The organism is Streptomyces sp. NPDC025793, assembly GCF_055558375.1.
Genome location: NZ_JBVHMR010000010.1, coordinates 22,582 through 80,252, shown reverse-complemented (window position 1 = coordinate 80,252; position 57,671 = coordinate 22,582). Strand labels below are relative to the sequence as shown.

Annotated in this window: 46 protein-coding genes and 1 pseudogene (1 of these 47 running past the window's edge); 18 read left to right on the top strand and 29 right to left on the bottom strand. The window is 71.5% G+C overall.

Annotated features, from left to right (window positions below; translation table 11 throughout):
• From gltX to ACZ4MF_RS20535, 3 genes are all read right to left on the bottom strand, one after another.
• On the bottom strand, positions 1–414 hold the 5' portion of the coding sequence (gltX, locus tag ACZ4MF_RS20545) for a glutamate--tRNA ligase (protein WP_467493395.1). 1,071 nt of this gene lie to the left of the window's left edge; the window shows 414 of its 1,485 coding nt (coding positions 1–414); its start codon is at positions 412–414; its stop codon lies beyond the left edge, outside the window.
• Complete coding sequence (locus ACZ4MF_RS20540) at positions 407–1,195, bottom strand: fumarylacetoacetate hydrolase family protein (RefSeq protein WP_467493394.1); 789 nt, start codon at positions 1,193–1,195, stop codon at positions 407–409. The genes gltX and ACZ4MF_RS20540 overlap by 8 nt, the downstream gene beginning before the upstream one ends.
• 162 nt (positions 1,196–1,357) lie before the next feature.
• Complete coding sequence (locus tag ACZ4MF_RS20535) at positions 1,358–1,546, bottom strand: hypothetical protein (protein WP_467493393.1); 189 nt, start codon at positions 1,544–1,546, stop codon at positions 1,358–1,360.
• Between the two features lie 570 nt (positions 1,547–2,116).
• Here ACZ4MF_RS20535 and ACZ4MF_RS20530 point away from each other — a divergent pair.
• The 8 genes from ACZ4MF_RS20530 (at position 2,117) to ACZ4MF_RS20495 (ending at position 12,790) form a co-directional block, all read left to right on the top strand.
• On the top strand, positions 2,117–6,001 hold the full coding sequence (locus tag ACZ4MF_RS20530) for a sensor histidine kinase (RefSeq protein WP_467493392.1): 3,885 nt from the start codon (positions 2,117–2,119) through the stop codon (positions 5,999–6,001).
• A gap of 9 nt (positions 6,002–6,010) precedes the next feature.
• The gene (locus ACZ4MF_RS20525; protein WP_003973453.1) at positions 6,011–6,424 is read left to right on the top strand and encodes a roadblock/LC7 domain-containing protein; all 414 of its coding nucleotides are present in this window, start codon (positions 6,011–6,013) and stop codon (positions 6,422–6,424) included.
• Between the two features lie 112 nt (positions 6,425–6,536).
• Positions 6,537–6,935 (top strand): DUF742 domain-containing protein, encoded by a 399-nt coding sequence (locus tag ACZ4MF_RS20520; RefSeq protein WP_009190816.1) that lies wholly within the window; start codon positions 6,537–6,539, stop codon positions 6,933–6,935.
• Positions 6,916–7,491: a GTP-binding protein gene (locus ACZ4MF_RS20515; RefSeq protein WP_067301226.1), complete on the top strand. Its 576-nt coding sequence runs from the start codon at positions 6,916–6,918 to the stop codon at positions 7,489–7,491. Before ACZ4MF_RS20520 ends, ACZ4MF_RS20515 begins: the two co-directional genes overlap by 20 nt.
• 407 nt (positions 7,492–7,898) lie before the next feature.
• A complete protein-coding gene (locus ACZ4MF_RS20510; protein WP_467493391.1) occupies positions 7,899–11,138 on the top strand; it encodes a nitrate- and nitrite sensing domain-containing protein in 3,240 nt (1,079 codons plus the stop codon).
• Positions 11,139–11,148: 10 nt separating this feature from the next.
• Positions 11,149–11,562 (top strand): roadblock/LC7 domain-containing protein, encoded by a 414-nt coding sequence (locus ACZ4MF_RS20505; RefSeq protein ID WP_003993185.1) that lies wholly within the window; start codon positions 11,149–11,151, stop codon positions 11,560–11,562.
• 96 nt (positions 11,563–11,658) lie between these two features.
• Positions 11,659–12,228, top strand: a complete 570-nt coding sequence (locus ACZ4MF_RS20500) for a DUF742 domain-containing protein (RefSeq protein WP_071370711.1) — start codon at positions 11,659–11,661, stop codon at positions 12,226–12,228.
• Positions 12,209–12,790: a GTP-binding protein gene (locus tag ACZ4MF_RS20495; protein WP_009314218.1), complete on the top strand. Its 582-nt coding sequence runs from the start codon at positions 12,209–12,211 to the stop codon at positions 12,788–12,790. The genes ACZ4MF_RS20500 and ACZ4MF_RS20495 overlap by 20 nt, the downstream gene beginning before the upstream one ends.
• A gap of 74 nt (positions 12,791–12,864) precedes the next feature.
• On the opposite strand, the gene ACZ4MF_RS20490 is transcribed toward ACZ4MF_RS20495, so the two are convergent.
• The 4 genes from ACZ4MF_RS20490 to ACZ4MF_RS20475 all read right to left on the bottom strand — a co-directional run bounded on the left by ACZ4MF_RS20490 (position 12,865) and on the right by ACZ4MF_RS20475 (position 18,384).
• On the bottom strand, positions 12,865–13,800 hold the full coding sequence (locus tag ACZ4MF_RS20490; RefSeq protein ID WP_467493390.1) for a hypothetical protein: 936 nt from the start codon (positions 13,798–13,800) through the stop codon (positions 12,865–12,867).
• 218 nt (positions 13,801–14,018) lie between these two features.
• Complete coding sequence (locus ACZ4MF_RS20485; protein WP_356024666.1) at positions 14,019–14,210, bottom strand: acyl-CoA carboxylase subunit epsilon; 192 nt, start codon at positions 14,208–14,210, stop codon at positions 14,019–14,021.
• 57 nt (positions 14,211–14,267) lie between these two features.
• The gene (locus tag ACZ4MF_RS20480; RefSeq protein WP_376289312.1) at positions 14,268–15,863 is read right to left on the bottom strand and encodes an acyl-CoA carboxylase subunit beta; all 1,596 of its coding nucleotides are present in this window, start codon (positions 15,861–15,863) and stop codon (positions 14,268–14,270) included.
• 154 nt (positions 15,864–16,017) lie between these two features.
• Positions 16,018–18,384, bottom strand: a complete 2,367-nt coding sequence (locus tag ACZ4MF_RS20475; RefSeq protein WP_467493389.1) for a polysaccharide lyase 8 family protein — start codon at positions 18,382–18,384, stop codon at positions 16,018–16,020.
• A gap of 196 nt (positions 18,385–18,580) precedes the next feature.
• On the opposite strand from ACZ4MF_RS20475, the gene ACZ4MF_RS20470 reads away from it, so the two are divergent.
• A complete protein-coding gene (locus ACZ4MF_RS20470) occupies positions 18,581–19,183 on the top strand; it encodes a YceI family protein (protein ID WP_467493388.1) in 603 nt (200 codons plus the stop codon).
• A gap of 285 nt (positions 19,184–19,468) precedes the next feature.
• Here ACZ4MF_RS20470 and ACZ4MF_RS20465 read toward each other — a convergent pair whose 3' ends face one another.
• The gene (locus ACZ4MF_RS20465; RefSeq protein ID WP_467493387.1) at positions 19,469–19,777 is read right to left on the bottom strand and encodes a hypothetical protein; all 309 of its coding nucleotides are present in this window, start codon (positions 19,775–19,777) and stop codon (positions 19,469–19,471) included.
• Here ACZ4MF_RS20465 and ACZ4MF_RS20460 point away from each other — a divergent pair.
• Positions 19,778–19,858, top strand: a pseudogene (locus tag ACZ4MF_RS20460) (MarR family transcriptional regulator); the annotation flags it as partial. It lies immediately after the preceding gene.
• A gap of 118 nt (positions 19,859–19,976) precedes the next feature.
• Complete coding sequence (locus ACZ4MF_RS20455; protein ID WP_467493386.1) at positions 19,977–20,114, top strand: hypothetical protein; 138 nt, start codon at positions 19,977–19,979, stop codon at positions 20,112–20,114.
• Positions 20,115–20,140: 26 nt separating this feature from the next.
• On the opposite strand, the gene ACZ4MF_RS20450 is transcribed toward ACZ4MF_RS20455, so the two are convergent.
• Positions 20,141–21,538 (bottom strand): hypothetical protein, encoded by a 1,398-nt coding sequence (locus ACZ4MF_RS20450; protein ID WP_467493385.1) that lies wholly within the window; start codon positions 21,536–21,538, stop codon positions 20,141–20,143.
• A gap of 173 nt (positions 21,539–21,711) precedes the next feature.
• On the opposite strand from ACZ4MF_RS20450, the gene ACZ4MF_RS20445 reads away from it, so the two are divergent.
• Together ACZ4MF_RS20445 and ACZ4MF_RS20440 are read left to right on the top strand one after the other, a co-directional pair.
• Positions 21,712–23,586, top strand: a complete 1,875-nt coding sequence (locus ACZ4MF_RS20445) for a ricin-type beta-trefoil lectin domain protein (protein WP_467493384.1) — start codon at positions 21,712–21,714, stop codon at positions 23,584–23,586.
• Between the two features lie 57 nt (positions 23,587–23,643).
• The gene (locus ACZ4MF_RS20440; protein ID WP_467493383.1) at positions 23,644–24,243 is read left to right on the top strand and encodes a GOLPH3/VPS74 family protein; all 600 of its coding nucleotides are present in this window, start codon (positions 23,644–23,646) and stop codon (positions 24,241–24,243) included.
• Positions 24,244–24,253: 10 nt separating this feature from the next.
• On the opposite strand, the gene cimA is transcribed toward ACZ4MF_RS20440, so the two are convergent.
• The 6 genes from cimA to ureA all read right to left on the bottom strand — a co-directional run bounded on the left by cimA (position 24,254) and on the right by ureA (position 31,583).
• Positions 24,254–25,861 (bottom strand): citramalate synthase, encoded by a 1,608-nt coding sequence (gene cimA / locus ACZ4MF_RS20435; protein WP_467493382.1) that lies wholly within the window; start codon positions 25,859–25,861, stop codon positions 24,254–24,256.
• A gap of 285 nt (positions 25,862–26,146) precedes the next feature.
• The gene (locus tag ACZ4MF_RS20430; RefSeq protein ID WP_467493381.1) at positions 26,147–27,457 is read right to left on the bottom strand and encodes an MFS transporter; all 1,311 of its coding nucleotides are present in this window, start codon (positions 27,455–27,457) and stop codon (positions 26,147–26,149) included.
• A 52-nt stretch (positions 27,458–27,509) separates the two neighbouring features.
• Positions 27,510–28,115, bottom strand: coding sequence for a TetR/AcrR family transcriptional regulator (locus tag ACZ4MF_RS20425; protein WP_467493380.1), 606 nt, complete (start codon positions 28,113–28,115; stop codon positions 27,510–27,512).
• 20 nt (positions 28,116–28,135) lie between these two features.
• A complete protein-coding gene (locus tag ACZ4MF_RS20420; protein ID WP_467493379.1) occupies positions 28,136–29,176 on the bottom strand; it encodes an agmatine deiminase family protein in 1,041 nt (346 codons plus the stop codon).
• An 11-nt stretch (positions 29,177–29,187) separates the two neighbouring features.
• Positions 29,188–30,900, bottom strand: coding sequence for an urease subunit alpha (locus ACZ4MF_RS20415; protein WP_467493378.1), 1,713 nt, complete (start codon positions 30,898–30,900; stop codon positions 29,188–29,190).
• On the bottom strand, positions 30,897–31,583 hold the full coding sequence (ureA, locus tag ACZ4MF_RS20410; protein WP_467493377.1) for an urease subunit gamma: 687 nt from the start codon (positions 31,581–31,583) through the stop codon (positions 30,897–30,899). The genes ACZ4MF_RS20415 and ureA overlap by 4 nt, the downstream gene beginning before the upstream one ends.
• A gap of 144 nt (positions 31,584–31,727) precedes the next feature.
• Here ureA and ACZ4MF_RS20405 point away from each other — a divergent pair, with 144 nt between their 5' ends.
• On the top strand, positions 31,728–33,173 hold the full coding sequence (locus ACZ4MF_RS20405; RefSeq protein WP_467493376.1) for a cytosine permease: 1,446 nt from the start codon (positions 31,728–31,730) through the stop codon (positions 33,171–33,173).
• Here the strand turns inward: ACZ4MF_RS20405 and ACZ4MF_RS20400 are convergent.
• From ACZ4MF_RS20400 to ACZ4MF_RS20385, 4 genes are all read right to left on the bottom strand, one after another.
• The gene (locus ACZ4MF_RS20400) at positions 33,170–34,258 is read right to left on the bottom strand and encodes a branched-chain amino acid aminotransferase (protein WP_467493375.1); all 1,089 of its coding nucleotides are present in this window, start codon (positions 34,256–34,258) and stop codon (positions 33,170–33,172) included. The genes ACZ4MF_RS20405 and ACZ4MF_RS20400 overlap by 4 nt on opposite strands.
• A 248-nt stretch (positions 34,259–34,506) precedes the next feature.
• Positions 34,507–35,550 carry a 3-isopropylmalate dehydrogenase gene (locus tag ACZ4MF_RS20395; RefSeq protein ID WP_467493374.1) on the bottom strand — a complete coding sequence of 348 codons (1,044 nt, stop codon included), beginning with the start codon at positions 35,548–35,550 and terminating at the stop codon, positions 34,507–34,509.
• 71 nt (positions 35,551–35,621) lie between these two features.
• Positions 35,622–35,753 carry a hypothetical protein gene (locus ACZ4MF_RS20390; RefSeq protein WP_107471088.1) on the bottom strand — a complete coding sequence of 44 codons (132 nt, stop codon included), beginning with the start codon at positions 35,751–35,753 and terminating at the stop codon, positions 35,622–35,624.
• A gap of 220 nt (positions 35,754–35,973) precedes the next feature.
• Positions 35,974–36,882, bottom strand: a complete 909-nt coding sequence (locus tag ACZ4MF_RS20385) for a LysR family transcriptional regulator (RefSeq protein WP_467493373.1) — start codon at positions 36,880–36,882, stop codon at positions 35,974–35,976.
• 103 nt (positions 36,883–36,985) lie between these two features.
• On the opposite strand from ACZ4MF_RS20385, the gene ACZ4MF_RS20380 reads away from it, so the two are divergent.
• Complete coding sequence (locus ACZ4MF_RS20380; protein ID WP_467493372.1) at positions 36,986–37,981, top strand: zinc-binding dehydrogenase; 996 nt, start codon at positions 36,986–36,988, stop codon at positions 37,979–37,981.
• Positions 37,982–38,098: 117 nt separating this feature from the next.
• Here the strand turns inward: ACZ4MF_RS20380 and pruA are convergent, their stop codons facing one another.
• Positions 38,099–39,730 carry an L-glutamate gamma-semialdehyde dehydrogenase gene (gene pruA / locus ACZ4MF_RS20375; protein ID WP_467493371.1) on the bottom strand — a complete coding sequence of 544 codons (1,632 nt, stop codon included), beginning with the start codon at positions 39,728–39,730 and terminating at the stop codon, positions 38,099–38,101.
• A gap of 39 nt (positions 39,731–39,769) precedes the next feature.
• Positions 39,770–40,696 carry a proline dehydrogenase family protein gene (locus tag ACZ4MF_RS20370; protein ID WP_467493370.1) on the bottom strand — a complete coding sequence of 309 codons (927 nt, stop codon included), beginning with the start codon at positions 40,694–40,696 and terminating at the stop codon, positions 39,770–39,772.
• Positions 40,697–40,860: 164 nt separating this feature from the next.
• On the opposite strand from ACZ4MF_RS20370, the gene ACZ4MF_RS20365 reads away from it, so the two are divergent.
• Positions 40,861–42,168: a PucR family transcriptional regulator gene (locus ACZ4MF_RS20365; protein ID WP_467493369.1), complete on the top strand. Its 1,308-nt coding sequence runs from the start codon at positions 40,861–40,863 to the stop codon at positions 42,166–42,168.
• Here the strand turns inward: ACZ4MF_RS20365 and ACZ4MF_RS20360 are convergent.
• Positions 42,149–43,738 (bottom strand): FAD-dependent monooxygenase, encoded by a 1,590-nt coding sequence (locus ACZ4MF_RS20360; RefSeq protein ID WP_467493368.1) that lies wholly within the window; start codon positions 43,736–43,738, stop codon positions 42,149–42,151. The two genes, ACZ4MF_RS20365 and ACZ4MF_RS20360, sit on opposite strands and share 20 nt — an antisense overlap.
• Before the next feature lie 40 nt (positions 43,739–43,778).
• Complete coding sequence (locus tag ACZ4MF_RS20355) at positions 43,779–44,366, bottom strand: TetR/AcrR family transcriptional regulator (RefSeq protein ID WP_467493367.1); 588 nt, start codon at positions 44,364–44,366, stop codon at positions 43,779–43,781.
• Positions 44,367–44,463: 97 nt separating this feature from the next.
• Between ACZ4MF_RS20355 and ACZ4MF_RS20350 the strand changes: the two genes are divergently transcribed.
• On the top strand, positions 44,464–45,990 hold the full coding sequence (locus ACZ4MF_RS20350) for an MFS transporter (protein WP_467493366.1): 1,527 nt from the start codon (positions 44,464–44,466) through the stop codon (positions 45,988–45,990).
• 62 nt (positions 45,991–46,052) lie between these two features.
• Here ACZ4MF_RS20350 and serA read toward each other — a convergent pair whose 3' ends face one another.
• From serA to ACZ4MF_RS20320, 6 genes are all read right to left on the bottom strand, one after another.
• The gene (gene serA / locus ACZ4MF_RS20345; RefSeq protein ID WP_467493365.1) at positions 46,053–47,642 is read right to left on the bottom strand and encodes a phosphoglycerate dehydrogenase; all 1,590 of its coding nucleotides are present in this window, start codon (positions 47,640–47,642) and stop codon (positions 46,053–46,055) included.
• Between the two features lie 242 nt (positions 47,643–47,884).
• Positions 47,885–48,883 carry a ketol-acid reductoisomerase gene (gene ilvC / locus ACZ4MF_RS20340; protein ID WP_467493364.1) on the bottom strand — a complete coding sequence of 333 codons (999 nt, stop codon included), beginning with the start codon at positions 48,881–48,883 and terminating at the stop codon, positions 47,885–47,887.
• Between the two features lie 164 nt (positions 48,884–49,047).
• Positions 49,048–49,572: an acetolactate synthase small subunit gene (gene ilvN, locus ACZ4MF_RS20335; protein WP_071379685.1), complete on the bottom strand. Its 525-nt coding sequence runs from the start codon at positions 49,570–49,572 to the stop codon at positions 49,048–49,050.
• Between the two features lie 22 nt (positions 49,573–49,594).
• Positions 49,595–51,442: an acetolactate synthase large subunit gene (locus ACZ4MF_RS20330; RefSeq protein WP_356037183.1), complete on the bottom strand. Its 1,848-nt coding sequence runs from the start codon at positions 51,440–51,442 to the stop codon at positions 49,595–49,597.
• A 377-nt stretch (positions 51,443–51,819) separates the two neighbouring features.
• The gene (locus ACZ4MF_RS20325; RefSeq protein WP_467493363.1) at positions 51,820–55,050 is read right to left on the bottom strand and encodes a putative bifunctional diguanylate cyclase/phosphodiesterase; all 3,231 of its coding nucleotides are present in this window, start codon (positions 55,048–55,050) and stop codon (positions 51,820–51,822) included.
• 236 nt (positions 55,051–55,286) lie between these two features.
• Positions 55,287–56,276: a 2-hydroxyacid dehydrogenase gene (locus ACZ4MF_RS20320; RefSeq protein WP_467493362.1), complete on the bottom strand. Its 990-nt coding sequence runs from the start codon at positions 56,274–56,276 to the stop codon at positions 55,287–55,289.
• Between the two features lie 75 nt (positions 56,277–56,351).
• On the opposite strand from ACZ4MF_RS20320, the gene ACZ4MF_RS20315 reads away from it, so the two are divergent.
• Complete coding sequence (locus tag ACZ4MF_RS20315; protein WP_467493361.1) at positions 56,352–57,350, top strand: aldo/keto reductase; 999 nt, start codon at positions 56,352–56,354, stop codon at positions 57,348–57,350.
• Positions 57,351–57,671 lie beyond the last annotated feature (321 nt).

The following is a 57,671-nucleotide window of genomic DNA, read 5'->3' as shown; positions in this document are numbered from 1 at the left end:
GTGGCCGTCGTAGCCGGACGGCCTGCCGGCGGCGCGGGCGGCCTCGCGGCGGGAGTCCAGCTCCTCCTGGGAGCAGTAGCAGTGGTAGGCGTGACCGGCGTCCAGCAGCTTCTGCACGACGTCCTTGTAGAGGTCCATGCGCTGCGACTGGCGGTACGGCGCGTGCGGGCCGCCGATCTCGGGGCCCTCGTCCCAGTCGAAGCCGAGCCAGCGCATCGCGTCGAGCAACTGGTCGTACGACTCCTCGGAGTCGCGGGCCGCGTCGGTGTCCTCGATGCGGAAGACCAGAGTGCCCTGGTGGTGCCGGGCGAACGCCCAGTTGAACAGGGCGGTGCGGACCAGGCCCACATGCGGGTTACCGGTGGGCGAGGGGCAGAAACGGACGCGTACGGGGGAGCCGGGTGCGCTAGCCACGCTTGACAACCTTGTTGGTGAGTGTGCCGATGCCTTCGATGGTGACGGCGACCTCGTCGCCGACGTTCAGGGGGCCGACCCCCGCGGGGGTGCCGGTGAGGATGACGTCGCCGGGGAGCAGGGTCATGGCCTCGGAGATGTTGACGACCAGGTCCTCGATGGGGTGGATCATCTCGCTCGTGCGGCCGAGCTGGCGCTGCTCGCCGTTGACCGTGCACTGGACGGTCAGGTCGTTCGCGCGCGCGAGGTCCAGGTCCGTCTCCACCCAGGGGCCGAGCGGGCAGGAGGTGTCGAAGCCCTTGGCCCGGGCCCACTGCTTCTCGCGCTTCTGCACGTCGCGGGCGGTGACGTCGTTCGCGCAGGTGTAGCCGAAGATCACGTCCTTGACGCGCTCGCGCGGCACCTCGCGGCACATGCGGCCGATGACGACGGCCAGCTCGGCCTCGTGGTGCAGTTCCTCGGAGAAGGGCGGGTACTGGATGTCGTCGCCGGAGGCGATCATCGAGGTGCTCGGCTTGAAGAAGGCGAACGGCGCGTCCGGGACCTCGTTGCCCAGCTCCTTCGCGTGGTCCGCGTAGTTGCGGCCGAAGGCCACGATCTTGTTGCCGATGACCGGGGGCAGGAGCCTGACCTTGCTCAGCGGGACCTTGACACCGCTGAGCTCGAAGTCGACGCCGTAGGGAATGCCCTTGATGATGTCCAGGACGAGCTCGTCCTGCTTGTCGCCCTCGACCACGCCGAAGGCGACGTTCCCGTCGATGGAGAACCTGGCGATGCGCACGGGATCCTTGCGCCCCTCACAGTTGAGAACCGGCGTGCTGACGCCCCAGGTTAACCGGTCGAGGGGTCGGATTCCTCCCGGAAATGCCTTCCGCCGAATTCCCCGGTGCCCGGAATTCGGCGGAATAGGTGAGTGGCCGCGCGGCCGCTCCGCGCCCGTCGGCTACTCTGCGGCCGCCGCCTGGGCCGGGACGTCCACCAGGACGGTGCGCCGCGGGTTGGCCGTGTGGACCGGAAGGTCGACAGAGTGCTCCGGCAGTTCGGCGGTCTGCAGTTCGCCGGCGTCCTTGAGGTGCGCCAGGGTCGTGCGCCGAGGATTAGCGATCTTGTGGAACATCATCGTCGTCTTCACCGTTGTCGTCCTGTGGCCTCTGGTCGAGTGGGTTTGCAGAGTCGTCACCCTTGTAAAGCGTCAGGCTAAACATCCAATTCCCCGCCCACGGCGCCAACTGCCCCTGTGGCGCATGTGAGTTTCCTCACGGCGTCGCGGACAAAGCGGTCAAATCGCTTCACCAATCCGGCCTTACGAAACGGACATTGACCATCTGAAGCCCTCATTCCGCTCCTGATCATGGCGACTGGGACACCTGGCGCCGACCGACAACTCGCCTGGTTTCACCCGTTATGCACGGGATAAGCTTCCACGTCAGGTGACATGGCACTCACAGCCCGTCACCGAGGTCACGGCTCGGTCCACGGCCCTTGTTGGAGATCCGGCACTGTGCTGGAATTCCACGGACCGCCGCAGGATCGAGCCGGCGCACAGGCGGCGCGACGCAGCGCCGAGTGGCGGCGAGACAGGGGGAACCAGCGCCGGTCACTCAAGACCATCGGGGGACGTTTTCAGGGCGCTCCCCACAACGCCGACACCGTGTCCCTCCGCTCGCGCGGAGGGGTGCCTGGTCCAGAGGTTGCGACGCTAGTGCAGGGACGTTTCAAGAGGGATGGCAGCGCTTCGGCGGAGCCGGAGCTGCACGACGGGACTGCTCCCATGAAGGGCGGCTCCTCCTCCCAGCACGCCCAGAACCAGGGCCTGGCCCCGTCCGGTGACGGCGGTGAGCGCGGCGGGCGGCCCGGCGGCCCGTCGGGTCCGACCTCCTCGACCGCTTCCGCCTCCCCCGGCGGCTCCGCGGCCACCACCCCGACCGTCAAGCCCGTCAAGGGCACCACCGGCCCCGGTTCGCGCATGGCCCTGCGCAACTGGCGCATCTCCACGCGTCTGGTCTCGCTGCTCGCCCTCCCCGTGGTCGCGGCGACCTCGCTGGGCGCGCTGCGCATCGACCAGAACATCAACGACATCCAGCAGCTCGACAACATGAAGCTGCTGACGGACATGACCAAGCAGGCCACGGAGCTGGCGGCCGCGCTCCAGGAGGAGCGCGACCAGTCGGCCGGTCCGATGTCGCACGGTCTGAAGGCCACCGACTACACGGTCAAGGGCTACCAGGAGAAGACCGACCGGGCCCGCGAGAACTTCCTCAACGCCTCCGAGCAGATCGACGCGGCCAGCAAGGACGGCCAGCTCCAGGGCGTCCGCGACGCGCTCGTCGGCCTCGCCAACCAGCTGGACGACCTGGCCAAGATCCGCCGGTCCGCCTACCAGTCGCCGGGCAACTCGACCCAGACCATCGAGTCCTACCACCGCCTGATCACCCAGCTGATCTCGCTGTCCCAGGACATGGCCGAGGCGTCCAGCAACCCGGAGATGATCTCGCGCACCCGCGCCCTGGCGGCCTTCTCCACCGCCAAGGAGTACGCCTCCGTCGAGCGCGCGACCATCGCCGCCGCGCTGCCCTCGACCACCGCCTCCAAGGGCGACCTCTCCGAGAACGACCGGCTCTACGGCCAGTCGGCGTTCCAGAGCGAGAACTCCGAGCTGGCGATCTTCCGCAAGATCTACTCCAGCCAGAACGCCGAGGAACTCCTCAAGCCGATCGACGCGGGCAACCCGACGATCGAGTCCGCCGACACCTACGCCAAGCGCGCCTTCGAGTCCGCCAGCGGTATGCAGCAGCTACCGGCGCGGTCGTACCGCGACTGGGTGGACGACAGCTCGACCAAGATCGAGCAGATGAAGAAGATCGAGCACACGCTGCTGGAGGAGATGGAGCAGAAGGCCCGCGAGCTGAAGAGCGCCACCCAGCAGGACGCCATCATCTCCGGTGCGCTGATCCTGCTCGTGCTCGGCGTCTCGCTGGTCGGCGCGTTCGTCGTGGCCCGCTCCATGATCCGCTCGCTGCGCCGGCTCCAGGAGACCGCGACCAAGGTCGCCCAGGACCGCCTGCCCGAGCTGGTCAAGCAGCTCTCCGAGTCCGACCCGCAGGACGTCGACACCTCCGTCGAGTCCGTCGGTGTGCACTCCAAGGACGAGATCGGCCAGGTGGCCGCGGCCTTCGACGACGTGCACCGCGAGGCGGTCCGCCTCGCCGCCGAGCAGGCCCTGCTCCGGGGCAACGTCAACGCGATGTTCACCAACCTCTCGCGTCGTTCCCAGGGCCTCATCCAGCGTCAGCTCTCGCTCATCTCCGAACTGGAGTCCCGCGAGGCCGACCCGGACCAGCTGTCCTCGCTGTTCAAGCTCGACCACCTCGCCACGCGTATGCGCCGTAACGGCGAGAACCTCCTCGTCCTCGCGGGCGAGGAGCCCGGCCGCCGCTGGACCCGCCCGGTCCCGCTGGTCGACGTGCTCCGCGCCGCCGCGTCCGAGGTGGAGCAGTACGAGCGCATCGAGCTGGCGTCCGTGCCGACGACCGAGGTCGCCGGCCGCGTCGTCAACGACCTCGTGCACCTGCTCGCCGAGCTGCTGGAGAACGCGACCTCGTTCTCCTCGCCGCAGACCAAGGTCAAGGTCACCGGTCATGCGCTGCCCGACGGCCGCGTGCTGATCGAGATCCACGACACCGGTATCGGCCTGTCCCCCGAGGACCTCGCGGCGATCAACGAGCGGCTCGCCTCGCCGCCCACCGTGGACGTCTCCGTCTCCCGCCGCATGGGCCTGTTCGTGGTCGGCCGGCTCTCGCAGCGGCACGGCATCCGCATCCAGCTGCGCCCGTCCGACTCCGGTGGTACGACCGCGCTGGTCATGCTGCCCGTGGACGTGGCCCAGGGCGGCAAGAAGCCCGCCCCGGGCAAGCCGGGCGCGCCCGGTGGCTCCGGCGGTCCCGCCGCCGCGCAGGCCGCCGCGGGTGCGGCCGCGGCCCGGCGGCAGGCCGGCAACGGCGGTGCCCTCGGCGGCGCTCCGGCCGGCGGCGGTCTGCTCGGTTCCGGTCCCGCCCCGCGCGGTCAGGTCGGCGTCGGCCAGGGTCCCCGGGCCGCGCTGCCCGGCGGAGGCCAGGGCGGCCGTCCCGGTGTGCCGGGCGGAGCGCGCGGCCCGCAGGGCGGTGCCGGTGCGTTCGGCGGCCCCGGCGGTCCGCAGCAGGGCCGGGCGGTCCCCACGGGTTCCACCGCGGGCGGCTTCGGCGCCCAGGCGCCGGGCGCCCCGCAGAACCTCCAGGCCGCGAACCCGGCCGGGCCGCAGCAGGACGCCTTCGGCGGCCGCGGCCCGCAGCACCCCGCCGCCCCCGCCGACCAGGGCCGTCAGCCCCAGCTGCCGCCGCGCGGCGGGCCGCGGGCCGAGCTGCCCGGCGCCGAGCCGCAGCAGCCGCGCACGCCGAGCTGGAGCGACTCCGGTGCCCCGCTGTCGCGTGCCTCGCTGGACGCCCCGCGCGGCCACGACGAGCAGGACCCGGCGCACACCGCGCGCATACCGCGCGTCGACGACCGCCAGGGTCCGGGGGCGACCGCGGAGATACCGGCGATACCCGCGTTCGACGACCACGGTCCGTCCGCCACGGGCGAGTTCCCGCGCCCCGGAGTGAACGGCTTCGACGGCTCCCAGCACACGGGCCAGTTCCCCCGGCCCGACGCCCCCCAGCAGCCCGGCCGGTTCGCCCCCCCGGACAACCCGCAGCAGACCGGGCAGTTCGCCCGGCCCGAGGCCCCGCAGCTGCCGGGCCGGTTCGACGGCCCCGCCGACCAGCCGGACGACGGGCAGTTCGTCCGCTCCGACGTCTTCGGCAGCCCGGCGCCCGCGCGGCCGGACGACAGCCGGCGCGACGGCGGCCGGTACGCGGCCCCGCAGGCCTACGACGGCGGCTTCGACGGCAGCTCGACCGGGCAGCACGCGCTGCCCGGACAGCAGCAGAACCCGGCGCACACCGGCCAGTTCGAGCGCCCGCAGCCGCCCGTCCGGAACGACTTCGGCACCCCGCGCCCGCCGGTCCAGCAGCAGCCGCAGCAGCAGCAACCGTCGCGGCCGGTGCAGCGCGAGCCGGAGGCCCTGCCGCCGGCCAGCGGTCCCATGGACGGCCGTACGCCGCTGTACGACACGCTGGAGACCAACTGGTTCCACGGCGGTCCGCAGGACGGCGCGGCCGCACCGCAGCAGCCGCAGGCTCCCGCCCCGGCTCCGCAGCACGGTGCGAACGCGGGCGGCGGCAACGGCGCCAACGGCACCGGCAACGGCTCGACCACCGGCTCCTGGCGCACCTCGCCGAACGACGACCTCGTCCGGCAGGCCGAACGTGTGCGGCAGCCCGCCGCGGGCGGTATCACCACCTCCGGCCTGCCGCGCCGGGTGCCCCGGGCGAACCTCGTCCCGGGCACGGCTCAGCAGCAACAGCACCAGGCCGGTCCGCAGATCTCGCGTGCGCCTGACGACGTACGCGGACGGCTGACCAATCTCCGTCGGGGTATCGCTCAGGGCCGTCAGGCCGGCAGCGGCCAGACCGGCAGCTACCCGAGCCCCACTCACCAGCAGGAGCGTTAGTTGAGTCCGATGAGCCAGGCGGCACAGAACCTGAACTGGTTGATCACCAACTTCGTGGACAACACCCCCGGGGTGTCGCACACGGTGGTGGTCTCCGCCGACGGCCTTCTGCTGGCGATGTCCGAAGGCTTCCCGCGGGACCGCGCCGACCAGCTCGCGGCCGTCGCCTCGGGGCTCACCTCGCTGACCGCCGGGGCGTCCCGGATCTTCGAGGGCGGCAACGTGGCACAGACGGTCGTCGAGATGGAGCGGGGGTTCCTCTTCCTGATGTCCGTCTCGGACGGGTCGTCCCTCGCGGTCCTGGCCCACCCGGAGTGCGACATCGGTCTCGTCGGCTACGAGATGGCACTGCTCGTCGACCGCGCAGGGGCGGTACTCACCCCGGATCTGCGCGCCGAACTCCAAGGCAGTCTGCTCCACTGACCGCCCCCGGCACCACCCACCTCACCAAACCACCGTCCGGCCGACACAATCCCCCCACCGGCCCCCGACAGACGGCTTGACCGACCGACCTGCTGTCCCGCCCGGAGGATTCATGACCCCGCCCACCGCCCATCACGATCCGTACGCGGAACCGTACGGGGACGAGGGCGACCAGCCACTGGTCCGTCCGTACGCGATGACCGGCGGCCGGACGCGGCCCCGCTATCAGCTCGCCATCGAGGCGCTGATCAGCACGACGGCCGACCCGGCAGCGCTCATGGGGCTGCTCCCGGAGCACCAGCGCATCTGCCACCTGTGCCGTGAGGTCAAGTCGGTCGCGGAGGTCTCCGCGCTGCTGGCCATGCCGCTCGGGGTGGCCCGGATCCTGGTGGCCGACCTCGCCGAGGCCGGTCTGGTCGCCATCCACCAGCCCGGTGGCGACGAGAACAACGGTGGCGCTCCGGACGTGACGCTGCTCGAAAGGGTGCTCAGTGGACTTCGCAAGCTCTGACGCGGGCCGGGCCACCACCTCCGCCAAGATCGTGGTGGCGGGCGGCTTCGGCGTGGGCAAGACCACGTTCGTCGGCGCCGTCTCGGAGATCAACCCGCTGCGCACCGAGGCCGTCATGACGTCCGCCAGCGCGGGCATCGACGACCTCACCCACACCGGGGACAAGACGACGACCACCGTCGCCATGGACTTCGGCCGTATCACCCTCGACCAGGACCTGATCCTGTACCTGTTCGGCACGCCGGGCCAGGACCGTTTCTGGTTCATGTGGGACGACCTGGTGCGCGGTGCGATCGGCGCGGTGGTGCTCGTGGACACCCGGCGCCTCGCCGACTGCTTCCCGGCCGTCGACTACTTCGAGAACAGCGGGCTGCCGTTCGTCATCGCCCTCAACGGCTTCGACGGCCAGCAGCCCTACACGCCCGACGAGGTGCGCGAGGCGCTCCAGATCGGGCCGGACGCCCCGATCATCACGACGGACGCCCGCCATCGCGCGGACGCGAAGTCGGCGTTGATCACGCTGGTCGAGCACGCGCTGATGGCCCGCCTGCGGTAGCACAAGTGCTGGTCAGCACGTGCATACGTGCTCAAGTACGACGTGCCGTACGGCAGTTGTCGTAATCGGACCGGAGCCGGCTGTGGCCTTTGACACGGTCGGCTCCGGTGTTCATAACAGTTCGGCAGAGGAATCCCCGGGTATCACCACGCGACGCAGTCGGGCTGTACCGCTGCGCTCACAATCGCCCCGCCTTTTGGCGGGGCTCGCTCTTTATGACCGTTTTATCTGCCACCTGCGACAGGCCCCTTCACAGGTTTCCACTGTTTGGAAGAGCACTGGTCCACGTGCTGGAATGCCTGAACTGCCCAATAGTCAAAGACGTACTCAGTAGTCGATGACGAAGCGGGCTCTGAGAGACTCTGCGGCACGACGTAGGTGCCGACCGCCGAGAGGTTGTTGGTCGAGTGAGGCGAAGCAAGAACGGTCCCGAGCCGTCGGCACGGGGCAACTTCACCCCGCCGCCGCGCGCTGCGGCGCCCACCCCCGTGACCGGCGCGGAACCGGCGGCCCCGCAGGCCCCGAGCGGCGGTCGTTTCTCCCCGCGCAACTGGCGGGTGCCGACCAGACTGAACGCGATCCTGCTCATACCCGTGGCGGTCGGTCTCGTCATGGGCGGCTTCCAGGTGAAGAACTCGATCGACACCTGGCAGCAGGCCCGTGACGCCGAGAACACCGCCCGGCTCGTGCGCGCCTCGCTCTCCTACGCCGACGCGCTCTACCAGGAGCGCGACACCGCCGCCGCGCCCCTGCTGAAGGGCAAGCTGGAGACCGCCCAGGACAAGGCGACCGTCACGGCGGTCCAGAACGCGACCGACAAGGCCGCCGACGCCTTCGACCAGGCCGCGCAGAACATGCCGCACAAGTCCGGCCTGGAGCGTCGGCTGAAGCTGTTCCGCGAGGCGGAGCCCTTCCTCCAGACGCTGCGCGCGGGTGCGTACACCTCCAAGTTCACCGGTGTGCAGACCGAGGAGGGCTACGTCAAGGTCGCCCACCCGCTGATGGAGTTCGCCAACGAGCTCGGTCTCGGCACCGGCAACATCACCTCCTACGGCCGTACCGTCTACGCCATCTCGCTCACCAAGGCGGCCCTGTCGCTGGAGCGCTCGATCGGCATGCACATCCTGGTCAAGCCGGGCCCGGACGCCCCCAACCTGGCCAGCCAGCGCGTCGCCCTGTCCTCGTACGCCTACCTGGAGGGCATCGCCGTCGAGGAGTACATCGGCGGTGGCACCCAGGCCGACGCGGACAAGCTGGACGCCGAGAAGAAGGACATCCAGACCCAGGCCGCGACGATGGCCCAGCAGGCCAAGGCCAAGGACCCGAGCTACGTCGCGCCGCCGTCCGACCCGCAGAAGATGGTCACGGCGCTCGCCACCCTGGACTCCACCGACCCCGCCGCGCGTGCGGCGCTCGCCCAGAAGGGCATCACCGCGCAGAACTGGTGGGCGGTCAACACGCTCAAGTTCAACGCGTACCGCGACATCGAGTCGGGCATGGCCGACAAGGCCGTGAACGAGGCCTCCGGCATCGCCGACGACGCCAAGACCTCCGCGATCACCACCGGTGCCGTCGTCGTGGTCGCCCTGCTGCTCGCGTTCATCCTGGCCGGTGCCGTGGCCCGCCAGATGAGCCGCTCGATGCGCCAGCTGCGCAACGCCGCCTTCGGCATCGCCGAGCAGCGTCTGCCGATGCTGGTCGACCAGCTCTCGCGCACCGACCCCGGCCGGGTCGACACCCGGGTGACCCCGATCCCGATCACCACCAAGGACGAGATCGGCGAGGTCGCCCGCGCCTTCGACCAGGTCCACCGCGAGGCGGTCCGGCTCGCCTCCGAGCAGGCCCTGCTGCGGGGCAACATCAACGCGATCTTCACCAACCTGTCGCGCCGCAACCAGTCGCTGATCGAGGGCCAGCTGACCCTGATCACCGACCTGGAGAACAACGAGGCCGACCCGGACCAGCTGGAGAACCTCTTCAAGCTGGATCACCTGGCCACCCGTATGCGCCGCAACGGCGAGAACCTCCTGGTCCTCGCCGGCGAGGAGCCCGGCCGCCGCTGGGACCAGCCGGTCCCGCTGGTCGACGTGCTGCGCGCCGCCTCCTCCGAGGTGGAGCAGTACGAGCGCATCGAGCTGTCCGGTGTGCCGGAGGCCGAGATCCACGGCCGCGCGGTCACCGACCTCGTGCACCTGCTCGCCGAGCTGCTGGAGAACGCGACGACGTTCTCCTCCCCGCAGACCAAGGTCCGCGTCACCGCGACCCGTCTCCCCGACGGCCGCATCATGATCGAGATCCACGACAAGGGCATCGGTCTGACGGCCGAGGACTTCGCGGACATCAACCACAAGCTGGCCAACCCGCCGACCGTGGACGCCGCGATCTCCCAGCGCATGGGCCTGTTCGTGGTCGGCCGGCTGTCCGACCGGCACGGCATCCGCGTCCAGCTGCGCCCCTCGGGCGAGCAGGCCGGTACGACCTCCCTGGTCATGCTGCCGGACGCGATCACGCACGGTGGTGGCGGCGAGACGCCGCTGGACCGCGAGGAGTTCACGGTCTCGCAGATCATCCCGGAGCAGCAGTTCCAGGGTGAGAGCTTCGGCCAGGTGCAGCAGCCCCTGCGGACCGCCGCCGAGCTCGGCTTCGACGACAGCCGGTACCCGGAGATCCCCGACGACATCCGGGAGCTGGACCCGGTCGGCCGCTCGCTGATGCGCGAGGAGCGCCGCGCGGCCCTGGAGGCGCAGGGCCAGGGACAGCCGCAGGCCGAGCAGCCGGAGCCCGAGGCGCCCGCCGCCTACGCGGACCCGCTGTTCGACGGCCGGCCGGGCTACCAGGAGCGGCAGCCGCAGCAGGCGTTCCAGGAGCAGCAGCCGCAGGCCTACCAGGAGCAGGCGTACGAGGAGCCGCGGCAGGCCGCGTACGAGGAGAGCTACGACAAGCCGTACGAGGACCAGTTCTTCGCACCGAACGGCGGTCTGCCGCAGGGCGAGAGCTTCTCGGCCGGCGGCTACCCCGACCCGGCGTACACCGAGCCGGCCCCGGCGCACTCCTACCAGGACGACTGGCCGCAGCAGCCGCAGCAGCCGCAGGACGGGTACCAGAACGGCTACCCGGCCCCGTACGCTCCGGAGGCGGAATCCTCGCAGGCCGCTGACGTGAGTGAGCGGAACCGCGTAGGCTTCGACCGTCCGGGACCGGCCTCTCCCGCCGCCCACGCGCTGACCGACGCCGGGCTGCCCCGCCGCGGTTCCGCCGCGAGCGGTTCCAACGGTTCGAGTGCAGCGAACGGCACGGCCCGTGTGCAGCCGGAAGCTCCGGCTCCGGGCGACGCTCCGGCAGCGGGCGGCGACAACGCCTGGCGTTCGGCGAACGACGCGCGGTGGCAGCAGGCCTCGCAGCTCCGGAAGCCGAAGGCAGGCGGGGTCACCGCGTCCGGTCTGCCGCGGCGGGTGCCCAAGGCCAACCTGGTCGAGGGCGCCGCCGAGAGCACCCCCCAGGGAGGCCCCCAGGTCTCCCGCGCCCCGGAGGACGTCCGGGGCAGGCTGAGCAACCTGCGTCGAGGCGTCCAGCGCGGACGCAGCGCAGGCAGTGAAACGAACGGCCAGGGCTTCGGTCCTGACAGCACCTACAACCAGGAGCGTTAGTGTGAGCCCGATGAGCCAGGCGGCACAGAACCTGAACTGGTTGATCACCAACTTCGTGGACAACACCCCGGGGGTGTCCCACACGGTGGTGGTCTCCGCCGACGGACTCCTTCTGGCAATGTCCGAGGGCTTCCCCCGCGACCGCGCGGACCAGCTCGCGGCCGTCGCCTCCGGTCTGACGTCTCTGACGGCAGGCGCCTCCCGGATCTTCGAGGGAGGTGCCGTGAACCAGACAGTTGTGGAGATGGAGCGGGGATTCCTCTTCATCATGTCCGTATCCGACGGCTCCTCGCTCGCGGTTCTGGCCCACCCGGAAGCGGACATCGGCCTCATCGGGTACGAGATGGCCCTTCTGGTGGACCGCGCGGGCACGGTCCTGACCCCGGATCTCCGTGCGGAGCTCCAGGGCAGCCTTCTCAACTAACAATCGGACGGTGCGTATTCGCGTCCCGGGGCCGTAAGGTTTCGGGACGCGGCTCCACAGCGATGGGTGCCCGGCACAGTCGGAGGAGGAGAGAAAGTGGCAACACCCCCAGGTGGTTCGCATTCGGGGAACTGGTCGTACGGCCCTGGTCAGGGTCAGGGCGACGGTTCGGCGAACCGGTACAACTTCCCCTCCGCCCCGAGCCACCGGCAGCCGTACGCGCCGCAGGGCCCCGGCCCGTCGCCGTACGACCAGCCGCCGGCCCCGCGCATCCAGCCGGTGCAGCCGCAGCGCCGCCCCGAGCCGGCCCCCGCGTCCGCATCGAACAACCCCCTGGTGCGTCCGTACGCCATGACCGGCGGCCGGACCCGCCCGCGGTACCAGCTCGCCATCGAGGCACTGGTGCACACCACCGCGCAGCCGCACCAGATGCAGGGCCAGTTGCCCGAGCATCAGCGGATCTGCAACCTCTGCCGGGAGATCAAGTCGGTGGCCGAGGTCTCGGCCCTGCTGACGATCCCCCTCGGCGTGGCCAGGATCCTCGTCGCCGACTTGGCGGAGGCGGGCCTGGTCGCCATCCATCAGCCCGGCGGCGACGAGAACGCCGGTGGCCAGCCAGACGTGACACTGCTCGAAAGGGTGCTCAGTGGACTTCGCAAGCTCTAGCGGCGGTCCTTCCCGCTCCACCACCTCCGCGAAGATCGTGGTGGCGGGCGGCTTCGGCGTGGGCAAGACCACGTTCGTGGGTGCCGTCTCGGAGATCAACCCGCTGCGCACCGAGGCCGTCATGACGTCCGCCAGCGCGGGCATCGACGACCTCACCCACACCGGGGACAAGACCACCACCACGGTGGCCATGGACTTCGGCCGTATCACCCTCGACCAGGACCTGATCCTGTACCTGTTCGGCACGCCGGGCCAGGACCGTTTCTGGTTCATGTGGGACGACCTGGTGCGCGGTGCGATCGGCGCGATCGTGCTCGTGGACACCCGGCGCCTCGCCGACTGCTTCCCCGCGGTCGACTACTTCGAGAACAGCGGGCTGCCGTTCGTCATCGCCCTCAACGGCTTCGACGGCCAGCAGCCCTACAACCCCGACGAGGTGCGCGAGGCGCTCCAGATCGGGCCGGACACCCCGATCATCACGACGGACGCCCGCCACCGCGCGGACGCGAAGTCGGCGCTGATCACCCTGGTCGAGCACGCGCTGATGGCCCGCCTGCGGTAGCACACCGGCTCCTCCTGACGACGGCCCCTGAACCGGTGGGTTCAGGGGCCGAGTTGTGTGTCGGCGCCGGGCGCTCAGCGTCCGCAGTACGGCATGGAGCGCACGGAGCCTCCGTGGTTCTCGTCGTCCGTGCCGAGCAGGGCCCGGTCGGTGCCGGGCACGCACTCCACGGCCTCGACCTTGTAGCCGTGGAAGGTGCCGAGCAGGGTGGGGGACTCCGCGAGCGTGACGCGCACGGCGCCGGCCGGGGAGACGGTCACCCGGCCGATGTCGGACACGGCGGAGTCGAACGGCCCGTCGTCATCGGCGTCCGCCGCCGAACTCGCCAGGATCCGGCCGGAGTCGGTCACGGTGAGGTCGGTGATGTGCCGGGTTCCCTCGCCTTCCGGGTACGGCGCGCGGTACGGCCGACGGCTCACGGCGCCGAACTCGGGCTGCCCCCAGGGAGCGAAGGTGAGTGGCGCCGCGTACAGGACGGCGGGGTGGTCCGGACCGTCGCCCCGGGAGGCCCAGAGCGCGGCGAGCCTGCCGTCCCGGGACACCAGCGCGAAGCTCTCGTCGTCGTCGCCCGGGGCGACGCCGGGAAGGGGCGTGTAGTCGACGACGGCCGCCGTGTCGCCGTCGACCCGCACGCGGTAGACGATGCCGCGGGCGGCGAGCGCCATGTACTCCCCCGCCGCGCCGGGGATCGCCTCGATCGCCTCCAGGTCCTGCGGTTCGGCCCCGCTCCAGGTCAGCGGAGTGACTTCGTCGGGGCCGCGGTCCCGGTGGGTGACCCGGGACAGCCGCCGCTGGCCGGGCGCCCTGTTGTCGTGCACGATCAGCGCGTCCACGCCGGTCCCGTCGGCCGAGGGCCCCTCGTGGGCGAGGCCGCTGACGCCGCTGCGGGCGTCGGTGCCGACCCGCTGCCAGCTCTGGTCGGCGGCGCCGGCCGGGATCATGGCGAGCACGGTCAGCAGGGTGGTCGCGATGGTGATCCGGACGGCACATCGCGGCGTCGAGAGTGTCACGGGTGGTGGGGTCCCTTTCCTGGGCCGGTACCTGGGCCGGCTCCTGTGCCGGCTCCTGGGCCGGATCTCCGCGCCAGATTAGGGATCTTGATCTCCCGCCGCCCAGCGCCGGTTGATCCGTTCGCGGGAGCGCACGGGCGCACGGACGGACTGGAAGGGCGCACAACACGACGGCCCCGCCCTCCCGGAGGAGAGCGGGGCCGTGGTGAGGCGTGGACTCAGTGCCAGCTGTGCGGGGCGCGGAAGCCGCCCTCGCGCTCCAGGCGACGCCAGCCGGCCCTGGGGCGGCCGCGGTGCGCCGGGGCCACGGACGTGCGGGCGGCCGCGCGGGCCAGGAGGACGGCCGTGATGGCGGCGACTTCCTCGGGCTCGGCGTGGCCCTTCTCGACGCGGATGTCAGGAGTGCTCATGGGTGTCAGTCTCCGTGAGAGAGAGGTCCGCGGGGTTGCCGCGGCGGGTCCGCTCGGTTACTGCGGGGGGTTGCCGTGCTTGCGGGAGGGCAGGTCGGCGTGCTTGGACTGGAGCATCGCCAGGGACTTGACCAGGACCTCGCGCGTCTCGGCGGGGTCGATCACGTCGTCCACGAGGCCACGTTCGGCCGCGTAGTACGGGTGCATCAGCTCGGACTTGTACTCCTTGACCATCCGGGCCCGCATGGCCTCGGGGTCCTGGGCGTCGGCGATCTGCCGGCGGAAGATGACGTTGGCGGCGCCCTCGGCGCCCATCACGGCGATCTCGTTGGTCGGCCAGGCGTAGGTGAGGTCCGCCCCGATCGACTGGGAGTCCATGACGATGTAGGCACCTCCGTACGCCTTGCGCAGGATGAGCGAAATCCTCGGCACGGTCGCGTTGCAGTAGGCGTACAGCAGCTTCGCGCCGTGGCGGATGATTCCGCCGTGCTCCTGGTCCACACCGGGGAGGAAGCCCGGCACGTCCAGCAGGGTGACGATCGGGACATTGAAAGCGTCACACATCTGGACAAAGCGCGCAGCTTTTTCACTGGCCTCGATGTCCAGCACACCCGCGAGGACCTGCGGCTGGTTGGCGATGATGCCGACCACCTGGCCGTCCATGCGGGCCAGCGCGCAGATGATGTTCCGCGCCCAGCGCTCGTGGACCTCCAGGTAGTCGCCGTCGTCGACGAGCTCCTCGATGACCTTCGTCATGTCGTACGGCCGGTTGCCGTCCGCCGGGACCAGGTCCAGCAGGACGTCGCTGCGGCGGTCGACCGGGTCGGAGGACTCGGTGCGCGGAGGGTTCTCGCGGTTGTTCTGCGGCAGCATCGACAGCAGGTAGCGCACCTCGGCGATGCACGTCTCCTCGTCGTCGTACGCGAAGTGGCACACGCCGCTGGTCTCGGCGTGCACGTCGGCGCCGCCGAGCCCGTTCTGGCTGATCTCCTCGCCGGTCACGGCCTTGACCACGTCCGGGCCCGTGATGAACATCTGCGAGGTCTCACGGACCATGAACACGAAGTCGGTGAGCGCCGGGCTGTACGCCGCGCCGCCCGCGCACGGGCCGAGCATCACGCTGATCTGCGGGATGACACCCGACGCCTTGGTGTTGCGCTGGAAGATGCCGCCGTAGCCGGCCAGGGCGCTGACGCCCTCCTGGATCCGGGCGCCCGCGCCGTCGTTGAGCGACACCAGCGGAGCACCGGCCGCGATGGCCATGTCCATGATCTTGTGGATCTTGGTGGCGTGCGCCTCGCCGAGCGCACCGCCGAAGATCCGGAAGTCGTGCGCGTAGACGAAGACCGTACGGCCCTCGACCGTGCCCCAGCCGGTGATCACACCGTCCGTGTACGGCTTCTTCGCGTCCAGGCCGAACCCCTGCGCCCGGTGCCGGCGCAGCTGCTCGACCTCCTGGAAGGAACCCGGGTCCAGGAGCAGCTCGATCCGCTCCCGCGCCGTCAGCTTGCCCTTGGCGTGCTGCGCCGCCGTCGCCTTCTCGCTCGGGCCGGCCACGGCCCTGGCACGAATCTCGTGCAGCTCGGCGACTCGTCCGCGCGCGTCCGTCGGCTCGCCGGTCGGCTCACCCGTCGTCTCTTCCAAAACGGTCATGTAGCGACCTTACGAAGGACACCAAGGAAAGCGAGACGTCGACTCCGTACAGTCTCCGGCCCGTTTTCCTGGTGCCAGTGAACAGAACCACAGGCGCGTGCAGCCGTTCCGACTGCTCAGAGGGCACCGGGCTTGTAGGGAGACCACAAAGCGATCAGCTGAGACTCACCTCACATACACGGTCGGCACATGCCATCCCTGGAGTGACGCGCAGCCTCAGAGAGCGGTCCGCGGCGAGCACCTCGACGCCCTCGCCGGCCCGGGTCACCGCGCACACCGGGCGGTCCCAGACGATCTCCAGCGGCCTGCCGGTGCGCGGTGGCTCGCCGACGTGCAGGACGGCCGTACGGCCCCGGCGGACGACGAGCACGCTCGCCCCCGCGGAGACGGACAGGTCCCCCACCGTACCCGCCCGCCAGAAGTTCGCGCCGGTCAGCCCCAGCCGGGGCACGGCGACGGCCTGCCGGCCGGGGTCGTTGGCGAGGACGCGCAGCCAGTGGCGGTCGGCGGCCCGCGCGGCGGTCTCGGCACGGGTGGCGCCGGGCAGCAGGACGTACAGGTAGCGGGCGCCGGCCGGGTCGGTGCCGTGGTCGAGCCAGAGGGTCCGCCAGCGCCGGGTGCGCCGCTCGTCGGTGCTGGTCGCGTTGATGTCGGACCAGGCGCCGGTGCGGTCCTCGCGCAGGGTGCGCAGTTCGGCGCCGTACGGCCCGTGCGGCAGGATCCAGCCGCCGTGCCCTTCGAGGTGCGCCCAGTTCCGTGCGCGCACGAAGGCCTGGGTGCCGCCCTCCCCCAGGTTGCGGTTGTCCACGACCGTCTCGACCGGGACGCCGTCGGCGCAGGTGATCCCGGCGCCGAGGCAGACCACGGCGTCGTCGAGGAAGAACCAGGACTTACGGGCCTCCAGGCTGGAACCGAGACCCTTGAGATGCTGCCCCACGGCCGCGTACGTACCGTCCGTCGCCCCGCCGACCCACCGGACGTCCGGCTTCGGCGCGCCCCACTCGCCCCCTTCGCGGTCGGCGAGCCGCTTGGTGGAGACGGTGGTCCCGGGCAGCCGGTACCAGTCGACGGTCGGCCAGAACCAATCTGTGTACTGATCGGCCCGACCGGCACTCGGCCACCAGTACAGCATCCCCGAACCGGTGTGCCAGCCGCGCGGGTTCTCGCCGTTGCCGCACTCGTAGTGGGCGATGCGGTCGCTCGCCATGGACAGGGCGGCGGTGAAGCGGAGCCCGCGGTGGACGGCGCGGTCCATGGCCGGGAAGAGCCGGTGGCCGAGAGGTTCCGGGGCCGCCGGGACGGGCGAGGCGGCGACGGCGTGCAGCCGAGCCAGGTCGGCGACACCGAACTGACCCCCCGTCAGTACCGGTGTCACGCTGTCCCGTTCGATCCATCCCTTCACCATCCCGTACCACCTCGCCCGCCGCTCCTCCCCCGCCCCGCCGGCGAGCAGCGCGATCGAGCCGATGAGCGCCTGCCCGTGGAAGTGGTCGCTGCGCATGAGGTGCAGGTCGTCGCCGAGCAGGTAACCCCGGCTGATGGCACGGCCGTTGACGCCGTCCATGACCAGACCGTCGTGGACGAGCGGCGCGAAGGAGTGCTCGACGGCGTCGAGGACGTTCCGCCGGGCGGGGTCGGTGACCTCCCAGGGCGACCCGGCGAGCAGGGCGAACAGCCGCCCGAGCCCGTCGAGCAGGACCTGGCCGTACGTCCCCGCGTAGGCGACCCAGGTGTGCTGCACGAAGGAGCCGTCGGCGTAGAGCCCGTCGCCCTGGGTGACGTACGGGAAGACCGGCGAGAGGGCGTCCCGGGCGAGGGAGATCCTGGCGTCGTCCCGCCCGAGGATGCCGCGCAGGACGACGGAGCGGGCGAGGTCGACGCGGTTGGCGCCGGTGGAGGTGCCGGAGTAGTCGGTGAGCATGCTGTCCGGGATGAAGTGGTCCACGGCCGCGCAGGCGGCGGCGATCCGGTCGGCGCCCAGGCGGTCGTACAGCGTGGCCGTGATGTCCATGAGCAGCCGGGGGCTGCCGATCTGCCACTCCCACCAGTTGCCGTAGCGGCCGGTGGAGGGGTTGTAGACGCGGGCGGAGAGATGGTCGAGGCCGCGGAGGACGGCGTCGAGGAGCGCGGGGTCGCCGCTGGCGCCGGTGCCGGGCTGGGCCCAGGCCTGGGCCATGGTCCACAGCCGGTTGTAGCTGTAGGTGATGCCGGCCGGCGGGTCGAAGGGGTGCCCGGGCCACAGGGAGTCGGGGGCGGGCGCCATGGTGCCACCGAAGTCCCGCGCCAGGGAACCGAGTTGGCGGAGGCGGGAGGCGTACGGTTCGGCGCCCGGGTCGTATCCGGTCCCGAGGGCGATGTCGAGCCAGCGCCGGCGCAGGGCATCGTGGGGATCACCGCCGGTCACGGCACCGGCGACCCCGGGGCGGACTTCGGGGCGGGCCCCGAGGGCGGGAACCAGGGCAGGGCCGAGGGCGGCGGCGAGCAGCATCGCGCGCCGGGTCGGTCGCAGGGAACCACTCATCACCGCACCCTTCCCGACGTCCGGCGGTGCACGCAGATGGTGCCCGCTTCCCGGCCGGTGCGCCAGAGGCAGACACCGTTGCTCCGTGTAACGATGAAGACACGCTGTGGATGATGTTGAAAACCGAACAGAATGGGTCTACCGTCGGAGACATCGAGTTCGTTTAACGTTCAACTGAAACTTCCTGGAGCACGACATGGGCATCTTCAGCCGCAAGGACAGCACCCCCGCGACCACGACCGCCGCCACCGGCCCCGACCTGACGGCGCTGACCGGCGACTACACGATCGACCCGGCGCACACCACGATCGGCTTCACCGCCCGGCACGCCATGGTCACCAACGTCAAGGGCGCCTTCCACGACTTCACCGGCAGCCTGCACCTCGACGGCGCGGACCCGGCCGGCTCCACCGCGACCCTCGACATCCAGATGGCCAGCGTCGACACCGGCAGTGCCGACCGCGACGGGCACCTGAAGTCGTCCGACTTCTTCAAGACCGACGAGTTCCCGACCATGACCTTCCGCTCCACCAAGGCGGAGGCCCTGGGCGGCGAGGACTACCGCATCACCGGCGACCTCTCCATCCTCGGCACGACCAGGCCGATCACCATCGACCTGGAGTTCAACGGCTCGGCGAAGGACCCCTTCGGCAACGAGCGCGTCGGCTTCGAGGGCAAGGCCGAGATCCTGCGCTCCGAGTGGGGCCTGACCTGGAACGCGGCCCTGGAGACCGGCGGCGTCCTGGTCTCCGACAAGATCAAGCTGAACTTCGACATCTCGGCCATCAAGAACGCGTGAGCCTCCGGCGGTTCGGCCGGGAGGGGCGAGCGAGGTCGGCGTAGAGGGATCGGGCGGTGAAGTCGGGCTCGCAGGGGACTGGAGGGTTTGGGCCGCTCATGGCCACCACGAAGGCCCTGGCCCCGCCCCTCACCGGGGCCTCGGACAGCGCCCGGTCGCGGCCCAGAACTGCCGATCACCTGCGGCTGGGCGGCTGCGTCTGATCGCCGTTCGCCGCCGAGCCGGCCCGGCGTGCAGGCGAGGCGCGAGCGCGTCCGTACTGAGAAGCGGGCGACCCCGACTCGTTCATGAGCCGAGTGCCACTGTGGGGCCTCGCCTCCTGACGGGGACCGGCAGTACCCACCACGCCGCCGCGACGGACAGGACCGCCCCAACGGCTGTCGCGGCAGGGCGAGTCGGCAGCAGGCTCACCGCGTCCTGGCCGAAGTAGCCGAGGAGCAGGGAGAGCGCGGTCGTGATTCCGGCTGCCCAGTAGGCATGGTTGAGCGGGCGCAGCCACAACGCCACGGCCAGGACCGCGAACATCACCGCCACCGACACGCGGCCCGTGGGGACGGCGGCCTCAGCCCCAACCAGCTCGCCGCGCCCGGTCACCTGAGCCGGTACGGCCCGGCGACCCCCGGCGAGGTCGCGGCGGCCGAGCGGCAGCGGCCCCAGTCGCTCACCCGGGTCTTCGCGGAGCTGGAGGCCGAGGGGCTGATCGCGCGGGAGCGGGGCACCGACGACCGGCGCCAGTCCGTGCTGTCACTCACCGGACCGGGCCGGCGGGCGCTGGAGCAGGACACGGCCGAGCGTGACGCCTGGCTGGCCGAGGCGCTGGGCACGCTCGGCGAGACGGAGCGGGGGGGTGCTGGACCTGGCGGCGGCGGTGATGGAACGGCTGGGCTCCCTGTCCCTGACGGACGACGGTCACCACCAGGACAAGGAGTGACACACCCCCAGCCCCCAGAACCCCCTTCAGAACCCCCCTCCGAAATCCCCTCCCCCGTCTCCCCCGCCCCCGCCGCCGAAGTCGCCGCCTCCGTCACCGAAGCCGCCCCCGAAGTCCCCGGGGTCGAAGTCCGTGCCGGAGACGTCGCCGCCCTGGGAGCCGTCGTCGTAGCCGGAGTTCGGGCCGAAGTCGCCGTAGCCCGTGCCGTAGTCGGCCGCGTACGACGGGGTGGCCATCATGCTGCCGAGGAGCGTGCCGACGAGCAGGCCGGGCAGGATGCCGCCGCCGAAGTAGCCGCCCGCCCAGGGGCCGTAGGCGGGGCCCGCGTCCCAGTAGGGGCGGCGGCCGTGCTCGGTGTCGACCTCGCGGATCACCGGGTCGCGGCCGTCGGCCAGCCGGGTGGCGTCGGCCGCGCAGACCGGGACCCGGCGCGGCGCGCCGCCGGGCGGGGTCCAGTCCGCGTCGGCGACCGAGGGGCCGTGGCGCGGGTCGAAGAAGCAGGGCGGCCGGCGCTCGGGCAGCGGGCGGCCCGTGCGGCGCGCGGCGAGCTGGGCGAGAGAGAAGCGGCCGTCCTCCAGCGCCTCGGTCACCGTGCGAACGTCCTGCGGGCGCCGCGCCTCGGACATCCGCTGCTTGGCGGTCTCGTAGGCGTCCAGGGCGCGTTCGTAGTCGGCGCGCATCGCGTCGTCGGCACCGGGCTCGGCCGGGTGGAAGTCGAGGCGGTCCAGTTCCTCGCCGAAGGCGGTGATGTCCTCGTCGACGACCACGCGCAGCCGGTCGAGGGCGGCCCGTCGCTGCTCCTCACGCCGACGGCGGCTGCGCCGTACCAGCGCGTACGCGCCCGCGCCGCCGGCCACGAGGACGGCGCCCGTGACGAGCACCGCCGTGCCGGACACCCCGCCCGACCCGGCCGGGCCGCCCCAGCTCCTCGGCGCGTGGCCGCCGACCGTGGCCAGGGCGCGGTCGGTGAAGTCGCTGAGCTGGGTCTTCACCGGCTCGTCCTGGACGCTGTGCACCAGGTTGCGCCGGGCCGCCGCCGACATGACGGAGGAGTCGGCGCGGGCGTCGAAGCGGTCGCCGAGGCGGATGCCGTACAGGCCGGTGATGCCGGTGGCCGCGCGGAGGTTCGAGAAGAGGGCGGCCGTCGGGTAGCCGGCCGGGAGGACCGCGACGAACACCGGCTTGTTGGCGTCCACGATCCGCTTCGCGAGGGCGTCGGCGTCCGCCTTCGGCAGCTGGGAGGCGGCGGCCGGGTCGACGTAGACCGGACTCGCGCGCAGCGCGCGGGCGATCGTGGAGATGCTCGTGTCCGCGCTCGCCCGGGGCGCGAACGGGGGTGCGAGGAGCAGGAGGAACGGGACGAGCAGGAGGAGGACGGCCGGCAGCAGGGCGGGCAGGCTGCGGGTCCGCAGGACGGCCTTCATGGTTCGAAGCTACCCGAATACCTATGAATACCGATGAATTCCGGCATATCGAAGCACGGATCGAAGCGCGGTGGGCAGGGGCTGTCGTCGGTATGGACCGCCCTCGGCCTCCGTGGTTCACTCATGGCTTAGCTCATGACGTGAGTTAACTGGGACAGGAAGGGCGACGCACGATGAGCAGAACCCGGAGAACCCCCCGCGCGGTCCGGCTGCTGCTGGCCGGACTGCTCTCCGCGGCCGGCGTCACCGCCGCCGTACCCCCCGCGCACGCGGCCGGCGAGCAGGTCACGGCCTGGCTCACCACCACCGACGACTCCGCAGGACGGCATGTCGTACGCGGGCTCCAGGCGCAGGCGCCGTTCGCGTTCCAGTCCGGGACGGGCGGCAGCGGCACGAACATCACCGTGGACGAGAACACCCGCTACCAGACCTTCACCGGCGGCGGCGCCTCCTTCACGGACACCGCGGCCTGGCTGATGAACAGCAGCGGGGCCCTGTCCCAGGCGACCCGGGACGCGACCATGCGCAAGCTGTTCTCGCCGACGGACGGCATCGGGCTGTCGTTCCTGCGCAACCCGATGGGCGCCTCGGACCTCGCGCGCTACGGCTACACCTACGACGACGTGCCGTCCGGGCAGACCGACCCGAACCTGAACGGCTTCTCCATCGGGCACGATCTCGCGGACGTCGTGCCGCTCACCCAGCAGGCGCTCCAGCTCGATCCGTCCCTGACTGTCATGGCCTCGCCATGGACGGCCCCGGCCTGGATGAAGGACAGCGGCTCGCTGAACGGCGGCTGGCTGAAGGCCGAGGACTACGGGGCGTACGCCGACTACTTCGTGAAGTACCTCCAGGCGTACAAGGACCAGGGGATCAACGTCTCCTACGTGACACCGCAGAACGAGCCGACCTGCTGTTCCGGCTATCCCTCGATGAGCTGGAACGCGAGCGGCATCGACTACTTCCTCAAGAACGACCTGCTGCCGCGGCTCCAGTCGGCCGGGCTGAGCACCAAGGTGCTGGCGCACGACTGGAACTGGGACACCTACGACTCCTACGCGGCCCAGGCCGTGGACGACGCGGCGATCCGCGACCACCCCAACTTCGGCGGGATCGCCTGGCACGGCTACGGCGGTGACGTCACCAAGCAGTCCGCCGTGCACGACCAGTACCCCGGGCTGGACGCCTTCGCCACCGAGCACTCCGGCGGCACCTGGATCGCCGACCAGCAGCACGAGGACATGTCCGACATCATCGACTACACCCGCAACTGGGCGAAGTCGGTGACCAAGTGGTCGCTGGCCGTGGACCAGAACGGCGGTCCCCACAACGGGGGTTGCGGCACCTGCACGGGGCTGGTCACCGTGCACGACGGGGACGGTGCGAGCGGGACCGTGGACTACACCGTCGAGTACTACGACATGGGCCAGCTGACCGAGTTCGTCCGGCCGGGCGCCCAGCGGATCGCCTCGACGGCGTCCACCACCGTGCCGAACGTCGCCTGGCGCAACCCGGACGGCAGCAAGGCGCTGATCGCCTACAACGGCTCCTCGTCCGCGCAGGACATCACCATCGACTGGGGCTCCCAGCACGCCACTTACTCGCTGCCCGGCAAGACCTCGGCGACCTTCACCTGGGTCGGCGCCCAGTCCGGCAACGGCAGCCGGTCCGGCTCCTTCGTCGGCCTGGCGGGCAAGTGCCTGGACGTCGCGGGCGCTTCAAGCGCCGACGGCACGGCCGTACAGCTCTACGACTGCAACGGCAGCGGCGCCCAGCAGTGGACCGTGGCGGCCGACGGCTCGGTCCGGGCGCTCGGCAAGTGCCTCGACGTGACGTCGGGCTCGACGGCGGACGGGGCGAAGGTGCAGCTGTACGACTGCAACGGCACCGGTGCGCAACAGTGGTCGTACAACGCCTCGACCGGTGATGTCGTCAACACGGCGGCGAACAAGTGTCTGGACGTCACGGACGACTCGTCGGCGAACGGGGCACGGGCGCAGATCTGGTCGTGCACCGGGGCCGCCAATCAGAAGTGGACCCTCCGGTAGGAGTTCTGGGGAGGAGTTTGCCGGGCGGGCGGCCGGTCCGTGGGGGACGATGACCGTATGACGACACCTCGGGATCTGTTCCTCGTCAGCCTGGACGTGCCCGGCGAGCACCCCGTCGAGCGGGGCGATCTGTCGCTCGCGCTCGCGGGTGCCGAACTGGTCGACCTGCTCGGCGTGCGTGCGCTCACCCTGGACGGTGAGCGCATCGTGCCCGGCCCCGCCCTGACCACGGGCGACCGGATGCTGGACGAGGCCGGGGCGGCGCTCACCCGGCGGGAGCCGTACGAGACGGTCGAGGACTGGCTGTGGCGCAGGGGCGAGGGGCTGGCGACCGCCTACCGGGACGCGCTGGAGTCCGAGGGGCAGCTCATCGCCGAACGCCGCCACCGGCTGTCCCTGAACCCCGCCGAGCGTGTCCCGGCCGACACCCCGGCCCGGCAGCACGCGGCCGACCGCTGGTGGTCGCGCGAACCGGTCCTCGCCGGCCTCGCCGGCATCCTCGCCATCGGCGAGGACCGCCCGGCGGAGGCCCCCGCCGACGAGGCCGTGATCACGGTCCTGGCGGCGGTCGGCGAGGCGGTGCGTGAACTGGAGGGCGTCCGCACCCGCCGCCGCATCGAGAACGCGGCCTTCGACAACATCTGGCGCGTGCCCTGAACCGGCAGTCCTAAGGGGCCTGCACGCCCGCCCGCAGCAGGCCGTAGGTGTACGCGTCCTCCAGGGCCTGCCAGGAGGCGGCGATGACGTTGTCCGCCACGCCGACCGTGGACCACTCGCCGCTGCCGTCGGAGGTGGCGATCAGTACCCGGGTCGTGGACGAGGTGCCGTGCTTGCCCTCCAGGATGCGGACCTTGTAGTCGACCAGCTCCAGCGCGGCGAGCTGCGGGTAGATCTTCTCCAGGGCCACGCGCAGGGCGCGGTCGAGGGCGTTGACCGGGCCGTTGCCCTCCGCCGTGGCGACGATCCGCTCCTTCTTGGCCCACAGCTTGACCGTGGCCTCGTTGGCGTGGGTGCCGTCGGGGCGGTCCTCGACGATGGCCCGCCAGGACTCGACGTCGAAGTACCGCAGCGGGCGGCCCTCGACCTCGCCGCGCAGGAGGATCTCGAAGCTCGCGTCGGCCGCCTCGTAGGTGTAGCCCCTGAGCTCGCGCTCCTTCACCCGCTCGACCACCCGGCCGACCAGCTCGCGGTCGCCGCCGAGGTCGATGCCGAGCTCCTTGCCCTTCAGCTCGATCGAGGCGCGGCCCGCCATGTCGGAGACGAGCATCCGCATGGTGTTGCCGACCAGCTCGGGGTCGATGTGCTGGTAGAGGTCCGGGTCGACCTTGATCGCGGAGGCGTGCAGGCCGGCCTTGTGGGCGAAGGCGGAGACACCGACGTACGGCTGGTGGGTGGAGGGGGTGAGGTTGACGACCTCGGCGATGGCGTGCGAGATACGGGTGGTCTCGCGGAGCTTGCCGTCCGGCAGCACCTTCTTGCCGTACTTCAGCTCCAGGGCGGCGACGACCGGGAAGAGGTTGGCGTTGCCGACGCGCTCGCCGTAGCCGTTGGCCGTGCACTGGACGTGGGTCGCGCCCGCGTCGACGGCGGCGAGGGTGTTGGCGACCGCGCAACCGGTGTCGTCCTGGGCGTGGATGCCGAGCCGGGCGCCGGTGTCGGCGAGGACCGTGGCGACGACGGCGTGGATCTGGGCGGGCAGCATGCCGCCGTTGGTGTCGCAGAGGATGACGACGTCGGCGCCCGCGTCCGAGGCCGCCCGGACGACCGCCTTCGCGTACTCGGGGTTGGCGCGGTAGCCGTCGAAGAAGTGCTCGCAGTCCACGAACACCCGGCGGCCCTGTTCGCGCAGGTGGGAGACGGTGTCGCGGACCATCTCCAGGTTCTCCTCCAGGGTGGTGCGCAGCGCCAGTTCGACGTGGCGGTCGTGCGACTTGGCGACCAGTGTGATCACCGGGGCGCCGGACGCGAGCAGGGCCTGGACCTGGGGGTCCTCGGAGGCCTTGGCGCCGGCGCGGCGGGTGGCGCCGAAGGCGACCAGCTGGGCGTGCCTGAATTCGATCTCGGCCTGGGCGCGGGCGAAGAACTCGGTGTCCCGGGGGTTCGCGCCGGGCCAGCCGCCCTCGATGAAACCGACGCCGAAGTCGTCCAGGTGCCGTGCGATGGCGAGCTTGTCCGCGACGGTGAGGTTGATGCCCTCGCGCTGCGCGCCGTCGCGCAGCGTGGTGTCGAAGACGTGGAACGAGTCGTCGAGCTCGTTGGTTGCCGTCTCGGTCATGGTCTCAAGGCTCCTGTTGTGAATCTTCGGTCTTACCGGAATGACCGGCTCCACCGTCCCCACAATGGTCCCGCGCGCACCGCCCCCGGCTGAAGGTGGGCCGGAAAACGAAAAAACCCCTCGCGGGTGCGAGAGGTCTGCGCGCGGGTCGAGGACGACGGTGGCCACCCGCACCCGTTCGTACGAGGTGGTCACTGCGGACCGGCGCGCCTGCTGCCCATAATCATGGCGAACGAGAGCACGGGGGCAGTCTGGCACAGCCCCGCCCCCGGCTCACGGACCGTCTCAGGATGCGGTCGTCAGGCTGGACTCCCCGGACCCCTGGGCGGCCTTCACCCTGGCCAGATCCAGATCCTTCGTCTCCCGCATGGCGAGGTACACCACGAGCGACACGGCGGCGCATCCGGCCACGTACCAGAAGAAGCCGGATTCGATCCCGGCGTTCTTGAACCACAGGGCGACGTATTCCGCCGTACCGCCGAAGAGGGCGTTGGCGATGGCGTACGGCAGGGCCACGCCGAGGGCGCGGATGCCGGTCGGGAACAGCTCGGCCTTCACACAGGCGTTGATGGAGGTGTAGCCGGTGACGACGACCAGCGCGAGCAGCGAGAGGCCGAGGGCGGGCCAGTAGCCGTTCGCGTGCCCCAGCAGGTTCATGATCGGCACGGTGAGGACGGTGGAGCCGACCGCGAAGGTGATCAGCAGCGGACGCCGGCCGATCCGGTCCGACAGCCGGCCCGCGAGCGGCTGGAGGGCGGCGAAGACGATCAGCGCGGTGAAGGAGACGAGCGTCGCCGTCTGCTTGGACAGGCCCGCCGAGTTGGACAGGTACTTCGTCAGGTACGTGGTGTACGTGTAATAGGCCACGGTGCCGCCCATGGTGAGGGCGATGACGAGGAACGCCTCCCGCCGGTGCTGCCACAGGGCGCGCAGGGTGCCACGCTCGGCGGCGTGCGAGTCGTCCTCCTCGTAGACCTCGGTCTCCAGCATGCTGCGGCGCAGATAGAAGATGACCGCCGCGCCGAGCGCGCCCACGACGAACGGGATGCGCCAGCCGTAGCTGTGCAGCGCGGAGTCGGACATCGTCCGCTGGAGGACGATCTGCAGGCCGAGGCCGAGGATCTGGCCGGCGGTCATGGACACGTACTGGAAGCTGGACGCGAAGCCGCGGTTCCTCGGGTCCGAGGCCTCCGTCAGATAGGTCGCGCTGGCCGCGTACTCGCCGCCCACCGACAGGCCCTGCAGCAGGCGGGCGACGAGCAGGACGAACGCGCCGCCGTACCCGGCGACCGCGTACGTCGGCGCGACGGCTATCAGGATCGCCGAGGCCGACATGAGCGTGACGGTCAGGGTCAGCGCCGCCTTGCGTCCCTTGCGGTCGCCGACCCTGCCGAGCAGCCAGCCGCCCACGGGCCGCATGAAGAACCCGACCGCGAAGATGCCGGCCGTGTTCATGAGCTGGGCGGTGGGATCGCCGCTCGGGAAGAACGCGCCGGCGAAGTAGGTGGCGAAGCTCGCGTACACGAACCAGTCGAACCACTCGACCATGTTCCCGGCCGAGCCGACCCAGATCTTCTTCCAGTGTTGTCGTCCCATGGGCCGTTACCTGCCCGGCCCCGGAGAAAAGGATTCCTTTACTCGCCCCCGGCTACGGACGCAGCAGCGAGTCGCCGATGAACTCCCGCACATGCGCGAGCACTTGCTCGCGGTCGGTGCCGCGCAGCCCGATGGCGACGTGGATGGAGAAGCCGTCCAGCAGCGCCCGCAGCCGCGCCGCGAAGCGGTCGGCGTCGACCCGGCGGAACTCCCCCCGCGAGATGCCCTCGGCGATCAGCGCGACCAGGTCGCGGTGCCAGGCGCCCTCGATCGCGGCCTGCCGGGTGCGCGCGTCGTCGTCGGCGTTCTGCGAGCGGTTCCACACCTCCAGCCACAGCGTCCAGTGCGGATCGCGGTGGCCGTCGGGGACGTACAGGTCGACGTAGGCCGCGAGGCGCTCGTGCGCGGTGCCGGGGCGGGTGAGCAGGCGGCCGCGTTCGGCGCCCAGCCGGCCCTCGCTCCACTCCAGGGCCTGGAGCAGCAGTTCGTCCTTGGAGCGGAAGTAGTAGAGGAGATGGCCGCTGCTCATCCCGACCTCGCGGCCGAGCGCCGCCATGGTGAGCTTCTCCAGACCGCGCTCGGCGATCATGTCCATGGCGACGGCGAGCACCTCCTCGCGCGGCGGCGCGTTCTTCCGCGTCCGTGCCGCACCGGCCATCACTGTCTCCTAGATCATGTTCACGCCTTCGGCTGCTGCTGGGTGATGCAGTGGATGCCGCCCCCACCCGCGAAGATCGTACGCGCGTCCACCAGGGTGACCGTCCGCTCGGGGAAGAGCCTGCGGAAGATCCCGGCGGCGATCTCGTCGCGCGGGTCGTCGAAGCCGCACAGCACGACGCCGCCGTTGCACAGGTAGTGGTTGATGTAGGAGTAGTCGGCCCAGTGGCCGTCGGCCTCCAGGACGGTCGGGGCCGGCACCTCGACGACCTCCAGCGCCCGGCCGCGGGCGTCGGTCGCCGACCTCAGACGGCCGATGACCTCCTTGGTGACCTCGAAGTCGGGGTGCGCGGGGTCCGGCTGGTGGTGGGCGACGACGACACCGGGGCGGGCGAAGGCGGCGACGATGTCGACGTGGCCGAGGGTGCCGAAGCCGTGGGGAGGGTAGTCGCCGGTCAGGCCGCGCGGCAGCCAGACGGCCTTACGGGTGCCGAGGTGGGCGTGGATCTCGGCCTCGACCTCCTCCTTCGACCAGTGCGGGTTGCGCTCGGGGCCGAGCTGCACGGTCTCGGTGAGCAGCACGGTGCCCTCGCCGTCGACGTGGATCGCGCCGCCCTCGTTGACCAGCCGCGAGGCGTACGTCTTCGCGCCCGCGAGGTCGGACACGTACGCGGCGATCTTCGCGTCGTGCTCCCAGCGGGCCCAGCCCTGGGCGCCCCAGCCGTTGAACGTCCAGTCCACGGCGGCCAGTTGACCACGGCCGTCGGTGAGGAAGGTCGGGCCGATGTCCCGCATCCAGGCGTCGTCGAGCTCGCGCTCGACGGTCTCGATCTCCGGGCCGAGCAGCGCCCGCGCCTCGGCGGACCGGCCGGGTCCGCACACCACGGTCACCGGCTCGAAGCGGCGGATCGCGCGCGCGACGGACGCCCAGGCGAGGCAGGACGCGGCGAGGTCGTCCGGGTCGTCGAAGGTGGGGTTGGGGCCCGGCCACGCCATCCAGGTGCGCTCGTGCGGGGTCCATTCGGCGGGCATACGGAAGCCGTCGGCGGCGGGCGTGGTCATACGGAGGTCCTTCACAGGAAGTAGAGACGGTTCAGGGAGACCGTGTCGGCGGGCTGCGAGCGGAGCGGGTCGCCGTCGAGGGTGACCAGTCCGGTGCGCTGGTCGACGTCGACCGCTCCGACGCGGGCGTTCAGCCGCAGGTCTGCGGGGCCGATCCCGCGGGTGCCGCGCACGGCGACGCGACGGCGGCGGGTGGGCATCGCGTCGCCGCCCTGGTCCATGGCGGCCTGCGCGACGAAGGCGACCGAGATGTCGGCGGCCGTGGCGCCGTACGCGCCGAACTGCGGGCCCAGTACGAGGGGTTCGCAGGTGTCGGTGGCCGCATTGGGATCGCCGACGACGCCGTACGCCGGGAAGCCCGACTTGAGCACGAGCTGCGGTTTGGCACCGAAGTACTCGGGCCGCCACAGCACGATGTCGGCGAGCTTGCCCACCTCGATCGAGCCGACCTCGTGGGCGAGGCCGTGGGCGATGGCGGGGTTGATGGTCAGCTTGGCCATGTAGCGCAGGACGCGGGCGTTGTCGTCGCCCTCGCCGTCGCCGCCCTCCCCGTCATGGGTAAGCAGGGGCCCCAGCTCGGCCTTCATCTTGCCGGCCATGGCGAACGTACGGCGCACGGTCTCACCGGCGCGGCCCATGCCCTGGGCGTCGGAGGAGGTGATGCCGATCGCGCCCAGGTCGTGCAGCACGTCCTCGGCGCCCATGGTGCCGGCCCGGATCCGGTCGCGGGCCATGGCGGCGTCGCCGGGCAGGTCCGGCTTGAGGTCGTGGACGGAGACGATCATGCCGTAGTGCTCGGCGACCGCGTCCCGGCCGAAGGGCAGGGTGGGGTTGGTGGAGGAGCCGATGACGTTCGGGACACCGGCCATCTTCAGCACGTTGGGCACGTGGCCGCCGCCGCAGCCCTCGATGTGGAAGGCGTGGATCGTGCGGCCCTCCAGCACCTTCAGGGTGTCCTCGACCGACAGGCACTCGTTCAGCCCGTCGCTGTGCAGGGCGACCTGGACGTCGTACTCCTCGGCGACGCGCAGGGCCGTGTCCAGGGCGCGGGTGTGGGCGCCCATGTCCTCGTGCACCTTGAAGCCGCTCGCCCCGCCCTCGGCCAGGGCCTCGATCAGCGGCGCCGCGTGCGAGGACGAACCCCGGCCCAGGAAGCCGATGTTGACCGGCCAGGCGTCGAAGGCGTTGAAGGCGTGCTTGAGCGCCCAGGGCGAGTTGACGCCGACGCCCCAGACCGGGCCGAACTCCTGGCCGATGATCGTGGTCACGCCGGAGGCGAGGGAGGCCTCCATGATGCGCGGCGAGAGCAGGTGGACATGGGTGTCGACGGCGCCGGCGGTGGCGATGAGCCCCTCGCCGGACACGATCGACGTACCCGTGCCGACGACGACGTCCACCCCGTCGAGGGTGTCGGGGTTCCCGGCCCGCCCGATGCCGCAGATGCGGCCTTCCCGGATGCCGATGGAGGCCTTCCTGATCCCCTGGGCCGCGTCGATCACGACCACGTTGCTGATGACGACGTCGCAGGTCTCGCGGACGGCGGCGGCCTTCAGGTGCAGTCCGTCGCGGGCGGTCTTGCCGAAGCCGGCCAGGAACTCGTCGCCGTAGCGCTGGGAGTCGGCCTCGATCCGGACGGTCAGCCCGGAGTCGCCGAGGCGGACGCGGTCACCGGCGCGGGGGCCGTGCGTGGCGGCGTACTCGTAGGGGTTCATCGGGGGGGTCATCGGTTCTCCGCTCCCAGGTATCCGCAGGCCACGGCCCTGCGCAGGGCCTCCTCCCGGGCGCCGGGCGCGTCCAGCGGCCCGTCGACCAGTCCGGCGAAGCCGATCGCGATCCGGTCGCCGCCGATCGGCACGAGGCCGACCTCGACGCTCTCGCCCGGCCCGAAGCGGACCGAGGACCCGGCGGGTACGGCCAGGCGCGTCCCGTAGGCCGCCGCCCGGTCGAAGTCCAGGCGCGGGTTGGCCTCGAAGAAGTGGAAGTGCGAGGTGACGGAGACCGGCACGGTCGCGGTGTTGGTGACCGACAGCCGCACGACCGCCTCCGGCTCGGCGTGCTCGGGGCCCGGCACCAGCGCGCCCGGCGCCCGGTCGCCCAGAAAGCCGCCGCCGATCGGGTCGGAGACGACCGCGAGGCGGGAGCCGTCGTCGAAGACGGCCTCGACCATCACCTCGGTGACGACGTCCGCGACGCCCGGCAGGACGTCGTCGGGGCCGAGCACCGAGCGGGCCGCCTCGATGGCCTCGGCGAGCCGCCGCCCGTCCCGGGCCGCCTCGCAGACGGTGTCCGCGATCAGCGCGGTCGCCTCGGGCACGTTCAGCCTGAGCCCGCGCGCCCGGCGGGCGCGGGCCAGCTCGGCGGCTCCGAAGAGCAGCAGCCGGTCACGTTCCGTGGGGGTCAGTCTCACGTCGCGGCACCTCCTTGCCATCTCCCACTTAGAACAACACTCTAAACACAGAATTCATGAAACAGAAGCATTGACTGTCAGCAATGCTTCACGGACATTGAACGTCGCTCTAACTCTCTGGCGGTAGTCGAAGGAGACCCGGCCATGCCGATAGAACAGCGCGGAGTCGACACCATCCCGGACGAGGAGCGGACCAGCGGTCCGCGCGATCTCGTCTCGATCCTGCTCGGCTCGAACCTCTGCCTCGGAGTGATCATCTTCGGCTGGCTGCCGCCGTCCTTCGGGCTCGGCTGGTGGGCGTCGGTGAGCGCGATCGTGGCGGGCACGGTCGTCGGTACGGCCGTCACGGCCCCGCTGGCCCTGATCTCCCTGCGTACCGCCACCAACCTGTCCACCTCCTCCGGTGCCCAGTTCGGAGTGCGGGGCCGGCTGGTCGGCTCGGTGGTCGGCCTGCTGCTGGCCCTCGGCTACACCGCGCTGACCGTGTGGATCGGCGGGGACGTGATGATCGGCGTACTGGGCCGGCTGGCCGGACTGCCGGCCGACGGGGTGGCGTACGCCCTGGTCTACGCCGTGCTCGCGGCGGCGACGGTCGCGGGCGCGGTCTACGGGTACCGGGTGCTGCTCGCCATGTCCCGGGTCCTCGCCATCGGCATGACGGCGCTGCTGATCCTCGGGATCTTCGCCTACGCCCCGCACTTCACGACCTCGGCGCTGCCGGGTGCGGGCGGCTATCTGCTGGGCTCGTTCTGGCCGACCTGGTTCCTGGCGGCCGTGGCGGCGGGCCTGTCCGGCCCCATCGCCTTCATCACGCTCCTCGGTGACTACACCCGCTACATCTCGCCGTCCCGGCACGGCGGCCGCCGCGTCCTGCACGCGACCTGGCTCGGCCTGGTGCTCGGGCTGCTGGTGCCGCAACTGTTCGGCACCTTCACGGCGTACGGCGCGCACGCGGCCCTCGACTACGCCGGTCCTCTGGTGCAGGCCTCCCCCGCCTGGTACCTGATCCCGCTGCTGCTGTCCGCCTCGGCGGGCTCGGTCGGCAACGCGGGCCTGATGCTGTACTCGATGGGCCTGGACCTGGACGCGATCCTGCCGAGGGCCTCCCGGGCGCGGGCCACCTACACGGTCGCCGTCGTCGCCACCGCCTGTGTCTTCGTCGGCCACTACGCCTGGAACGCGCAGTCCGCGATGACGTCCTTCGTGCTGCTGCTCACCGCGATCGGCACCCCGTGGGCCGTCATCACCCTGATCGGCTTCGTCCGGTGCCGCGGGGTGTACGACGCCGACGCCCTCCAGGTCTTCAACCGCCGTTCGCGGGGCGGGATCTACTGGTACCGCGCGGGCTGGAACGTGCGGGCGACGGTCTCCTGGGCGCTGGGCGCCGGGGTCGGCCTGCTGGCCGTGTCCCTGCCGTCGTACCAGGGCCCGCTGCTGCGGCTGACCGGCGGGGTGGACTGCAGCTTCCTGCTGTCGGGGGCGGTGGGCGGGGTGGTGTACCTGCTGCTGACGTCTCGTACGGAACACACAAGGGCCGCCATGGACATCGACGAGTCCGAGGCGGCCCTGAGCGTGTCCGGTGACCGTTAGCCGATCTTGTGCATCCAGCCGTGCTTGTCCTCAGCCGTCCCCCGCTGGAGGTCGAGCAGGGCCCGGCGCAGGCGGAGGGTCACCTCACCCGGCTCCCCACCGCTCTGCTTCCACTCGGCAGAGGCACGCTTGACCGTGCCGACCGGGGTGATCACGGCCGCGGTGCCGCAGGCGAAGACCTCGGTGAGGGTGCCGTTCTCGGAGTCGCGCTGCCACTGCTCGACCGAGATACGGCCCTCCTCGGACTCGTAGCCGAGGTCGCGGGCGACGGCCAGCAGGGAGTCACGGGTGACGCCCTCCAGGATGGAGCCGGTCAGGGTGGGCGTGATGATCTTGTCGCCGTACACGAAGTACAGGTTCATGCCGCCGAGTTCCTCGACCCACCGGTGCTCGACCGCGTCGAGGTAGCAGACCTGGTCGCAGCCCTTGGCGGCGGCCTCGGCCTGGGCGAGCAGGGACGCGGCGTAGTTGCCGCCGGTCTTGGCGTCGCCCATGCCGCCGGGGACGGCGCGGACGCGGTCCTCGGAGACCCAGATCGAGACCGGCTTCACGCCGCCCGGGAAGTACGCGCCGGCCGGCGAGGCGATGACGATGAAGAGGTACTCGTTGGCCGGCTTGACGCCCAGGCCGACCTCGGTGCCGATCATGAACGGGCGCAGGTAGAGGGACTCCTCGCCGCCGTGCGCGGGCACCCAGTCGATGTCCTGCTGGACCAGCGCGTCACAGGCCTCGATGAACGTCTCGACCGGCAGCTCGGGCATGGCGAGCCGCTTGGCGGAGCGCTGGAAGCGCTTGGCGTTCTGGTCCGGGCGGAACATGGCGACGGTGCCGTCGGGCTGGCGGTACGCCTTCAGGCCCTCGAAGATCTCCTGGGCGTAGTGCAGGACGTTGGTCGCCGGGTCGAGCGGGATCGGCGCGTACGGAACGAGCTGCCCGTCGTGCCAGCCGCGGCCCTCCGTCCACTTGATCGTCACCATGTGGTCGGTGAAGTGGCGGCCGAACCCCGGGTTGGCCAGGATGGCCTCCCGCTCGGCGGCGGCGAGGGGGCTGGCGGAGGGCTTGAGCTCGATCGTGGGCGTCGTCATGAGTGGGTGTCCTTCACCGGTTGTAGTGACCGGGCCGCGCTCACGCCCGTACCGGCTTCTCAGCCGGTGTGAGGACGTCCGAGCTTTCCCTCAAACCGCGGCCCCGCGTTCGATTATCGCGCGGAGGGCTGCGGCGGACGGAATCGGGGTGAAAGCGGCCCAGTGGTTGATGGTGGCACCCGGCGGGGACATGCGGAAGCCGCCGGGTGGTCGTCCGACCCGGCGGCCTCTCGTGGTGGAGCGCCGGGTCAGCCGGCTACTCGCGCGGCGAGCGCGTCGCCGATCGCGGACGTGGCACGGGCGGGCTCGTCGGCACGCTGGGTGAGGTCCGCGGTGACGGCGGCGTCGATGCGGTCGGCCTCGGCGTCGTAGCCGAGGTGGCGCAGCAGCAGGGCGACGGACAGGACCGTGGCGGTGGGATCGGCCTTGCCCTGTCCGGCGATGTCCGGGGCCGAGCCGTGGACCGGCTCGAACATGGACGGGAACTCGCGGCTCGGGTTGATGTTGCCGGAGGCCGCGACGCCGATGCCGCCGGAGACGGCCGCGGCGAGGTCGGTGATGATGTCGCCGAAGAGGTTGTCGGTGACGATGACGTCGAACCGGGCCGGGTCGGTGACCAGGTAGATGGTGGCCGCGTCGACGTGGATGTAGTCGGTGGTGACCTCGGGGAACTCCTCGGCCACCTGGTTGAAGATGTTCGTCCACAGGTGGCCGGCGAAGGTCAGCACGTTGTTCTTGTGGACCAGCGTGAGCTTCTTGCGCGGGCGGGCCTGGGCACGGGCGAAGGCGTCGCGGACCACGCGCTCGACACCGTAGGCGGTGTTGACGGAGACCTCGGTGGCGACCTCGTGCGCGGTGCCCTTGCGGATGGTGCCGCCGTTGCCGGTGTACGGGCCCTCGGTGCCCTCGCGGACGACGACGAAGTCGATCTCCGGCTGGCCGGCGAGCGGGGTCGCGACGCCTGGGAGCAGCTTGCTCGGCCGCAGGTTGACGTGGTGGTCGAAGGCGAAGCGGAGCTTGAGCAGGAAGCCGCGCTCCAGGACCCCGGAGGGGACGCTCGGGTCGCCGATGGCGCCGAGCAGGATCGCGTCGTGCCGCTTGAGGGAGTCGAGGTCGGCGTCGGTGAGGGTCTCACCGGTGGCGTGGTACCGCTTGGCGCCGAAGTCGTACTCCTCCGTCTCCAGCTTCACATCCTGCGGAAGCACGGCGGAGAGGACCTTCAGACCTTCGGCCACGACCTCCTGGCCGATGCCGTCACCGGGGATCACTGCGAGACTGATGCTGCGAGACATGCGGGCGACCCTACTCCTCGTCCCAGGTGATGACATGCGGTGTCCGCGATGCGGACACCGTGTCGGCGTTCTCAGTGGCCAGTCTCGCCGCCGTTGTCGCGGCGGTCGAGGGCACGCTGGAGCGCGGCGGCGGCGTTCTTGCGGTCGGCCTCGCTGGTGCGGGACACGTGGCGGACGCGGCGGCGGGCGGTCGTCTCGATCATGGGGATCGACTCCTTCGGCAGACGTGGAGCACGCTGAGGGATTGCGAGACGCCGTAAGGGCGGGGAGCGCACGGCCGCAGGGGTTGCCTGCACGGGCCCGGCTCACGACCGCCATTCGCTGGATCGAGCGATGCGTTCGGCTCCTCCAAAGTTAAGGGAGCGCCCCGCATCTGTCTGCACAGTTACTCGGACTTCCTACTATCTGAGACGGCGACCCGTGTCATACGGCCCTGAGCTGGGCTTCCGTGCGTTCGAGCGACGACTGGGCGAGGGAGCGCAGGGTGCGGATCATGGCCCGTACGGCGGTGGTGGAGGCCAGTTCCGGCGTGGTGACGTAGCCGACGCAGCGGTGCGGCCGCCCGGGTCCGAGGCCGGTGATCTCCACGGCGGGCGGCGCCGCGGTGAGGGAGAGCGCGGGCATGATGGCCATGCCGAGCCCGCCGGCCACCATGGCCAGCACGGCCCCGTCGTCCTCGGCGCGCACGGTCGCGGCCGGGATCCAGTCCTGGGCGGCCCACCACTCGCGGGTGTAGGAGCCGCAGTTCTCCGCCCAGTCGACGAGCGGGAGGGCACGCGGGTCGGGGTGTCCCGCCGGATGCACCAGGGAGTACGGCTCTTCCAGCAGGGTCGCGCCGACCAGTCCGGCGGGCGGCGGCCCGCTCAGGGTGGCGATGCCGAGATCGGCACGCCCGGCGGCGACCTCTCCCGCGACGCCGGCGCCCAGTTCCCGTACGACGGTGACGCTCACCTCGATGCCGGGGTGGCGCGCGGCGAGCCGCTCCAGGGCGGGCGGGAGCAGATGCAGGGCGGCGCTGCGGAAGGCGGCGATCCGCAGCGCGCCGCGGACCTCGCCGGTGTCCGCGCCGCGGACGTCCGCGGCCATCGCCCGGAGCATCCGCAGCACCCGCCGGGCATGGGCGGCGGCCCGCTCCCCCGCGGGCGTCGGCCGGGCCCCGAACCGGCCGCGCTCGAAGAGGACGGCCCCCAGCTTGCGTTCGATGCCGCGCACGGCGTGCGAGACGGCGGACTGGGTGGCCCCGAGCCGGGCGGCCGCGGCCGAGAACCCGCCCTCGTCGGCCACGGCGACCAGGATCCTCAGCTCCTGCGGGGCAAGGTCTGCTGCTGTCACTCGGGGCTCCCACCTGCGCCTATGAGGCCGATTCATGGGTCGGCGCGTTCCATGAGCCCAACCCCGTCCCCGCGCCCCGCATTCCTGCCTACCGTCCCCTGCCATGACCGAGATCGCGCTCACCGTGCAGCAGACCGCCCGCCCCACCGGCTTCCCCACCCCGGACCACTTCCGCTTCGCCGAGACCCCGGTGCCCGAACCGGCCCCCGGCAGCGCCCTGGTGGAGAACGTGCTGTGGTCCGTGGACCCGTACCACCGCGAAATGATGGACGGGGACTTCGCGTTGCACGCGCCGCTGGAGGGCCGCACCCTGGGCAGGGTCGTCGCGTCGCGGACGCCGGAGCTGCCCGAGGGCGAGATCGTCTTCCACCGGCAGGGCTGGCGCACGCACGCCGTGGTCCGCCCCGAAGAGGTGCGGCGCCTGCCCCACCACCCGGGCGTGCCGCTGACGGCGTATCTGAGCGTGCTGGGCGGCACGGGCCTGACGGCGTACGTCGCCCTGACCCGGATCGCCCGGCTGCGGGAGGGCGAGGACGTGTTCGTCTCCGGGGCGGCGGGCGGGGTGGGCACGGCGGCCGGCCGGTTCGCCCGGCTGCTCGGCGCGGGCCGGGTGATCGGCAGCGCGGGCGGCCCGGAGAAGGTCGGCCACCTGACGCAACGGGTGGGTTACGACGCGGCCTTCGACTACCGCGCGGCCCCGGTGGCCGACCTGCTGGCCACGGCCGCCCCCACCGGCATCGACCTCTTCGTGGACAACGTCGGCGGCGAGCACCTGGGCGCCGCGATCGGCGCGCTGCGCGAGCGGGGCCGGGTGGTGCGGGTCGGCACCATCAGCCAGTACAACACCCCGGACGCCCCGCCGGTCGTCTTCGACCACGCGGACGTCGTGGAGAAGCGCCTGCGCATCGAGGGCTTCCTGGTGAGCGACCACCGGGACGCGCAGGACGAGCTGTACGACTTCGCCGTCCCGCATCTGCGCAGCGGGGCGCTGACGGCGGACGAGACGGTGGTCGACGGCTTCGAGCGGATCGTGGAGGCGTTCCTGCTGATGCTGCACGGCGGCAACACGGGCAAGATCCTGGTCCGCGCGACTCCCTGACGACCCGTCGGGCGACGTCCTCGTCACGAGACGCCAGTGTCCCGGCGACGTTGGAAACGGGCCGGGAAGCCTGCTCGCTGTCAGGCTTCCCGGCCCGTCGCTCGGGGTGGGCGAGGATCAGCCCATGTGCGGGTACGCGTAGTCGGTCGGGGCGACCAGCGTCTCCTTGATGGCGCGGGTCAGGGTCCAGCGCAGCAGGTTCTGCGGGGCGCCGGCCTTGTCGTTGGTGCCGGAGGCGCGGCCGCCGCCGAATGGCTGCTGGCCGACGACGGCGCCGGTCGACTTGTCGTTGATGTAGAAGTTGCCCGCGGCGAAGCGGAGCTTCTCCATCGTGTACGCGGCGGCCGCGCGGTCGTTGGCGATGACCGAGCCGGTCAGGGCGTAGTCGGAGACCGACTCCATCTGCTCCAGCATCGCGTCGTACTGGTCGTCCTCGTAGACGTGGACACCGAGGAACGGGCCGAAGTACTCGGTGCGGAAGATCTCGTTCTCGGGGTCGGTGGAGACGACGACCGTCGGGCGGACGAAGTAGCCGACCGAGTCGTCGTAACTGCCGCCCGCGACGATCTCGCAGGTCGGGTCGGAGGCGGCGCGGTCGATCGCGGCCTTGTTCTTGGCGAAGGCGCGGTCGTCGATCACGGCGCCGATGAAGTTCGACAGGTCGGTGACGTCACCCATGGTGAGGTAGTCGACCTCGGCGGCGAACTCCTCCTTGAAGCCCGAGTTCCAGATGGAGGCCGGGATGTAGGCGCGGGAGGTGGCGGAGCACTTCTGGCCCTGGTACTCGAAGGCGCCGCGGGTCAGCGCGGTCTTCAGCACGGCGCGGTCGGCGCTCGGGTGGGCGACCAGGAAGTCCTTGCCGCCGGTCTCGCCGACCAGACGCGGGTACGAGCGGTACTTCTCGATGTTGGCGCCGACCGTCTTCCACAGGTACTGGAAGGTCCTGGTCGAGCCGGTGAAGTGGATGCCGGCCAGGTCCCGGTGCTCCAGGGCGACCTTGGAGACCTCGATGCCGTCGCCGGTGACGAGGTTGATGACGCCCTTGGGGAGACCGGCCTCCTCCAGCAGCTGCATCAGCAGGACGGCGGCGTGGGTCTGGGTCGGGGACGGCTTCCAGACGACGACGTTGCCCATGAGCGCCGGGGCGGTGGGCAGGTTGCCCGCGATGGCGCTGAAGTTGAACGGCGTGATCGCGTAGACGAAGCCCTCCAGCGGGCGGTGGTCCAGGCGGTTCCAGACACCCGGGGAGTTCGCCGGGGGCTGCTCGGCGAGGATCTGGCGGGCGTAGTGGACGTTGAAGCGCCAGAAGTCGACCAGCTCACAGGGGGTGTCGATCTCCGCCTGCTGGGCGGTCTTCGACTGGCCGAGCATCGTCGAGGCGGCGATGGTCTCGCGCCAGGGACCGGCGAGCAGTTCGGCGGCGCGCAGGATGATCGCGGCGCGGTCGTCGAAGGACATCGCGCGCCAGGCCGGCGCGGCGGTCAGGGCCGCGTCGATCGCGTCCCGCGCGTCCTGCTGGGTGGCGTGGTGACCGGTGCCGATGACGGCCTTGTGGCGGTGCGGCTGGACGACCTGGAACGGCTCGCCGCCGCCCATCCGCTTCTCGCCGCCGATGGTCATCGGCAGGTCGATCGGGTTCTCGGCCAGCTCCTTGAGCTTGGCCTCCAGCCGGGCGCGCTCGGGCGAGCCGGGGGCGTAGCCGTGCACCGGCTCGTTGACCGGGGTGGGGACCTGGGTCACAGCGTCCATGAGATCCGTAACTCCTTGTACGTGAGCGGGTGTTCGGTTTCAGCCCTTGCTGACCATGCTGCGGAGGAAGAACCGGAGGTTGGCCGGCTTCTCCGCGAGACGGCGCATGAAGTAGCCGTACCAGTCGGTGCCGTACGCCGTGTAGACACGCATGCGGTGGCCCTCGGCGGCCAGCCGCAGGTGCTCGTCGCCGCGGATGCCGTACAGCATCTGGAACTCGTACTCGTTCAGCTTGCGGCCGGCCTGGTGGGCCAGCTCCTGGGCGATGGCGATCAGGCGCGGGTCGTGGGACCCGATCATCGGGTACCCCTCGCCGTCCATGAGGATGCGCAGGACGCGGACGTACGCCTTGTCGATCTCGTGCTTCTGCTGGTAAGCGACCTCGGCGGGCTCCTTGTAGGCGCCCTTGACGAGGCGGACGCGGCTGCCGGCGGCGGCGAGCCGGCGGGCGTCGGCCTCGGTGCGGAAGAGGTAGGCCTGGATGACGCAGCCGGTCTGCGGGAAGTCCTTCCGCAGCTCCTCGTGGATGGCGAACATCGAGTCGAGGGTGGTGTGGTCCTCGGCGTCCAGCGTCACGGTCGTACCGATCGCGGCGGCGGCCTCGACGACCGGGCGGACGTTGGCGAGGGCGAGCTCGTGGCCGCCCTCCAGCGCCTGGCCGAACATGGACAGCTTGACCGACATCTCGACCTTCTCGCCGAGCCCCAGCTCCTTGAGGTGGTCGATGAGCGCGAGGTAGGCGTCGCGGGCGGCGGCGGCCTGGTCCGGGGTGGTGATGTCCTCGCCGACGACGTCCATCGTCAGCTCCAGGCCCTTGGCCGTGAGGTCCTTGATGATCGGGACGATGTCGTCGACGGTCTCGCCCGGGATGAAGCGGTCGACGACCTGCTTGGTCACCGGGGCCGCCGAGATCAGGCGTCGCATCCGGTCGCTGCGCGACGCGGCGAGAATCACGGGACCCAGCACGGGGCACCTCCACAGACAAGCATCAAATGGGCCATCACCCGACGATTCGGGTACGGCACGGAGAACCACCGTGAAACCTAAGGATCTCTCCGATCCTGGGCCATCGACAGCTGTCACGCATCCGTGCACTGGATCTCAGACAGATGTATGAAGACCACCGGAAAATGAGGGAGAATGCCCGAGTGGCGGCGGACTTCAAGGGTTTCAAAGCCTTCAAGGGTGACTACCAGGAGCTCGTGGACGAGATCTCGGAGCTGCTGGGCGTCCCGGCGACCCTGGAGAACCGCGACTTCGAGCTGATCGCCTTCGGCGCGTACGACAGCGACGACGAGCTGGACCCGTCCGCGCTGGACCCGGTGCGCACCCGCTCGATCCTGACCCGGCGCTCCACGGCGACGGTCCGCTCCTGGTTCGAGGGCTTCGGCATCACCCGCGCGACCGGCCCGGTGCGGATCCCGGCGAGCACGGAGGCGGGGGTCTACCGCGGCCGGATCTGCCTCCCGGTCCGCCACCGGGGTGTCGTGCTCGGCTACGTCTGGCTGCTGGACGGCGACCCCGGCCCGACGGACGCCCAACTGGCCGCCGCCATGGCGGTGGCCGGCCGGATCGGCGCGCTGCTCGCGGACGAGGCGGCGGCCGGGGCCGGGCTGAGCCGGGAGCTGCGGGCGGTGCTCGGCGCGGAGCGCGGCTGGCAGCAGGACATGGCGGTGGCCGAACTGCGCACCGCCCTCGGCCCGCGCGCCGACGGCCCGCACGCCCTGGTCTGTGTCGCGCCCTGGCCCTCGGCCGACCCGGACGACGCCCCGGCCGCCCGGACGATCCCGCACGCCCTCGCGCTGTGCACCCTGCCCTGGGGCGCGGCCGGGCAGAGCCTCGCGCTGCTGGTCCGGCTGCGCACCACGGAGGTGAGCGCGCCGGCGCTGACGGCGGCCGCGCGGCTGCTGGAGGAGGCCGGGAGCGCGCGCGGCGCGGCGGGCGGTGCGGCCCGCGGGGCCGGGGCCCGGGTGGCCGCGGCGGCCGCGGCCGGTCTGGAGGGGGCGGCCCGGGCCGTGCCGGGCGCCGGTTGCGCGGCCGGGGTCGGCGAGCCCCGCTCCGGCCTCGGCGAGCTGGGCACGATGTGGGAGGAGGCCACCGCCGCCGCACGGGCCGCGCTGGCCGAGCCGCGGTTCGGGCCGGTCGCGCGGTGGGCGGCCATCGGGCCGTACCGGCTGCTGACGGCGCTGCCGCCGGAGGCCGCGCACGATCCCGCGGTCGGCCCGCTGCTCTCCCCCGCCCACCGGGAGCTGACCCGCACCGCCGAGGTCTATCTCGACTGCGCGGGCCAGGCCGGCCGTGCGGCGGCGGAGCTGGGCATCCACCGGCAGACCCTGTACTACCGGCTGTCCCGGGTGGAGCAGCTGACGGGCCTCGACCTGGACGACGGGGAGGACCGGCTGCTGCTGCACATGGCGCTCAAGCGGGCGCGGCTGTGAGCCTGCCGAGGGCCTCGGCGAGGGCGGTGGGCGCCTGCGGCCGGTCCGGCCAGTGGGCGGCGATGTGTCCGTCCGGGCGGACCAACAGGGCGCCGTGCGGACCGAGTTCGTACGGCTCGGCGTGCTCGCGGGGCAGGGGTTCGACGCGCAGGGGCACGGGTACGCAGACGGGTCCGGCCACGGCGGTGCCGGGCGCCCAGGCGACGGGGTCCGGGGTGAACAGGGTGAACCACTCGCCGAGGGCGTCCAGCGTGGAGCGGTCACCGGCGAGCCGGCGGTGGGGCAGGCGGTGGCCCGGCGCCGCGGTGGGCACGTAGTCGGTGCCGGGCGGGGACGGTGGCGCCTTGTCGCCCTTGTCGCCCTTGTCGCCCGTGAGGACGGCGGACGAGCGGTAGGCGACGCCGAGCACCAGGCCCAGTTGCGCGAAGTACTGGTCCATCCACGGGAGTTCGATCCGGTCGCGGACGGCTCCGCCGCTCGGCGGCCGCTCGCGCCGGCGGCTCTGCACGTCCCCCAGCAGCTGGGCGTTGGCCACCGCCTGGCGCAGTGTCTCGTGGGCGACGGGGTGCCGTTCGCTCGCGTAGGTGTCCAGCAGCCCGGGGCCGGCCCAGCCGCGCAGCACGCCCGCCAGTTTCCAGCACAGGTTGTGCGCGTCGGCCACGCCCGCGTTCATGCCCAGTCCGCCGACGATCGGCACCGCGTGCGCGGCGTCGCCGGCCAGCAGGGCCCGGCCGCGGCGCAGGCGTTCGGCGACGAACGCGTTCATCACCCAGTGCTCCACGCGCAGCACCTCGGGGCGTACGTCGACGCCCGGTCCGAGGGCGTGCGCGACGAGGTCGCCCCAGTCGGTGCCGTCGACGGCGGCGGGCGTCGGGCCGAACCAGGCCCAGCCGCCCTCGGGGTACAGCGGCATGAAGGAGCCGTGGGCGGTGAAGTAGACACCGGCGGGTCCGTCGGCGCACCAGCGGTCGAGGTCGGCGTCGAAGACGACGGTGGTGACGCCGCCCAGCGCGCCCGGCCCGGTGGTGCCGACGCCGAGCAGGTCCCGGACGGTGGAGCGCGCGCCGTCCGCGGCGAGGACGTACCGGGCCCGGAGCCGGGACTCGGCACCGGTGCGGCGGTCCACGAGCCGCGCCACGACACCCTCGGACTCCTCGGCCAGGCCGACGAGTTCGACTCCGAACCGCACCGGCGCGGCTGCCGCGGCGAGCAGCACCGGTTCCAGCCGGTCCTGGGAGGTGACCACGCCGAGCGCGGGGCTCTCCGGTACCGGCGCGCGCACCCCGGCCATCGCCGCCGAGGCGAAGTCGCCGCCGCCCAGGGTGTCGCGGAAGCGGACCCGGCCGTAGCGCGGCGCGAAGGCCCGGTCGGTGATCCGGGCGGCGAGCCCGAGGCCGCGGAAGATCTCCATCGAGCGCACGTTGACCAGCCGGGAGCGGGGAAACGGCGACAGCGCGTGGTGCCGCTCGACCAGCAGGCAGGGCACGCCCCAGCGGTCCAGCAGCGCCCGCGCGGTGAGTCCGACCGGGCCGCCGCCGACGATCAGTACCGGCACCTCGGCGTCCTGCATGAGGCCAATCTCCCCCGGACCGCGGGCGGCCGCAATCCGCTCAGCCCGCCTCTGCGGCCGGGACGGACGCGACGATCCGCCGCAGGCCCTCGGTGAGCGCGTCGCCGTCCGGGGCGGTCTTCGGGTCGAACGTCCACTGGGCGATGAGCCCGGTCATCAGCGTCATGTAGAAGCGGCCGAGGGTGTCGGCCGTCTCGTCGGAGACCTCGTCCTCCGGCACGCCCTGGAGCAGGGAGACGAGCCCGCGCCCGCCCTCGCGCTGTGCGCGGGCCAGATGCTCGCGCACCTCGGGCATGTCGATGGTCATGACCTCCATGCTGAGGCGCCAGATCGAGTTCGGTTCCCGCATGGTGGCGACGATGCCGGACCACACGTGCCGGAAGCGCTCCAGCGAGCCGGGCGCGCCCTCGATCATGGTGCCGCCGCCCCCGTCGAAGGCGTCGGACATGTTCTCCACGATCGCGACGTAGGCCTGCGCGAGGAGCGCGTCCTTGGAGCCGTAGTGGTAGCCGATCGAGGCCAGGTTGGTCCCCGAGGCCTTGACGATGTCGCGCGCGGTGGTGCGCGCGAACCCCTTCTCCAGCAGGCAGCGCTTGGCGCCTTCGAGCAGATCCTCACGGTGTCCCATGCACGTCACCCTACCCCCGATCCATACAAGCGTCCTAGACGGATGACTTATACAGTTGTTCTAGACAAGCGTTTAAGACGCTTGTACATTCCTCGGCATGACGAACTCGACGAGCACCACCACCCCTGTCGCGGCGGGCCCCCGCGCCGGACGCCGTGAATGGACCGCCCTCGGCGTGCTGATGCTGCCGCTGCTGCTGGTCTCGATGGACGTCTCCGTCCTGTACTTCGCGACGCCCGCGATCAGCGCGGACCTCCACCCGAGCGGCACCCAGCAGCTGTGGATCTTCGATGTCTACGGCTTCGTCCTGGCCGGCCTGCTGATGACGATGGGCTCGCTCGGCGACCACATCGGCCGCCGCAAGCTGCTCCTCACCGGCGCGGTCGCCTTCGGCGGGGCCTCGCTCCTCGCGGCCTACGCGACCAGCGCCGGGACCCTGATCGCGGCCCGCGCGCTCCTCGGCATCGGCGGCGCGACCCTGATGCCGTCCACGATGGCGCTGCTGCGCACGATGTTCACCGACCCCGCCCAGCGGGCGAAGGCGATCGGGCTGTGGTCCGGCGTGATGACCGGCGGCATCGCGCTCGGCTCGGTGATGAGCGGCATCCTCGTCGAGCACTTCTGGTGGGGCTCGGTCTTCCTGGTCAACCTGCCCGCGATGGCGCTGCTGCTGCTCCTCGGCCCGGTGCTGCTGCCGGAGTCGAAGGCCCCGGACCCGGGCCGCTTCGACTGGCCGAGCGTGCCGCTGTCGATGGCCGCCGTGCTCCCCGTCGTCTACGGCCTGAAGGAGATCCCCTCCGAGGGCTGGCACCCGCTCTACGTCGTCTCGATCACCGTCGGCCTGCTCTTCACGGTCCTGTTCGTCCGGCGCCAGCGCACCGCGGCCGCCCCGCTGATCCCGCCGGCCCTGCTGAAGGGCCACGGCTTCGCCCCGGCACTGGTCCTGAACCTCGTCGCCGCGCTCGGCATGATGGGCTCGGCCATCTTCACCACGCAGTACCTGCAGTCGGTGCTCGGCAAGAGCCCGCTGTCGGCGGCCCTGTGGAGCCTGCTGCCCTCGGTGTTCATCGGCGTCGCCGGTCCGCTCACCGCGCAGCTCGTCCAGCGGGGCGTCAACCGCGCGTACGTCGTCGCCGGCGGCTTCGCGGCCATGGCGGCCGGGTTCGCGATGCTCGCCCTGCTCGGCACCGACTCGCTGTGGCTGGTGCTGGCCGGAGCCGGCGTGCTCGCCTGCGGGATGGTCGCGATCGCGTCCCAGCTGGTGGACCTGGCCATGAGCGGCGCTCCGGTGGAGCGGGCGGGCACGGCCTCCTCGCTGCTGGAGACCAGCACCGAGTTCGGCGGCGCGCTCGGCATGGCGGTGCTCGGCTCGATCGGCACGGCGCTCTACCGCCACGAGATGCCGTCGACGGCTCCCGCCGGGGCCCGCGAGACCCTGGGCGGCGCCCTCGCCACGGCCGCCCGACTGCCCGGCCGGGCCGGTGAGTCCCTGCTCGCCACGGCCCGGGAGGCGTTCACCAGCGGGATGCGGGGCGCGGCGCTCGCCGGCGCGGTGATCCTCGTGGTGGCGGCGGTGGGGGCGGCGCTGAGCCTGCGCGGGATCGAGGCCGGGGGCGAGGAGTAGGGCAGGAGAAAACGCCGGGCGGGCCGACTCTCGTCAGCCCGCCCGGCGTTGTCGTGCGCGTCTCAGACGAGGTTCACGGACCGGGCCGACGTCGCCCCGATCTCCGCCGCGACCTCGGCGAGCACAGGGGCCGCCACCGTGTCGTCGACGGTCAGGACGGCCAGGGCCTCGCCGCCCACCGCCGAGCGGGCGACCTGCATGCCGCCGATGTTGATGCCCGCCTCGCCGAGGATGCGGCCGACGGTGCCGACGACACCGGGACGGTCCTCGTAGCGCAGGACGAGCATGTGGTCGGCGAGCGCGAGGTCGACGTCGTAGTCCCCGACCGCGACGATCTTCTGAACGTGCTTCGGGCCGGCCAGCGTGCCGGAGATCGCGACCTCCTCGCCGCTCGCGAGGGTGCCGCGCACGGTGACCACGTTGCGGTGCTCGTTCGACTCGGAGCTGGTGGTCAGCCGGACCTCGACGCCGCGCTCCTGCGCGAACAGCGGGGCGTTGACGTACGACACCGTCTCGGCGACGACGTCCTCGAAGACGCCCTTGAGCGCGGACAGCTCCAGCACCTTCACGTCGTGCTGGGTGATCTCGCCGTAGACCTCGACGTCGAGGCGGTGCGCGACCTCGCCGGCCAGCGCGGTGAAGATGCGGCCGAGGCGCTCGGCGAGCGGCAGACCGGGCTTGACGTCCTCGGCGATGACTCCGCCCTGGACGTTGACCGCGTCCGGGACCAGCTCACCGGCGAGCGCGAGGCGCACGGACCTGGCGACCGCGATGCCCGCCTTCTCCTGGGCCTCGTCGGTGGACGCCCCGAGGTGCGGGGTGCACACGACCTGGTCCAGCTCGAAGAGCGGGGAGTCGGTGCAGGGCTCCTTCGCGTACACGTCGAGGCCGGCGCCGGCGACCCGGCCCTCCTTCAGCGCCGCGTACAGCGCCTCCTCGTCGACGATGCCGCCCCGCGCGGCGTTGACGATGCGCACGTTCGGCTTGACCTTGCGCAGCGCCTCGTCGCCGATCAGGCCGAGCGTCTCGGGGGTCTTGGGCAGGTGGACGGTGATGAAGTCGGAGACCTCCAGCAGCTCGTCCAGGGAGAGCACCTTGACGCCCATCTGGGCGGCGCGGGCGGGCTGGATGTAGGGGTCGTAGGCGACGACCTTCATGCCGAAGGCGGACATGCGCTGGGCGACCAGGGCGCCGATGCGGCCGAGGCCGACGACGCCGAGGGTCTTCTCGGCCAGCTCGACGCCCGTGTACTTGCTGCGCTTCCACTCGCCGTTCTTCAGCGCGGCGTTCGCCTGCGGGATGTGGCGGGCGGTGGCGACGAGGAGACCGCAGGCCAGCTCGGCGGCGGTCACGATGTTGGAGGTCGGGGCGTTGACGACCATCACGCCGGCCTTCGTGGCGGCGGAGACGTCGACGTTGTCGAGGCCGACGCCGGCGCGGGCGACGACCTTGAGCTTCTGCGCCGCGGCGATGGCCTCGGCGTCGACCTTGGTGGCGGAGCGGATCAGGATCGCGTCGACGTCGGCGATGGCCGGGAGCAGTTCGGCTCGGTCTGCTCCGTTGGCGTGCCGGATCTCGAAGTCCGGGCCGAGTGCGTCCACGGTCGCGGGCGACAGCTCTTCAGCGATGAGTACGACGGGTTTCGAGCTCACGTGAGGTCCTCACAAGTCCAAGGCATGCGGACGGCCGTCCCGACGGCCGCAGCGGAGGAGGGGGCTAGCCGCGGAAGACGCACGACGCTGTGGGCCTGACGCGTGTTGTGCAGCAGTGTAGTGGCGCCGCTCAGGGCGTTGTGCGCCGCTGCGGAAGGATCACCCGTCCGGGGCTGGACGGGGTGGACAACAGATGGACACAGGGGGCCGGAGCAGCATGCCCCGACCCCCTGACATGAGGCTTACGCCTCCTCGTTCACCCAGCTCATCAGCTTGCGCAGCTGCTTGCCGGTGGTCTCCAGCAGGTGCTCGGAGTCCTGCTTCTTGTACTCGTTGTACTTCTTCAGACCGCCGTGGTACTCGTCCATCCAGTTCTTGGCGAAGGTGCCGTCCTGGATCTCGGCGAGGACCTGCTTCATCTCGGCCTTGGTGGCGTCGGTGATGATCCGCGGGCCGGTGACGTAGTCGCCCCACTCGGCGGTCTCGGAGACCGACCAGCGCATCTTCTCCAGGCCGCCCTCGTACATGAGGTCCACGATCAGCTTCAGCTCGTGCAGGCACTCGAAGTAGGCGATCTCGGGCTGGTAGCCGGCCTCGACCAGGGTCTCGAAGCCCGCCTTCACCAGCGCGGCCGTACCACCGCACAGGACGGCCTGCTCGCCGAACAGGTCGGTCTCGGTCTCCTCGGTGAAGGTCGTCTTGATGACGCCGGCGCGGGTGCCGCCGATGCCCTTGGCGTACGACAGGGCCAGCGCGAAGGCGTTGCCGGAGGCGTCCTGCTCGACGGCCACGATGCACGGGACGCCGCGGCCCTCCTCGTACTGACGGCGCACCAGGTGGCCCGGGCCCTTCGGGGCGACCATGCAGACGTCCACGCCGGCCGGGGGCTTGATGAAGCCGTAGCGGATGTTCAGGCCGTGGCCGAAGAAGAGGGCGTCGCCGTCCTTCAGGTTCGGGGCGATGTCCTTCTCGTAGACCTGGGCCTGGATCGGGTCCGGGACGAGGATCATGATGACGTCGGCCTCGGCGGCGGCCTCCGCGGGGGTCACCACGCGCAGGCCCTGCTCCTCGGCCTTGGCCTTGGACTTGGAGCCCTCGTGCAGACCGACACGCACGTCGACACCGGAGTCACGCAGCGACAGCGCGTGGGCGTGACCCTGGCTGCCGTAGCCGATGACCGCGACCTTGCGGCCCTGGATGATGGACAGGTCGGCGTCAGCGTCGTAGAACAGCTCGGCCACTTTGGGTTCTCTCCTTGGTGTTCAGGTTGTGCGTCCCACCGTATGCGGTGGGGGGAGGGGAAGTTCCGGGGTCTCGGCATGCGGGCGGCCGACGTGTCGCGCTCGCCCCTTTTCAGCCGTGTCCCAGCTCTGCGTTCGAGCGGTGTTCCAGCTCGCTTCCAGCGTTACGCGGATCGGTCCAGAGCGCGCAGCGAGCGGTCCGTGATCGAGCGGGCGCCGCGGCCGATCGCGATCGTGCCGGACTGCACCAGTTCCTTGATGCCGAACGGCTCCAGCATCTTGAGCATCGCGGACAGCTTCTCGCCGGATCCGGTGGCCTCGATGGTGACGGCCTCCGGGGAGACGTCGACGGTCTTGGCGCGGAACAGCTGGACGATCTCGACGATCTGGGAGCGGGTCTCGTTGTCGGCGCGGACCTTCACCAGGACGAGTTCGCGCTGCACGGCCTGGCCGGGCTCCAGCTCGACGATCTTCAGCACGTTGACGAGCTTGTTGAGCTGCTTGGTCACCTGCTCCAGCGGCAGTTCCTCGACGCCCACCACGATGGTGATGCGGGAGATGTCGGGGTGCTCGGTGACGCCGACCGCGAGCGAGTCGATGTTGAAGCCGCGGCGGGAGAACAGGGCGGCGATGCGGGCCAGGATGCCCGGCGTGTTCTCCACCAGGACGGAGAGCGTGTGCTTGGACATGGTCTTTTTACGTCTCTCTCGCTCAGTCGTCTTCGTTGTCGCCGAAGTCGGGGCGGACGTCCCGGGCGGCCATGATCTCGTCGTTGGAGGTGCCGGCGGCGACCATCGGCCAGACCATCGCGTCCTCGTGGACGATGAAGTCGACGACCACCGGGCGGTCGTTGATCGAGTTCGCCTCCTCGATGACCTTGTCCAGGTCCTCGGGGCGCTCGCAGCGCAGGCCCACGCAGCCCATCGCCTCGGACAGCTTCACGAAGTCCGGGACGCGGGTGCCCCGGGCGTCCGGGTTGACGTCGTCCGGGCCGCTGTGCAGGACGGTGTTGGAGTAGCGCTGGTTGTAGAACAGGGTCTGCCACTGACGGACCATGCCGAGGGCGCCGTTGTTGATGATGGCGACCTTGATCGGGATGTTGTTCAGCGCGCAGGTGGTCAGTTCCTGGTTGGTCATCTGGAAGCAGCCGTCGCCGTCGATCGCCCAGACCGTCCGGTCCGGCTGCCCGGCCTTGGCGCCCATCGCGGCCGGGACCGCGTAGCCCATGGTTCCGGCGCCGCCGGAGTTGAGCCAGGTGGCGGGCTTGTCGTACTGGATGAAGTGGGCGGCCCACATCTGGTGCTGGCCGACGCCCGCCGCGAAGATCGTGCCCTCCGGGGCGAGCTGCCCGACGCGCTCGATGACGTGCTGCGGGGAGAGCGAGCCGTCCTCGGGCTCGTCGTAGCCGAGCGGGTAGGTGTCGCGCCACCGGTTCAGGTCGCTCCACCAGGCGGTGTAGTCGCCCTGGTGGCCCTCGCTGTGCTCCTTCTGCACGGCCTGGACCAGGTCGGCGATGACCTCGCGGGCGTCACCGACGATCGGCACGTCGGCGGCGCGGTTCTTGCCGATCTCGGCCGGGTCGATGTCGGCGTGGACGATCTTGGCGTACGGGGCGAAGCTGTCCAGCTTGCCGGTGACGCGGTCGTCGAAGCGGGCGCCGAGGGCGACGATCAGGTCGGCCTTCTGCAGCGCGGTGACGGCGGTGACCGCACCGTGCATGCCGGGCATTCCCACGTGCAGCGGGTGGCTGTCGGGGAACGCGCCGAGCGCCATCAGGGTGGTGGTGACGGGCGCTCCGGTGAGTTCGGCGAGGACCTTCAGCTCGGCCGTGGCCTGTGCCTTGATGACGCCGCCGCCGACGTAGAGGACGGGCCGCTTGGCGGCGGTGATCAGCTTGGCGGCCTCGCGGATCTGCTTGGCGTGCGGCTTGGTCACCGGGCGGTAGCCGGGCAGGTCCATGGTGGGCGGCCAGGAGAAGACGGTCTTCTTCTGGAGGATGTCCTTGGGGATGTCGACCAGGACCGGACCGGGGCGGCCGGTCGAGGCGATGTGGAACGCCTGCGCGATCACCCGCGGGATGTCCTCGCCCTTGGTGACCAGGAAGCTGTGCTTGGTGATCGGCATCGTGATGCCGACGATGTCCGCCTCCTGGAAGGCGTCCGTACCGATCGCCGAGGACACCACCTGCCCGGTGATCGCGACCAGCGGCACGGAGTCCATGTTGGCGTCGGCGATCGGGGTGACCAGGTTGGTGGCGCCGGGTCCCGAGGTCGCCATGCAGACACCCACCTTGCCCGTGGCCTGCGCGTAGCCGGTGGCGGCGTGGCCGGCGCCCTGCTCGTGCCGGACCAGGACGTGACGCACCCGGGTGGAGTCCATCAGCGGGTCGTACGCCGGAAGGATCGTGCCGCCGGGAATGCCGAATACCGTGTCCGCGCCGACCTCCTCAAGGGAGCGGATGAGGGACTGCGCACCCGTGACGTGCTCGACGGGGGCGGACTGCTGTCCTCCGGATCGGGGCCGCGGCTGCGGATGGGCCCCGGTGGCCTGCTCGGTCATCGGCATTCTCTTCTCGATGCTGAGGGTTTTTGCGAGGTTTGTGCGGAGTTCAAGTGGTGCACGATCGGTGCTCGTGCAACAAAAAACCCCTCGTGCCGTAAGGCAAGCGAGGGGAGCGCGCCGGTGCGGTCGCCGGGGATTCCGGATCGTCCTCCGGTGGGTCCCAGCTCAGCCGACGCGCTTGCCAAGTACGAGAATTCGGGTGCGCATGGCACTGACCCTCCCTCTGACGCGCACCACGTGTCAAGTGGGTGGGACGGGAGTCTCAGAATGTGAGCGAAGGGCACTGCCGCCTCCGAAGACAGCGGGAACACCCCCTGTGTACACCCCCGCACCCCACTCCACCACGTGCTTCGCCTACTCGCCCACTGCCCGGGTCACCTCCGCGGCGCACCGCTCGGCGCCGGAGCCACGACCGTGCTCAGCCCTTCGGACCGCATCCCTTCGGACCGCAGCGTGTCGGACCGCAGCCCGGCCCCGCTCTCGATGCCGACGCGTCCCTGCGGCTCGCGCACGCTGCCCGCGAACGCCGGCTCGGCCGGTGCGTGCGGCACCGGATAGTGGCCGGATCCGAGCGCCCGGCGCAGCCGGTACTCGTCCACGGGCCCCGCGAACGCCATGCCCTGCCCGTGCGTGCAGCCCATCGCGCGCAGCGCGACGACCTGCTCCGGCAGGTCCACGCCCTCCGCCACGGACTGGAGCCCGAGATCCCCGGCGATCCGCAGCAGACCGCTGGTGATCTTGTGCAGCCGCGCGGACTCCACGACGCCCTCGACCAGGCCGCGGTCGAGCTTCAGGATGTCGACCGGAAGCCTGCGCAGGGCCGTGATGGCCGCGTAGCCGCTGCCGAAGCCGTCCAGCGCGATCCGCACCCCGAGCCGGCTGAGCGCGGTCAGGCGCCGCTCCAGATCCTCCAGACAGACCCGCGGATCGGTGTCGGACAGCTCGACGACCAGCGCGCCGGGCGGCAGCCCGTGCCGGGTGAGCAGCGCCTCCACCGAGCCGAGCGGCATGGAGCGGTCCAGCAGCCGCCGGGCGCTCATCCGGACGATGACCGGCATGACGAGCCCGTTCGCGGCCCGCTCGGCGGCCTGCTCGACGGCCTCCTGGAGGATCCAGCGGTCCAGCTCGGCCGTCTTGTCACCGTCCTCGGTCACGCGCAGGAACTCGGCCGGGGTGAACAGCACCCCCTGGGACGAGCGCCAGCGCGCCTGCGCGGAGACCGCCGTGATCCGGCCGTTCTCCAGGCACACCACCGGCTGGTGCAGCAGCGCGAACTCGCCGTCGTGCAGTGCGGCGCGCAGCCGGGTGGCCAGCTCCGCCTTGCGTACGACGTCCTGCTGCATCTGCGGCTTGTACAGCTCGACCCGGCCCTTGCCGGCCGCCTTCGCGCGATACATCGCGAGGTCGGCGTTGCGCAGCAGCTCGCCCGCGCCGAGGCCCGGTTCGGCGAAGGCGACACCGATGGACGCGTTGACCCGGACGTCGTTGCCGTCGATGGCGTAGGGCTGGGAGAGGGTCACCCTGAGGCGGTCGGCGAGCTCCAGGATGTTGCGCTCCCGGGCGGCGCGGTCGCGGGTGCCGTCCCCGACGATCAGGGCCGCGAACTCGTCGCCGCCCAGCCGGGAGGCGGTGTCCCCCTGCCGGACCGCGTCCTGGAGTCTGCGGGCGGCCTGGACGAGCAGTTCGTCCCCGGCCTGGTGCCCGATCGTGTCGTTGACGGCCTTGAAGCCGTCCAGGTCGATGAAGAGCACCGCCGTGTTGCGCAGCGCCGCGCCCCGGTCGGTGGCCCGGCGGCCGGAGAGGGCCTGCTGGACGCGCCGGGTGAACAGCGCGCGGTTGGGCAGGTCGGTCAGCGGGTCGTGCTCGGCGTTGTGCTGCAACTGCGCCTGGAGGCGGACGCGTTCGGTCACGTCCCGGCTGTTGAAGATCAGTCCGCCGTGGTGCCGGTTGACGGTCGACTCGACGTTGAGCCAGCCGTCCTCGCCGGAGCGGAAACGGCACTCGATGCGGGTGGTGGGCTCCTCCAGCGGGCTGGCGACGAGGAAGCGGCGCACCTCGTGCACCACGCAGCCCAGGTCCTCCGGGTGGATGAGACTGGACAGCTCCGTGCCGACCAGGTCCTCGGCGGGCCGGCCGTAGACCCCGGCGGCGGCCGGGGAGACGTACCGCAGGACGCCGTTTGGCGCGGCGATCATGATGACGTCGCTGGATCCCTGGACCAGGGAGCGGAAGTGGTTCTCCTGCTGCGCCAGCTCCTGGGTGAGGGTGATGTTGTCCAGCAGCATGATGCCCTGCCGGATCACGAGCGCGAGCACGACCATGCCCGCCGTGATCAGCACGACATGGTCGGGCCGGCGGCCGTTGAGGACGTTGTACAGGATGCCCAGGGTGCACACGGCGGCCGCGAGGTACGGGGTGAGTGCGGCGAGGGAACCGGTCAGCGGACGGCCGGACGGATAGCGGCTGTGGTCGCTGCCCGGTGCGGGCACGGGCACGTGCGGACGGCCCGGGCCGCGTTGTCCTGGCACGTGCTCGTGGATCACGCGCGTGTGCCCGTCCGGCCGGTGCGTCTCCTGCGCGCCCCGGTGCCGGGCGGCCCAGGGAGCGTAGGCGAGCAGCAGCGAACCGGCGAACCAGCCGGCGTCCAGCAGCTGGCCGGAGCGGTAACTGCTGTGCAGCAGCGGGGAGGTGAACAGCGCGTCGCACATCACGGTCAGCGCGAGCGCGCCGATCGCGGTGTTCACCGCCGTGCGGTTGCCCGGGGAGCGGCGGAAGTGCAGCGCGAGCACCATGCTGACCAGCGCGATGTCGAGCAGCGGGTACGCCAGCGACAGCGCGGTGTGGGGCACGCTCGGTCCGTCGAAGCGGGCCGCCTGGGCGAGCGCGAGGCTCCACGACAGGGTCAGCAGCGAGCCGCCGATCAGCCAGGCGTCCAGCCCGAGGCAGATCCAGCCGGCCTTGCTCACCGGCCGCTTGGCCAGCACCAGCAGACCGACGATGGCGGGCGGCGCGAAGCACAGGAAGAACAGGTCCGCGTAGCTGGGCGTGGGCACGGGCCGGCCGAGGACGACCTCGTACCACCCCCAGACCGCGTTGCCCAGGGACGCCATCATCGACGACAGGGCGAACAGCAGCCAGGCCGACCGGAAGCGGACGCGCGGGCTGCGGGAGTACAGGAAGCAGGAGACGGCGGCGACGCCCGCCGCCGCGCTGAGCCCGAAGTCGCCCATGATCAACGCCACTTCGTGCGCACCCCAGTCGAACGCGGCCCCGACGGCGTAGGCCGCGCAGACCAGGGCGAGAACGAGTTGCTCCGTCACGCGCGAGCCCCCGCCGGCGGCCGGCCGGCGCGGCGGCGGAACCTCCTGCGGGTGCGGTGCGCGCACCGCGTCCTCGAGCGTGGTCGTCACTGCGAGCGGCGCAGTCACCGGGGCCTCCCGGTCCGCGCCGCTCCCCGGTCCCGCCGCGCCGGGTGCGCATGCCGCCTGCGGGCGCTGTGCCTGCGTTGCTGACTGCTGTGGTGGCCGGTGTGGTGATCGCGCCTGCGCGCGGTCGTGCGCCAGGGTCGCCGTCGGCGGCTCCGCCGCGTCGGATCGTTCGTCCATAGGCCGTGCATCGCCCGTCGCCCCCCTCACAAAATCTGAAATGTCCATCCCCGGCGCCGATACGTCAGCGGCGCTGCCCCTCGTCGGGACGATACACCAGGATCGTCACTCAGGGACATAGCTTCTCTACGCTCCGTGACGACCAGCGGAGATGTGGCCACGGCCCGCGTCCGAGGGGTTGCGGAGGGTGCCGGACGGGGGGTACGGCGCTCACACGAAGCCGGGTACGGGAAGGTTCAACGCGTGCCGTCGTCCGCGGTTCCGGCCTCCGTTTCCGCGTCCGTCGTCAGGATCACGTTGCGCAGCGGCTCCCGGTTCACGAAGCGCGTCAACTGGTCGACGAGCAGCCGCTCGGCGCGGGGCCGGAAGGCCGAGGAGGGGCCGCCGACATGGGGGCTGATCAGCACTCCGGGCGCCTGCCAGAGGGGGTGGCCGGGCGGCAGCGGCTCGGGGTCGGTGACGTCCAGGGCGGCGGTGATCCGGCCGCTCTTCAGCTCGGCGAGCAGTGCCTCGGTGTCCACGACCGAGCCGCGGGCGACGTTGACGAGCAGCGCACCGTCCTTCATCCGCGCGAGGAACTCGGCGTCGACGAGCCTGTGTGTGGCCGAAGTGAGGGGAGTGGACACGATGACGACGTCCGCGTCCGGAAGCAGTGAGAGCACATCGGCGATCGGATGCACAAGACCGCGCGCTGTGGTGCGCCCCGAGCGCGCGATGCGCGCCACCCGCGCAACCTCGAAGGGTGTGAGCCGGTCCTCGATGGCCTCGCCGATGGCTCCGTACCCGACGATGAGCACGTTCTTGTCGGCGAGCGCGGGCCGGAACCCGCCCTCCCAGCGCTCCTGTTGCTGGGCGCGCACGAAGCCGGGGACGCCGCGCAGGGAGGCGAGGGTCAGGGTGAGGGCGAGTTCGGCGGTGCTCGTCTCGTGCACACCGCGCGCGTTGCACAGCGTGACGCCCGGCACGATGGAGCCGAGCCGCCCGGTGATGTCGTCCACGCCGGCCGTGAGCGTCTGGATGAGCCGCACCCGGGTCAGCTGCGCCAGCGGCCGCACGCGGACCGGCAGCGGCTTCATGTACGGCACCACGTACACGGCACAGTCCGCGGGATCCCCGGGAAACTCCTGCTCACCGTCCGCACCACCGTCCCAGAACAGGTACCGGGGCCCGGCGGGCAGCCCCTCGATCTCCTCGGGCGGGATGGGAAGCCACACATCCGTAGTCATGGAACGGAGGCTATGTCAGGGGTGTGGGAGTGCAGAGGTTAGGTTGGGGGCGAGGAGAGGGAGGGTCGCGGGCAGGTGGAGCGCAGGACGATCGGCGCGGGGTCACTCGCGGTGGGGGCCGTCGGACTCGGATGCATGCCGATGAGCTGGGCGTACAGCGCCTCGCGGCGGCGGGGCGAGGAGTCGCTGAGAGCAGTGCACCGGGCGCTGGACCTGGGGACGACCCTCCTCGACACGGCGGACATGTACGGCCCGTTCACCAACGAACTGCTGCTGGGCCGGGTGCTGAGGGAGCGGCGCGGCGACGCCTTCGTGTCGACGAAGGTGGGGCTGCTGGTGGGCGAGCAGCACATCGTGGCCAACGGCCGCCCCGGCTACGTCAGACGGGCCTGCGACGCCTCCCTGCGCCGCCTGCAGACCGACGTCATCGACCTCTACCAGCTGCACCGCGCCGATCCCGAGGTCCCGGTCGAGGAGACGTGGGGCGCGATGTCGGAGCTGGTGCGGGCCGGCAAGGTGCGGGCGCTGGGCCTGTGCGCGGTGGGAGCGCGCGGCGGACGGCGCACGGGCGCCGGGCTGCACGACGGCACCCTGCGCCAACTGCGGCGGGTACAGCAGGTGTTCCCGGTGGCCGCGGTGCAGGCGGAGCTGTCGGTGTGGTCACCGGAGGCGCTGGACGGGCTGCTGCCGTGGTGCGAGGCTCGGGGCGTGGGGTTCCTCGCGGCGATGCCGCTGGGCAACGGCTTCCTGACCGGCACGCTGACCCCGGGCGAGGGCTTCGAACCGGACGACCTGCGCGCCCGCCACCCCCGCTTCACGGCCGAGATGATGGCGGCCAACCAGCCGATCGTCGCGGGCCTGCGCCGGATCGCCCGCCGCCACGGCGAGGACGTCACCCCGGCCCAGGTGGCCCTCGCCTGGGTCCTCGCCCAGGGCCGCCATGTGATCGCCGTACCGGGCACGAAGCGGGACCACTGGGCCGCGCAGAACGCCTCGGCGACCGGGCTGACCCTGACCGCCGAGGACCTGACCGAGATCTCCCACCTCCCGGTGGCGCAGGGCTCCTGGGACTGAGGATCCCCCGACCGGCCGGGGTCGGGGGCCGGTGAACCCGCGTGGGCCGGGGGCATGAGCGGGCGGTGCCCCCGGGGCGGGCGGCCATCTCTGAGCCCCCGAGCGGTTCGCGAGCCAGGCGCACGCGCCACGGTGAACCCGGGCGGCCGAGCGACCACCCCCCAGCAGCTCACGGGCCGACGCACGGCGCCACGGTGAACCCCCGGCCCGAGCAGCCCGCAGGACAGGCGCACGCGCCACGGTGAACCCGGGCGGCCGAGCGACCACCCCCCAGCAGCTCACGGGCCGACGCACGGCGCCACGGTGAACCCCCGGCCCGAG

Coding starts and splice junctions, on each gene's coding strand:
- ACZ4MF_RS20525 (WP_003973453.1), top strand. CDS start 6,011: ATGAGCCAGGCGGCACAGAACCTGAACTGGTTGATCACCAACTTCGTG.
- ACZ4MF_RS20520 (WP_009190816.1), top strand. CDS start 6,537: ATGACCCCGCCCACCGCCCATCACGATCCGTACGCGGAACCGTACGGG.
- ACZ4MF_RS20505 (WP_003993185.1), top strand. CDS start 11,149: ATGAGCCAGGCGGCACAGAACCTGAACTGGTTGATCACCAACTTCGTG.
- ACZ4MF_RS20485 (WP_356024666.1), bottom strand. CDS start 14,210: ATGAGCACTCCTGACATCCGCGTCGAGAAGGGCCACGCCGAGCCCGAG.
- ACZ4MF_RS20480 (WP_376289312.1), bottom strand. CDS start 15,863: ATGACCGTTTTGGAAGAGACGACGGGTGAGCCGACCGGCGAGCCGACG.
- ACZ4MF_RS20475 (WP_467493389.1), bottom strand. CDS start 18,384: ATGAGTGGTTCCCTGCGACCGACCCGGCGCGCGATGCTGCTCGCCGCC.
- ACZ4MF_RS20470 (WP_467493388.1), top strand. CDS start 18,581: ATGGGCATCTTCAGCCGCAAGGACAGCACCCCCGCGACCACGACCGCC.
- ACZ4MF_RS20450 (WP_467493385.1), bottom strand. CDS start 21,538: ATGAAGGCCGTCCTGCGGACCCGCAGCCTGCCCGCCCTGCTGCCGGCC.
- ACZ4MF_RS20445 (WP_467493384.1), top strand. CDS start 21,712: ATGAGCAGAACCCGGAGAACCCCCCGCGCGGTCCGGCTGCTGCTGGCC.
- ACZ4MF_RS20440 (WP_467493383.1), top strand. CDS start 23,644: ATGACGACACCTCGGGATCTGTTCCTCGTCAGCCTGGACGTGCCCGGC.
- cimA (WP_467493382.1), bottom strand. CDS start 25,861: ATGACCGAGACGGCAACCAACGAGCTCGACGACTCGTTCCACGTCTTC.
- ACZ4MF_RS20430 (WP_467493381.1), bottom strand. CDS start 27,457: ATGGGACGACAACACTGGAAGAAGATCTGGGTCGGCTCGGCCGGGAAC.
- ACZ4MF_RS20425 (WP_467493380.1), bottom strand. CDS start 28,115: ATGGCCGGTGCGGCACGGACGCGGAAGAACGCGCCGCCGCGCGAGGAG.
- ACZ4MF_RS20420 (WP_467493379.1), bottom strand. CDS start 29,176: ATGACCACGCCCGCCGCCGACGGCTTCCGTATGCCCGCCGAATGGACC.
- ACZ4MF_RS20415 (WP_467493378.1), bottom strand. CDS start 30,900: ATGACCCCCCCGATGAACCCCTACGAGTACGCCGCCACGCACGGCCCC.
- ACZ4MF_RS20405 (WP_467493376.1), top strand. CDS start 31,728: ATGCCGATAGAACAGCGCGGAGTCGACACCATCCCGGACGAGGAGCGG.
- ACZ4MF_RS20400 (WP_467493375.1), bottom strand. CDS start 34,258: ATGACGACGCCCACGATCGAGCTCAAGCCCTCCGCCAGCCCCCTCGCC.
- ACZ4MF_RS20395 (WP_467493374.1), bottom strand. CDS start 35,550: ATGTCTCGCAGCATCAGTCTCGCAGTGATCCCCGGTGACGGCATCGGC.
- ACZ4MF_RS20390 (WP_107471088.1), bottom strand. CDS start 35,753: ATGATCGAGACGACCGCCCGCCGCCGCGTCCGCCACGTGTCCCGCACC.
- ACZ4MF_RS20380 (WP_467493372.1), top strand. CDS start 36,986: ATGACCGAGATCGCGCTCACCGTGCAGCAGACCGCCCGCCCCACCGGC.
- pruA (WP_467493371.1), bottom strand. CDS start 39,730: ATGGACGCTGTGACCCAGGTCCCCACCCCGGTCAACGAGCCGGTGCAC.
- ACZ4MF_RS20365 (WP_467493369.1), top strand. CDS start 40,861: ATGAGGGAGAATGCCCGAGTGGCGGCGGACTTCAAGGGTTTCAAAGCC.
- ACZ4MF_RS20360 (WP_467493368.1), bottom strand. CDS start 43,738: ATGCAGGACGCCGAGGTGCCGGTACTGATCGTCGGCGGCGGCCCGGTC.
- ACZ4MF_RS20355 (WP_467493367.1), bottom strand. CDS start 44,366: ATGGGACACCGTGAGGATCTGCTCGAAGGCGCCAAGCGCTGCCTGCTG.
- ACZ4MF_RS20350 (WP_467493366.1), top strand. CDS start 44,464: ATGACGAACTCGACGAGCACCACCACCCCTGTCGCGGCGGGCCCCCGC.
- ilvN (WP_071379685.1), bottom strand. CDS start 49,572: ATGTCCAAGCACACGCTCTCCGTCCTGGTGGAGAACACGCCGGGCATC.
- ACZ4MF_RS20330 (WP_356037183.1), bottom strand. CDS start 51,442: ATGACCGAGCAGGCCACCGGGGCCCATCCGCAGCCGCGGCCCCGATCC.
- ACZ4MF_RS20325 (WP_467493363.1), bottom strand. CDS start 55,050: ATGGACGAACGATCCGACGCGGCGGAGCCGCCGACGGCGACCCTGGCG.
- ACZ4MF_RS20320 (WP_467493362.1), bottom strand. CDS start 56,276: ATGACTACGGATGTGTGGCTTCCCATCCCGCCCGAGGAGATCGAGGGG.